Genomic DNA, 42,213 nt, shown 5'->3' with positions numbered 1-42,213 from the left:
TTTGGGGTGCGGTTGGAAGATCATACGGGTTATTTTCAGGTGAAGTTTACTGTTATTATAAGTAGTAAATATATATGTATAATTTTTCCACCGAGTTGTTGCGATTTTCGAGAGTTTAGTTGCTTTCTTAAACCATTTAGTTGCGGTTACACTAAAATCCACCCACAAAAATAGGAGCCCTCCGACCGGAGGGCTCCATCCATCTTGCACTTGAATTTGAACTTAACTTTGAAATCAAATCCAACTATTTCAATTTAAACTTACTCTATCACTTCATAAAAATTTATTCCCCGTTCAATTCTTTCCGTCTGAACTTCGCTGTCACTTCATAAACAATCGGCACGATGACCAATGTCAATAAAGTGGAGCTGATGAGTCCGCCGATAACTGTGATGCCGAGTGCCTGTGAAATCAGTCCGCCGCCATCGCCTTCTGCACCTATGGCAAGAGGGATGAGTGCGCCGATAGTGGCGAGGGCAGTCATCAGGATTGGACGGAGACGTGTCACGCCGCCTTCAAGAAGGGCTTCGCGCGTGGAAAGACCCGCTTTTTCACTGTGAATGACCCGGTCGATCAATACAATGGCATTCGTGACTACGATACCGATCAGCATGAGTACACCGATCAATGCGTTGACACTTAAAGCTTCACCAGTTATCCAAAGCGCCACGAGCACGCCGATTACAGTGAACGGCAGGGAGAACAGGATGGCAAATGGTGCAAGTGCTCCGCCAAATGTTACGACCAATACGAAGTATACAATGGCAATGGCTGCAAGCATTGCCATGCCAAGCTGTGTGAATGATTCATTGATCTGTTCCGTGATTCCGCCGTGGTCAGTTGTAATACCGGCTGGCAGTTCAAGTTCTGTAATTTGTACGTCAATGTCAGCTGTGATTTCAGCTGCGTTATTGCCGAGCACTTCTGCAGTAAGAGAAGCGTATATCTGGCCGTCGCGGCGGTTGATCGTATCAGGGGATTTTCCTTCTTCGACTTCCATCACATCGCCAATCGTAACTGTAGTCCCCAGTGCAGTTGGAATTTCAACGCTTGTCACGTCCTCGATGCCCGCGTACTCAGTTTCTTCCGTTTCAATATAAACGTTAATTTCTTTATCTTCATGCTGTACTGTCGTCAAGACTGGAGCTTCACCTGCATCGCTTAATGCCATGCCGATCTGTGCAGCAGTCAAGCCGTTTTCACTTAAAGCCTGCTGGTTCGCAACTAATGTAAATTGATCATAAGCTTCCGTCAGGCTCGAATCTGTATTTTCAAGGCCTTCATGCTCTTCCATGAGGGGCTGGATCTGATCCATCGCTGCCTGGATTTCTTCCAGATTGTCGCCGTAAATGAATAATTCAATTCCGCTTGCGCCCATCGCAGCAAAATCCAAACTGCTCCATTCGCCTGCTTCAGTCGAAGCATTCAAGTCTTCAATCAATTTCGTGCTTTCATCGCTGAAGTTTTCAAAATCAGAGCCATATTCAATATAGAACAATGCGGAATTGTCTCCGCCTCCACCCATCGCTGTCATCGGATTGCCTCCGCCAAGCGAGTACTGGTACGATGTGACGCCTTCGCGATCGGCAATTGCAATTTCAGCATCAAGCGCGATCGCTTCGACGTCTTCACGCGTCTGGCCTGGCTCCGGGCTGTATGTGGCCATGACCATTTTTTGTTCCTGTTCCGGCAGGAAAGTGACGCCGATTACCGGCAGGATGAATAAACTCGCGGCAAGAAGAACAGTTGCTCCGCCGAATGTAATGATTTTGTGGTTCAGTGACCATTCGAGGATGCGTTTGTAACTGGCTGCCATTTTGCCGGGTTTATGCTCTTTTTTGACGCCTTTAGCGGCACCCGGTTTCAGCAATTGCTTGCGGTACATCAAATGCGCCATCATCGGCACGATGGTAACTGCCACAACCAATGAAGCAGACAGTGCGAATACCATTGCAAGTGCGAACGGCAGGAATAATTCACCGATCTGCCCGCTGACTAGAGCCAGTGGCAGGAACACGGCAATCGTTACAACAGTCGATGAGAAAATTGGAAGGAACATTTCATTCGTTGCTTCGCGCACCAACTCTTTGCCGCGCAATTTTTCACCCGGTAAGCTCATGCGGCGGTAAATGTTTTCGATGACAACGATCGAGTCATCGATGACCCGACCGATTGCGACCGTCAATGCGCCGAGCGTCATGATATTCAAGGTGATGTCCATTTGATTCAACAGGAATATCGCCATCAATAAAGATAAAGGAATCGAGATGATGGAAATCAGTGTCGTTTTAAAGCTGCGCAGGAACAGCAGAATAATGGCCACTGCGAACAGGATTCCAAACATGGCCTTGCTGAGCATCGTTTCGACGGACTGCTCAATCGGTTCAGCCTGGTCAAAAGTAGTAGCCACAGTCAAGCCGTATTCTTCTTCGACTTCAGCAACGATATCTTTTACGCTGTTTGCAACTTCAACTGTGTTGGCATCCGGTGCTTTAACAATGGAAACCCCAATCGATTCTTCTCCGTTTGTACGGGAGATTGATTCGGCTTCGCTCACTACTTCAATTTCAGCCAATTCACTTAATGCAATTGTCGGAATGCCGGCAGCTGCCGGCGTTTGCGGTGCAGACGGTGTTCCGGCAGGTGCTTCAGCCGGCGGAGCCTCAGGAGTCTGTCCAGGAGCAGGGGCTACCGGCATTTCACCAGGTGCCCCTGCTCCTGGAACCTGCTGCGGAATTGCTGGTATCTGCAGATTACGCAGATCATCGACAGTCGTGATGTTGCCGTCGATTACAAGGTTTTTAACTTCTCCGCCGAATTCAGTCAGTCCAAGCGGGAATGTCAGATTTGATCCCTGTATCAGTTGCTGGATCGTCTCCTCATTCAAACCGAACTGAGCCAATGCTGCTTCATCAAACGTCATGCTGACTTTTTGCATGCGCTGACCGGAAACCTGTGCGTCCGATAATCCTTCAACTCCTTCAAGCAAAGGCAGGACATTGTTTTCCACAGTTGCAGTCAATTCTTCCAGCGAACTTCCTGAACTGCTGATGCTGAGCGCCAAAATAGGGAAAGCATCAATACTCAGACGTGAAACTTGCGGTTCATTTGCTGCATCCGGAATTGAAATCTGCGATAAGGCATCTTCCAGTTCGCGGACGGCTTCATCCATGTCCACTTCAAAAGCGTATTGGACTTGAATAGTCGAGGCATTGGCCATCGAAGATGACGTTGTCAGCTCCACGCCATTCATATTCTGGATGCGCTGTTCAAAAGGAACAGTTATTTCTTCCATCACTTCATCCGGTGCAGCCCCCGGATAGACGGTCACAACGGTGACAGCCGGTAAAGTGATGCTTGGAATAGACTCCTGTTTCATTGTCAGCCCCGCGTAAAGGCCAGCCACAACGACCATGATCGTCAAAATCCAGATGGCGAATTTATTGTTCAATGAAAAATCGATAATCTTCTTCAACCTTGACACTCCTCAGTGATGATTCTTCAACAGAAGAACTTCTTTTTCAATTTGTTTTTCCTGCATCAAATAATTGGCCAGCACTTCGATAAGGAAGTCGCGTGGTTCATCCTGCTGCAGTTCCTGTCGCAATAAATCCAGCGAGGACAGCAATTGGGCGGTGTTTTTCGAATACAGCTTAATTTTTGTTTCAATATCGGCAAATAAGCTGTCGAGCGAAAAATCATCTTCATCTTTTTCTGTAATGACAGCTTCCATCGATGGAAGCTGCAGCACAATCGCTTCTACGGAAGAGGCGATGAACCGGCTCAATTTATCGATCGATAATTGACGGTTTTCAAGAATGATGGTGATCATGTATTCCTTCAAAACGCCTTCGACAACAATCGTCATATCCTCTAAAAATGGCTCAATTTCCACGCCGAAAGCTTCCAGCAGCATATCTTTATGGAATTTTGAAGAAGAACTCCGCATATCTTGCATCAACGAAGTAAGCTGCTCATTGTCTTCTGTAGGCATATCCTTGAATACCATGATGAAAAAATCCCGGTCAGCAAGAATGCTTTCAAGTTCAAAAGCCAATTTCTTCGCAAAAGCTTCCTTGGGTGTGAGGCCAGCGGAAATCTCCAGGCGGTTCAGGCCATGCAGAGTTTCAGCCTGGTACCGTTTCAGGATGCCGACCAATAAGCTTTCCTTGGAATCGTAATGCTTATAGAACGCGCCTTTCGATATATCCACAGCATTGGCGATTTCCTGGACCGAAGTCTGATGGAAACCTTTTATAGAAAAGAGGTGTACTGCAGCATTCATCAATTCCTGTTTTTTATCCATGGATTTCCTCCTTGTAACTCATTAGTCACAAAAAGTGACTGATTGGTCATTAGTAAAATCATAGAGTTTTTAAATGTCAAAGTCAATTTGATCCGTCTGGTATTTTATGTAGATTTTGTGACTGTTTGATCGTCACTGCTGTTCCGTAAATTACAAAAAAAATTAAACACTGCCGTCGGCATAAGAACCGGAATATAGATAAAAAGAGCCGAAACTCAACATGCTGATTGAGTTTCGGCTCTTTTAATTGTTTCCTGCTCTTAATATTTCCCAGGAAATACCTAGTTCTTCTGCCTGGCCTTCACGGTTGTGTAGAAATACAGCATTTCCGACATGCGCATCTTTTGTTTTTTCAGGATGTTTATCGACACATTGACGTCGATATGCACATCCCACCGGTCGTAATGGACGCGGGTACGGTTTGGTCCCAATGATTCAAAGCGGTTGTCATGGTTGAGGATCCATACACAGTCCGGATTGGAAGGTGAATGTGTGGGATAGCCAGACAAACCTTCCCAGATGAATAATGTGGTTTTCTTGAAATGCTTCAGGTTATGCCGGTTTGCTTTGATCCTGCCTTCGTAAGTTGAGGCAGACAGCATGCATGCTTTATCGATCAGCGACAAAACGGAGTCACGTGAATAATACACGCCATGCTTCGTTACAATTTTTGATTTCTTTTCAGTTTCAAAAGCGGATAGAACGAATAACACGGATTGATCGATAAAATGTTCATCTTGTCTCTCCACCAACTTACACCTCTTTCTGGTTACATGAAAATTTTACCATTCATCCGATATGCAGGCAATAGCCATTATCAGAAAATAATATGTTTTTAGTTTTTTCATTTTTTCTGCCGAAAAGTTCCCGTCAGCCGTACTAAAAGTTTGTCTGCCGGTAACTGTCTGTACGTCAGCTGGCTTACAACCTCGCCTTCTTCTATTCTGAGCTTACCCGGGAATAAACGAACGTTCAGAAGGAATAAAACATGGCAGATTTTATTGGAACAAAAGGTTTTGAGGAAGTTGATGCGCAATATGCGCCGATGATTTCAGCGCTGATCAGGAAGATGCATATTTACCGTGACCATGAGAATTATCGCCAGATAGGAAAAGTTGCGCTTTGGCAGGCATGGATCCGATTTGACGGGGATAAAGGGGATTTTACGCCTTTTGCCTTCAGGACTATACATGGTGCGATGCTCGATGAATTGATACGGGAAGGAAGATACTCCAGGATTTTTCTTCTCAGTGAAGGAAAACATTTTGAGGAACTGGAAATGCCGCTTGAGGAGAATGAGCTGCCAGAATGGATCGGATCCATCCCTTTAAATGGGAAGGAACGCAGATTGCTGCATGAATTATTTGTTGAAGATAAAGCCGTCAGACAGCTTGCGGAGCTGTACGGAGTCTCAGTCGCAGGAATGAAAAAAAGAAAGGCGCGCCTGCTGGAAAAGATCAGAGAAGGCGCGCCTTTCGGGAATCGGAAAAGATAATATTATTTTTTCGCCTTTTCATTCAACAGCTTCAGGAAAGGCAGCACCGACTGCTCTTTCAATTTGGCTTCGAACATGATATCAGCATCTGTGCCGCCAAGCAGCAGGAGCAGCTGTTCGAAATCAGCTTCCGACACCAGTTCATGATGGCGAAGATCCGTAAAACCTTCCTTGCCTGTGCTGATGTGGATTTTCGGTGTGCCGTATCCTTCCCAGGTTGCGAGAATTTCGGCGAAGTCGACAGAAGTCCCGTCATTATTGCAATTATGATGGTGGATATCAAAACAGATAGGGACGCCGCAGAGTTTATGGACATCCAGGACATCACGTATTGTAAAAGTTTTATCATCATTTTCAAGGCGGATCCGCCTGCGGATCGCTTCCGGCAATGTCAGATACGTGTCGGCAAATTGCTGTTTAGCTTTTTCTTTATCACCATAAGCTCCGCCGGTATGGATGATGATATCATTGCCGCCAAGGAGCGATATCAGTTTTTCATGGTAATCAAGGTCCTGTATCGATTTCTCGACAACTTCAGGTTTAGGCGAATTCAATACGGTATATTGGCCAGGGTGGACGGAAACCCTCATCTGATGTGTTTCCACGATATCACGGATCTGCCCGGCAATAAAAAGAAAATCGGGATCTTCCCACCAGATCCAGTCATTTATGGGATGTGTCGAAAGTGGGACAATTGAACTCGATGCGCGGTAAAAATAAATATCGTTCGCCAGATTCCAATTGATGATATCCAATGTCGTCTGCATATTTTTCAGGGCCAGTTCTTTGATCTTGCCTGTGCCTTCGGCTTCGGCAGTAGCAACACGCAGCGTACGGAACACACTCTTCAATTCTGTATTCATGCATGCATATCCAAGTCTCATCAGCTTCAACTCCTTAAAATAGCTATACCCGAAACTTTGTTACATTATCCCCGCGCAAGGGTATAATTACAGATAGATAAGAAGATGGAGGGATAGCGATGAGGGCAGAAATCACGCAGCTGGACAGAGGCTATAAAGCGGTTTTCGTTCGGCAGCCGGCTCACGGAACCAAAGAAGTATGGAGTATGCTTACCGACAACGATAAATTAGCCGGGTGGTTTGATGAATTGCGTATGGATGAGGCGCGCAAAGGAGGCCATCTCATTTTTGATATGGGTGATGGAAATAAGGAACAGCTGGTCATCACCGATTATGAAGAAGGCCGAGTGCTCGCTTTTGAATGGTGGGATGATCATATCCGTTTTGAAGTGGAAGAGGCAGGTGATGGCAACAGCACATTGCGCCTGGTTGAAACAATTGAGCGCATCACACCGCAGACCGCGAAGGATCTCGCGGGCTGGCATGTCTGCCTCGCTGTGATTGATGCCATTTTAAACGGGGATAATATCAACCGCGATCAGGAATGGCAGCACTGGCATGAAGAATACAAACGACTGCTCGACAGCATGACAGTGGAATTTGAATAAAGTTCATAATAAAAATCCGGCCCTCTGCAGAAAAGGGCCGGATTTTATTTTGTTGAACAGGTTTTTAACTGTTCTTTGCCTAAAAGCGGAAAATGTTCTGTAATGAGAACTCGCCCTTTTCATAGGTTCGCTCCGCGAAAGTAATATTATTTTCATAATCCACCAGCAGGACCGTCGCCGACCTGGTTCCGTAATCCGGCGTTTTAATGAATATCGGGGACAGGATCCGTTCGAATTCCAACCCAACGCCCGTCACTGGAAGATGCGGATCGGCAGCCTGTTCCGCGTCCAGCAGCAGCTCAAATAAATCGTCTGGATCTGCTTCGGGTGTATTGTCCAAATAGCTTTCCAGGCGGGACTTGCCTTTAACGACTTTTGGCCAGGGAGTGTTCAGGAAATGATTGCTCAAGCCGTGGATTCCGGGACTGACATCAACGATTTCCTGCTGGAGATTATTGTAGTAAAATAGCTTTTCTGTATCACCAAGCAGCACATTGAAACCAGTATAGGCATCGGGCTCGAGAGCTTTCAGAAAGTTTTCAGGGTTTGAATCGGAAGCCAGATAATCCCGGACCAATGCACCGCGGGAAATCTTTCCGGTTTCCGGCAGAGACGGATCACGGAAATTGGTCAGGGCTGCAAAGCGTCCGGACTTTGTGACGCCGAGCCATGTCCCCATCTGCGACAGGTCACGCCCGGCAAGAATTTCAGGATGATCTTCCCAGAAATGAGCCTGGAGAGCCGGCCGCCCGTAAAATTCATCGCGATTTGCAGCGACCACTAATTTATAGTGAGGATGTTGTCTGTATTGAAAATTAATCAGGCACATTGCGGCACCCTCCTTTTTGTCTATATTATATAGAAGAGTTTCAAAGCAAGAAAGGTATAGAAACTGACTTTTCATAATAGTTCATTGTAACCGTTTAATTTCTTTATTTTAGGTATATAATTACTATTCACGGTATATTTTACTGTTTTCCTATAAGGGAAAATTTGTTGGATAAGAATTCATGCCAGGGATATGGGAGAGTGCGAAAGTGAAGAAAGAAACGCCGGCAACAGGCACAGGCATTGGCACCATTAAAGCAGAGAGCGTGCTGGAAACCATGACAGACGGTTTTTATTTACTGAACAATCGATTGGAATTCAATTATATAAATGAAGTGGCGTGCCGGCTGATTGGCAGGGAGCCGGAAGAAGTCCTGGGCAGGTATATTCTCGATATTTTTCCGGGTTTTGAAGAAAGTGAAATTGCACAGCGCATAAAGCTGGCCAGACAAACCAACGAAAAAATAGAATTTGAAAACCATTTTGCCGATTACGGCGGGTGGTTTCATATTAAGCTTGTTCCGGTAGAAAATAGAGGATTGGCGATTTACTGGCAGAATATTGATCAGCAGAAGAAGCTTAAGGAAAAGCTGACGGATTTTGCTTATTTTGATTTTTTGACAGGGTTGCCCAACCGGAGGAAAATGACGGAAATCGCTCTTTCGCTTAAAGAGAAAGGAAAAAAATTTTCCTTTTTTTACCTCAATCTCGACAACCTGAAGTTCATCAATGCACTTTATAATTACTCTTCAGGCGATAAAGTGATTGTGAGTGTTGCGGAAAGGCTTCGGACATTGACTGATAAACGCTGTCATGTGGGCCGGCTTGAAGGAGATGAATTTATCATAATCCTGGAATCCGCGCCTCGTGAACGATTGGAAAAGATGGCAGAAAAACTTTTGGACCTCTTTAAGGACCCTTTTCCGCTTGCTGATTTTCAGTCAGCCTATGTTACCGCGAGCATCGGAATTGCCTGCATTCCGTTTGATACGAAAAGGTTGAGGGATCTTGTTCCTTATGCTGAAACTGCCATGTATGAAGCGAAAAAAATCAAGGGGTCGTCGTATGCATTTTATCGGCCAGCCATGACGGCCGAGCGCGAACGGCGGGTGTTGATTGAAAAAAGCCTGATGGAATGCCTGGAAAATTCAGGATTCTATTTTACTGTTCAGCCTCAAATTGCAGACGAAGGCATTAATCTTTCCGGAATCGAAGTTCTTGCCAGATGGAAACACCCGGTGCTGGGGGAACTGTCGCCGCTTGAATTTATCGAAGTGGCTGAGCAATCGGGCACGATTGCCCATTTGACAACTCATTTATTGCACGGAGTATTGCAAGTAATTAAAGACTGGGAAAAACGTTATGGCTGGAACATCAAAACGGCGATTAATATGACACCTTCACTGCTGGCAAATCCTGTTTTCTTCGATGAATTCTTCCGGCTGCTGGAGCATTACGATGTCTGTCCGGCGCTGCTGGAAGTAGAGCTGACTGAACATGCGGAAATGGCTTATTCGGAAACGACGATGAGGAACCTTGAAATGTGCCGGGAGAAAGGAATTTCCATTGCCATCGATGATTTTGGCACTGGATTTTCAATGATTTCATACCTGACCCAGTTTCCCATCAATAAAATAAAAATCGACCGCTATTTCATCCGGAAGATAGGTGAAGATGTGAAATCGGAAGCTGTGTTGAAATCGCTGATCCACCTGGCCCGAAGTATAGAATGTGAGCTGTTGGCAGAAGGGGTAGAAAGACCCGAAGAAATTTTATTTCTAAAAGAAAATTCCTGTACAAATTTCCAGGGCTATTATTATGATAAACCCTTAAAGCTGAAGGACTTTGAAGAAAAATATCTGATGAAAAACATAATTTCCATTCTATAAGTAGTTTAAGAATTAATGGGACTAATGGTTTATTTTAAATTACAATCTGTTAAACTGGAATATAGCAGAGCAGCAGATTCAGAGAATTTACGAACAGGGGTATGGGGGGCAGTTATATGATACAGGGGATTGCAACATTATCTTTGGAGAAAGCTTTAATAGACGGAATCCAGGAAATGATTTTTATTGTCCGTGTGGAAAAAGAAGGGATGTATTATGAATTCATGAATCAGTCGGCTATGGCCCACACTGATTTGGATTTATCTGCTATAGGAAAAACGTTTCATGACATGCAATCCAAAGAGATGGCGGACATGATGAGTCTGCAATATTCCAGAGTAGTGGACAGCGGCAGCCAAATCATTTATGAAGACAGCTACGTCGATCCTGAGGGGGAATTGCGATTTTCAAAAACATGCCTGGCCCCAATGTTCGACGGCAAAGGCAAGCTTACCCATATCGTCAGTATGGTTCAGGATATCACCAATGAAGTCGTGGCCAAGCAGGACAGCATGGAAGCATGGAAAAGCCTTGAAGAGAGCCGCTCCTTGTACCATTCGCTATTTGAGCATAATGGGGATGCGATTTTCACACTGGATCTGAAAGGCAATATAAGTGGGGCAAATCCCATCGGACAAATGCTCAGCGGACATACTATGGAAGATTTGATTGGCCGGCGTGTGGTTGATTTCGTTGTGCCTGAAGACCGCTGGAGAACGATGAAAAATTTTCGGAAAGCAAAAAAAGGAATCTTTACGAACTTCCGCATCACCATTACCCAAAAGAATCAGGAGCGTCTTGGAGCCCTGGTTAAATTCATCCCCATTAAAATCCAGGAAGTGACAACCGGTTTTTACGTCCTCCTGAAAGATATGCGGGAATTGGATCAGATGGTTGATCTGTACATGGAAAGCGAAAAGAACTTCCGGGTTATTGCGGAGAATGCCAATGATGTAATCATCCTGATCAATCACCTTAAAGATTATCTGTATATTTCACCTTCGCTTGAAGATGTATTCGGATTTTCTCCTGATGAGTATAAAACGACGGACGCCTTTTACAATATTCACCCGGAAGATATCGGGCAATTATACGGTACATTGAGCGCATCCATAAAAAGCGGCGAAGTCTGCAAGATCCGGGTTCGTGTGGGCCATAAGAATGGTGACTGGATCTGGTCCGAGCTGAACGGCACCCCTGTTTTTGATGATAATGGCAACTACAGCCACATGGTCATGATTGTACGGGATATATCAATCCAGAAAGATTACGAAACCAAACTGGAATTTTATGCTTATCATGATCCTTTGACAGGATTGCCGAACCGCCGTTATTTTCAGGAATCATTGGAAAAAGCTTTGGCCGGCTACCAGACGAAAGGCGAAAATTTTGCGGTGTTCCTTCTCGATATTGATAAATTCAAAGGGATCAATGATAAATGGGGACATGAAATCGGCGATGCTGTAATCCGTGAATTCGGTAAACGATTGAAAGCAGGTATTTATAAAGAAGATCTCGCCGCCCGTCTCGGGGGAGATGAATTCATCATTCTCCTGCCAGGCGTCGATTCTGAAAAATCCGCCACACTTGTCATGAATAAAATCCGGGAAGCTATGATGCAGCCATGGGAGCTCGAAGGAATCACGCTATCGGTTTCCACCAGCATCGGCATGACGCTGCCGGATAAAAATTCAACCATATCGTCCATCCTGAAAGACGCGGACAAGGCGATGTATGCAGAGAAGAACCTGAAACAGAATAAGTCCCATCAAGACCGTCTCTGAGGCATGCCGCCTTGGGACGGTCTTTCTGTTTAATTAAGACAAATATAGGTATAAAAGAATATTTGAATATTCAGAATTAAATTTATTCACATTTAATAAGCTTAATGATATGATATGCAATAGCGAGAGTCCTGCTAAATAACCATTATATGTAACAATTAATTTATAATAATCCCATATTGTAAGCAGAAAAGCACGTTATATTTGAATTTGGATACCACATTTACCATAAAAATATAATAATAACATTAATTATTTGAATTTTTAGATAAATGAGGTGTATATTGGATGGGCAAGTTCTACATAAAGAATATCTTAATCATAAGAATTTTCTCGGTGCTGCTGTTAGTGCTGCTGCTGGAGGTGCCGGAAAAAGAAGAGGCGCCGCTTGCCATTCATAACGGCGCAGTTGAGCTGAAGGAATCCGTTGATAAGGTATCTTTGGATCAGTTTCTCTTCATCTTAAAAGACCCGGAAGACAGCTACTCCATTGAAGAAGTGACAGCTCCTCCCCTGCACTGGAATTTTATGCCGAATGCTGAAGGCATCATAGCCAGGGGGGATGCGGAAACTTCCTACTGGGTCCAATTCAATGTCATTGATAATGCGGAAGAAACAGAATGGCTCCTGGAATTGCCGGTCTCTTCATTGGAGCAGGCCGTGCTGTATTCGCCAGATTCAGATGGGGGCTTTGCCGCTCAGGGAGCTGGAAGGGAAATACCTGAGACCGATTCAGGATACCACCACCACCACCCGGTTTTTGATTTGAATTTTGAAGGTCGGGATGCAGCCACATTTTATCTGTACTTTAAATCCGACAGTCCTTTGCAGCTGCCCCTTACCCTATGGAGCAGGGATGCATTCGAAGTGCATTCACAATCAATCACCGCGCTGGCCGGCTTGCTTTACGGCATCGCGCTTGTTCTGTCTGTCTATTATCTCAGCCAGTTTATCCGGCACCGCCAACGGGTTTACCTGTATTTTCTCTTGTTCGGCGCATCGGTGTTCTGCAGCCTTATGGCTTTGGCTGGAATGACACTTTCCCATATATGGCCGGATTCATCCTGGTTTGACGGAAGGCTTATTTATGCAGGCATTGGAATCATCAGTATCTTTGCCTTGCTTTACACAGAAAGTTTTCTGGATACAAGGCGCCATTTTCCAGTTTCCAGAAATTTCATAAAAGCGATGGTGTGGGCGAATGCGGCTTTTATTGTATTACTGCCCGTTTTCGAGGAATTCTTGAGCCTGCTCCTGCCGGTCTCGCTGATCGCCAGCGCTGTACTGATGCTCACTGTTTCTGCGGCCAGCTGGAGCAAAGGAATAAAATACGCGCGTTATTTTACAGCTGGATCTGCACTTTTCCTGATCGGCTCCGGAATTTCCTTTGTCATGCTGTACGGCATTTCTTATTTAAGTACAGAAGCGAAAAATGTCATATATCTTACAGTCGGAGCTTCTGTGTTCCTTTCCGCTTTTTCTTTATCCGACAAAGAAGCTTCCAAAATTAATGAAAAAATTAATCGGGAGAAGAAAGCCGTTGAACGGCAGCGCCTGGAGATGGAGTCGTTAAAACATGCCAACGAACGCAAGGACGAATTATTGGCAATCACCTCACATGGGATGCGCACCCCTCTGTATGGCATGATTGGAATCGCTGAAACGCTGCAGGATTCGAATTTAGGAAGAATGTCGGCTGCCGCAGGCCATCAGTTGGGGGCAATCGTATCAAATGGAAAAAAACTTGCACATATGATCGATTCCATACTGGACTTTTCCAAGCTGAAGCAAAATTCCCTTGAAATACATGTAGAGCCTGTGAATCTGCACGATCTGACAGAAAATGTTCTTGAAATTTGCAGGCCATTGTTGAAAAATCCCGAAGTGCGGCTTTATGAAACGGTCCCGCACAATCTGCCGGAAGCCATTGCAGATCCGGATCGATATCAGCAGATTTTATATAATCTTGTGGAAAATGCCATTGACCAGACAGTATCAGGGGAAATCGTCGTATCAGCAAAGAAAGCGGGCAGGCATATACAAGTGTCTGTCAGGGATACCGGCAAAGGCATTGAACAGAATAAAATCCCTTCATTGTTTGAAGCTTTCCAAAAAGACGGCGACTGGGGAAAAGGCGGGGAGGCTGGCACAGGAATCGGTTTGAATATCACGAAACGCCTGGTGGAGCTTCACGGAGGATGGCTGAAAGTGGAGTCATCTCCTGGAGCGGGATCCACATTCAGTTTTACATTGCCTATTTATATGCCTGACATTGGCGAAACGATTGACGAAACGCAAATTCCGCTGATTGAAGAGTTCACTGCCGCGGATATTGCCGAGACGGTTACCACCAGAAGAAAAAGCACAAGCCAGATACGCGCCCTTGTTGTCGAACGTGAGGAAGTTAACCGGCAGCTGCTTATTTATCAGCTGGAAAGGGAAGGCTATTCAGTATTTGGAGCAGGCGGCGGGATGGAGGCAATTCGTTTATTGGAAGATCTGCCAATCGATCTGGTGATTCTTGACTGGGCTTTGGAGGATATGAACGGAGACGAATTGTGCCGGCATATCCGGAAAGAACATACACTGACAGAATTGCCGATTCTCATGCTTTCCGACAGGCCGGGGCTGCGGGAAAAAACGGATGCGTTTACAGCCGGAGCCAATGATTATCTACTGAAGCCCTGCGACAAGGAAGAATTTCTTCTGAGAGTCGATACGCTGGCGAACCTTCGGACTTTAACGCAGGAAATCACAAACATGAATTACTTTTTGGAGCGGAATGTCAAAGAGCGCACAATGGCGCTCGAAATCACCAATATGAACCTTGTGACGGTCAATGACGAGATTCAGGAAATTGAAAAATCACGCAACGAAATGCTGTCCACGATTTCCCACGAATTGGGGACGCCGATCACATTGATCCACAGCTATATTCAGGCTGTAAAAGAAAGCATCATCGATGAGAAAAATCCGCGTTATCTGGATATGATCCACAACAAACTGGTGATGCTGGAACGCCTGACAGAAGATCTGGTGGAACTGGCGAAATATAAATCCGGCAATATGACGCTCCGCTTTGAAAGTGTAAGGCTTGGAGACTGGCTGGACAGACTGATTCAGGGGATGGAATCGGACGTTACCCAAAGTGGAAGGATTTTCGAATATATCGATGCTGGAAAAGAACCGGGGCAGGAAGATTATGTCCTGTCCATAGATGTAAGCCGGGTGGATCAGGTGTTTTCGAATATATTATGGAATGCCGTTAAACATACTTCATCAATAGATGGGAAAATTTCCATCAGCACAGAAATCCTCAGCCGCGGTAAAGAGGGAGATGCTTTTAAGGCTGGCGATTTTGATGGTGAAGTGATCATCAAAGTCTCCGATACGGGGAACGGCATTCCGGAAGATATACTTCCACATATTTTTGACAGGTTCTTTAAAAGGGATGTACCGAATAAGCAGCAGGGCAGCGGCCTCGGTCTCGCAATTGCCAAAGAAATCATTCTGTCGCATAAAGGTGAAATCTGGGCGGAGAGCGAGATTGGAAAAGGAAGCACATTTTATATTTCATTGCCTTTTACATTATAAAAACATTACCGGAGGGGATTGCATGAGTGGAGCTACTGTAATGATTGTGGAAGATGAGGAAGGCATCCGTGAATTGATCAGGCTTTTTCTGATGAAGAAAGGCTATCGCATCGTAGAAGCGGAAGATGGCTATGAAGCGATGGACCAGCTGGCAAAAGAACAAGTCGATATCATCCTGCTCGATATTGAAATGCCCGGAATGAACGGGTTGAAAACCTGTGAACAGATCCGCCTGCAGACCAAAGTGCCGATTCTCTTCATCAGTTATCTGAAAGATTTGAATCATAAAATCCAGGGACTGGATGCGGGCGGCGACGATTACATCACAAAGCCCTTTGACTTCAATGAACTCGAAGCCCGCATTAAAGCCATTCTTCGCCGCAACGGCTGGAGCAATGGAGAAGAGGATAAATTGGCCGTTCTGGAATATAAGGACCTTCAAATCCATTTGGACGCCAGGGAACTTTACATCAGCGGCAAACCTGTAAAACTGTACCATAAAGAATTCCAGCTTCTGCTGCTGCTGGCCCAGACACCGAACAGGGTATGGACCGCTGAACAATTATATGACCGTGTGTGGGGTTACTATTCGGAGGGCGACATCCAGACCGTCAAAGTGCATATCAGCAATCTTCGCAGAAAAATGGAAAAGGATCCGGCCAAGCCGGATTACATCCGGACAGTCAGGGGATTCGGGTATAAATTCATAGCCCAATAAAGGAAAGTCCAAAAACAGGCCGAGAAATTTTCGGCCTGTTTTTAAATTTTCTGAATAAAAAAACCGGTTTAACTTACTTTTAACCTTTTCAATTTAATATTGGCATTAATGAATGAAGAAAGAGGGAGGAACTAACGTGATTGAAAACAATTTCAAACTGCCGGACGAGAAACGGATACAGGATTTCGAATCCCAGACAGTCTTTAAACGTCCGCAGCATACCAATATCCGGGTGCCGGCGGGAACGTCACTCGGCTTAACGGAGAACATTGCCGGTTCACTGACCTATCTGTTCGGATTCATTTCCGGCTTTATCATGCTGCTGGTGGAGCGGGAAAATCATTTTGTCCGTTACCATGCCCTTCAATCCATTTATATTTCAATCGTATTCTTCAGTGCCTATTTTTTGCTGGGCCTGATACCGGTACTTTCCTGGCTGATAAGTATGGTGCTGGCACCTGCGGGACTGGTGCTGTGGATAATTCTGATGATGAATGCCTATAAAGGGAGATATTCGAAGATGCTTTATATAAGTGATTTCGCCAATAAACAATTATAAATTTCAGCACATGATTCCCACTCAAACTGAAACCAGAGGTGCATAAGATGAAAAATCCGTTAAATATTCTGGAAGTCCTGAAAAGTGTAAGGCAAAGAATTCCGATGATCCTGTTATTGGCCATCGCCTTTGTGGCCATAAGCGGAGCAATCAGCTATACGGTCATCCAGCCTGTGTATCAGGCATCCACACAAATCCTGATCAACAAAAACGACACCAGCGCACAGGAGTTCACCACTCAGGACATCAACACCAATATCCAGCTGATCAGCACCTACAGCCTCATCATCAAAAGCAAGGTTATCCTGAATGAAGTCATAGATGAACTGAATCTGAATGAAACATACCAATCGCTCAATGACAAGATCTCAGTCAGCAATATTGAAAGCACGCAGGTGATAAACATCGATGTTACAGACCCTGATATTGAAAATGCTGTTTTGATCTCCAATACGACGGCATCCATATTTCAGGAGAAAATTCCTGATCTGATGAAAGTGGACAATGTCAATATCCTGGCAACAGCGGATGTTGGGGAAAACGTAGTTCCGGTAAGGCCGGATCCTCTTGTGAATATGATGTTGGGTGCGCTGCTCGGCCTGCTGTTTGGAATAGGCTTGTCGATTCTGATGGATCAGCTGAACACTACAGTCCGAACAGAAGAAGATATTGAAGAAATTCCTGGCCTTCAGGTCCTTGGGATTGTCAGTAAAGTGACTGATATGAGAAACAGCAGAAGAGCAGAGCATCCTTATAATGGAAAGGAGCTGGAAACATATGGTGAACAAGAAACAGTCCAGACGGCAAGCCGGGCGAAAATTGGTGGTACGTACTGATCCCCATTCCATAACAACGGAACAATACCGCACAATACGCTCCAATATCATGTTTTCCTTACCGGCTGATGACATGAAGACAATCCTTTTCACTTCGCCATCGAAAGAAGAAGGGAAATCGACGACTTGTGCAAATATGGCCATCGTCTTTGCAGAATCGGGAAAAAAAGTGCTGTTGATCGACGCAGATATGAGGCGTCCAACCCTGCACCATACGTTCCATATGAGCAATAAATCAGGACTTTCCAATCTGCTGCTCCGAAAAGGGCGGCTGGGTGAGTCAGTGAGAAGAAGCGGAATCAATAATCTGGACCTGCTGATGTGCGGCCAGATTCCCGGCAATCCTGCAGAACTGCTGCAATCTCCAGAAATGGATGCTCTTTTGGAAGAGCTGAAAAGCAGATACGATCTGATCCTCATAGACTCACCTCCGCTTCTTGCGGTGGCAGACTCAAAAATCCTTGCCAATAAATGCGATGGATCTGTTCTTGTGGTCAATACTGGAAAAACGGAAAAAGCCAGTGTAGTCAAGGCCCGGGATGCTTTAGTGACAGCAAAGGCATTGATTCTCGGTGTGGTGATGAATAATTTCGACCTGGCGAAAAACCATATGTACTATCAAAATTACGGCAATTAAATTCTGAAAATGGAAGATGAGACGAGGTAGTGATAATGGGTATTAAAAAAAGATACATTTTATTATTCACATTCGATTCACTGATTCTTCTTTCATCCATATTTCTCTGTTTTCTTTTCCTGTATCCGTATGAGAATGTCTTTATCGATGAAATACTGCTGATCAGCATGACCACGCTCTTCATCGGTTACCATTCTTTCGCCTGGCATTATGGACTCTACAAGAAAATGTGGATATATGCCTCCATTGAAGAGCTGAAATCACTGGTTAAAGCGATTACGCTGACTTTGTTTGTCACAATGGTGATGCAGTTCATGTATTCGGGGCAGCTTTATACACGCACACTCATGCTGACGTGGATGCTGCTGATCCTGTTGCTTGGTGCTTCAAGGATTTCACTTCGACTGTACAATGACTGGACGATGAACCGGAAAACATCCGATAAGAGCCGCACTTTGGTAGTCGGAGCGGGACAGGCGGGGCGGATGATTGTACGCCAGATGCAGCAGAACCCTGAATGGGGAAGAGACCCGGTGGTGTTTGTTGATGACGATCCTAAAAAATGGGGACTGGAAGTATACGGGCTGCCGGTTGTGGGACGGCTGAAAGATATACCGGAAGTGGTGAACCCTTATAATATCGATCAGATTGTCATAGCGATCCCGTCCATGTCAAGAAAAGAAATGGCTGAACTGACTAAACTCTGCATCAGTTCGGGTGTTAAAACTCAGACTATCCCCCGGATAGAAGATCTGATGCTCGGAAAAGTCACAGTCAATGACATACGGGACGTAAAAATTGAAGACATTCTGGGCAGGGAAGAAGTAAAACTGGATATGGATGCGATTAAAGAGAAACTGAAAGGCAAGACGATCATGGTCACTGGCGCGGGAGGATCCATCGGTTCTGAAATCTGCAGGCAAATCGGGAATTTCAAGCCGGCAGCCATCCTGCTGCTCGGGCATGGTGAAAACTCGATTTACAATATAGACAGGGAGCTGCGCGCGAAGCTTCATAAGAACATAAAAATAACGCCGATCATAGCAGACGTCCAGGACCGTGAACGGATCTTTGCCATTATCGAACAATATAAGCCGGACGTCATCTATCATGCCGCAGCCCATAAACACGTACCGTTGATGGAGGCCAATCCGTTTGAAGCAGTGAAGAATAATATTATGGGTACAAAAAATGTTGCGGAAGCCGCGGATGCTTCAGGAGTTGGAAACTTTGTTCTTATTTCAACCGACAAAGCGGTCAATCCACCGAATATAATGGGCGCAACCAAACGTTTTGCTGAAATGATCGTCCAGAATCTTGCGAGGAAAAGCGATACCACTTTTGCGGCTGTCCGTTTCGGCAACGTACTTGGTTCCAGAGGGAGCGTCGTGCCTTTATTCCGGGAACAGATTGCCCTGGGTGGCCCGGTGACCGTGACTGATCCTGAAATGACCCGCTATTTCATGACGATTCCCGAAGCTTCACGGCTCGTGATTCAAGCCGGATTATTGGCTTCAGGCGGTGAAGTATTTGTCCTGGATATGGGCGAACCGGTAAAAATCGTGGAGCTGGCGAGAAACATGATCCGGCTCTCCGGCTATGAGGAAAATGAAATCAAAATTCAATATACAGGTATGCGTCCGGGCGAAAAACTTTATGAAGAGCTGCTTGATGACAGTGAAATACAGTCCGAAAAAGTATATCCCAAGATCTATATTGGAAAAGCGACGCCAATCAGTGAAATGGAATTGTCGGAAGTGCTGAACAGACTTCCAGAAATGAAGGAAGAAGAAGTGAAGGAGAAACTGTTAAGTCTGGCAAACCGAAAGCAAAAGCCGGCGGAAGAATTGCTTGAAAGTCCTGAAAAGCAGTGGAAACCGAAAGAGGAGTTTGCATGATACATTTTAAAATCAGTCTAGGAGGAAATGCGGATGCGTAACCTGCAAAGTCAAATATACGAAAATATGCCCATCTTTTTCCAAAATGCTTTGACAAGCTGGAACGGCTACCGCAAAACGCGCAGCCGCTACGGCAGTCTGTATTATTCCTTTCTGATCGAACTGGAGAAACAGCAGTATCTGAATGAGCACCATGCGAAGAATTACCAGGCCCGGGAACTGCAGCAGCTTCTTCGCTATGTTATGGAAAAAAGTCCATTCTATATGGAATTCTACAAACAGATCGACATTGAAAAAATCAGGACAATTGAAGATATGAGAACATTGCCGGTATTGGATAAGGAAACATTGGCACAAAACATCCATAAAATTTATACAGTGACTGAACAATCGGCTGCGGAGATTGAAGTAAGTGCCGAAAAGGGAAATGCGCTGAAAATATTCTATACAAAAGAGGATGTTCAAAAGAAAAAAGCATTCCTGGATTTTTTTAAAAAACAGCATGGGGCCATTAATCTCGAGATGAAAAGAGCTTCTTTCAATTCCCAGCGCATCATACCGGAAAACCAGAACATCAAAATATTCTGGAGAGACAATTATTTTGTCAGGCAGCGGATTTACTCCAGTTTTTATTGCACGGAGGAGAATGCCGCAGCCTATATCGAAAATCTGGAAAAATACAAACCGGATTTTATCGACGGTTTGCCTTCTGCAATCTACGAACTGGCTAAATACATCAACCGCAATAAACTGATTCTGTCATTCAAACCGGCAGCCATTTTTCCTGTAGCCGAATCCATTCCTCCCCGTCAGCGCAAAGAAATTGAAGAGGCTTTCGATTGCCCGATGAGAGACCGCTACAGTTCAGCAGCGGCGGCTCCGTTCATCATGGAATGTGTGAAGGGGAGAATGCATTACAATCTCTATTCAGGAATCATCGAAAGCACTGATGAAGGGAAAATGATTGTGACAAGTTTCAATAGTTACGGGACACCATTGATCCGGTATGACAGCGGCAACAAAGTCGAACTGGCCGAAATGCAAATGAGCTGCGAATGTGGTTCAGTGCACCCGGTCATTGAAAAAATAGTTGGCAGGCCATATCAGCGGCCAAGTGCAGTCAGCAAGGGAAATTTTTCAGTGGATGGTTATCCTGAGCCTGTCGAAAAATTTCCAGGAACTTTGAATAAGTTCCTGTTATTCAGAAACTTTTAAGAGAGGTGGGGGTCTTAGATGAAAATTTTGCCGTTTGCCGAAAGTGCTTATACTGCCGCGACTCCGGTACCAGTAAAGGAAGAAACAAAAATTTTCCTGTCTTCTCCGCATATGACAGGAAACGAAATGAAATATATAGAAGAAGCTTTTCGTTCGAACTGGATTGCGCCAATGGGTCCGAATGTGGACAGGTTTGAAAAGGAACTGGCCGCCTTTACAGGGGTAGAGGCGGCGGCAGCTCTGAGTTCAGGTACAGCCGCCATCCATCTGGCGTTGGATCTGATCGGCGTAAAACAGGGAGATACAGTGTTCTGTGCTTCTTTGACTTTCGTTGCGAGTGCCAACCCAATCCTGTATTTGGGTGCCGAGCCGGTATTTATCGATTCGGAAGAGGATACCTGGAATATGTCGCCCCGTGCGCTGCGGCGTGCGCTCGATGACGCCTTGGCTGAAGGCAGGCTTCCAAAAGCAGTCATTGTCGTCAACCTGTATGGCCAAAGTGCAAAAATGGATGAACTGGTGGCTATCTGCAATGAATACAAAGTGCCGGTAATCGAAGACGCCGCAGAATCACTGGGCTCCCGCTATAAAGGAAAAGCAAGCGGCTCTATCGGGAAATTCGGCATCTATTCATTTAACGGCAATAAAATCATCACAGCATCCGGAGGAGGCATGCTGGTTTCCAACAGCGCCCATGCAATACAAAAAGCAAGATTCCTGTCCTCTCAGGCAAAAGACAATGCGCCGTTCTATAAACACAGTGAAGTCGGCTATAATTACCGCATGAGCAATGTGCTGGCGGGAATTGGCCGTGCACAGCTGGAAGCCATCGATGAACGGGTGGCAGCCAGGCGGGCGGTTTATGAACGCTATGAAAAAGAACTGGGCGATCTGCCGGCAGTCAGTTTTCAGCCCGAACCTGAAGAAAGCTTTTCCAACCGCTGGCTGACGGTAATGCTTTTGGATCCAGCCCATACACGCGTGACACCGCATCGATTGAAGCGTGCGTTGGAGGCGGAAAATATAGAAGCCCGTTACGTCTGGAAACCGCTGCATACCCAAAAACTATTCGAAGCGGCCAGGTTTTATCCGCATGAGAGGAAAAACGCGGTCAGCGAAAAGCTTTTCAAGAATGGCCTGTGCCTGCCGTCGGGTTCGAATATGACTTATGAAGACCAGACGCGCGTCATCCAGGCAATCAGAAAAATGCTCCCATAACTTCCGGCTGCCCTTTAACAGGCTTTTGATGATACTATGGAAAATATAGTATTGCCTTGTACGGGGAGACGATAAAATGGTGAACAAAGAAAAAGCGAAAGAAAGCATCCGTGGAAAATTGGCTGGCCTGATATTGAGCGCGGCTGTCATGATCGCCGGAATTTATGCCGCACGGTTTATCGGCATTCTCCTGGTCACATCCGGCGTCCTGCCCGAGGGCAGCGCAAGCCCGGTATCCGGTATTTTCACGGCAATCCTGCTGGGCATCCTGATTCGAAATGGATTGGCGATTCCGGCAGTTTTTGATGCCGGCATCGATTTTGCCGTGAAATATGCGCTGCGTACTGGAATCATTCTGCTTGGACTGCGCCTGAGCATAAGCGAAGCGCTGAAACTGGGAGCCTGGGGTCTGCCGCTGATTATCGCTTGCATTTCGACCGGTTTGATCGTGACCCTTTATTTTACTGAGAAACTGAAACAGTCCAACCGTCTTGGCACTTTGATCGCCACCGGCACCGGCATTTGCGGAGTGACCGCCATCATGGCGACAGCTCCCGTCATCAAGGCGAAGGAAAATGAAATCTCCTATGCGGTTGCCAATATCACCGTTTTCGGTTTGATCGGCATGCTGTTTTATCCGTATCTTGCGCATTTCTTTTTTGAAGATAATCCTGTAAAAGCCGGATTGTTCCTCGGCACAGCCATTCATGATACAGCACAGGTGACCGGTGCGGCGCTTATCTATGCCCAATTATTTGACGCCCCGGAAACCATCGATGTCGCGACGATAACAAAATTGACCCGCAACGTTTTCATTATTGCAGTCATTCCGTTCGTATCGTATCTGTTTTTCCGTAACCGGGCGCAAATGAACGGTAAAACAGGCACTGAACTTCCGAGATGGTATAAACTGTTTCCGGTATTCATTCTTGGCTTTTTGCTGCTGTCGGTGCTGCGTTCCATCGGAGATGCAACAGCAGAGTCGGGTGGGCAGGCGTTCGATATGCTTACACCCGAAGCCTGGCAGCAATTCCACAGTTTCTGGAGTACATTCGGTTCCACCTATATGCTCGGGCTCGCCATGGCGGGCGTCGGTTTGTCGACGAACCTCCGCGCTTTTAAAGGGATGGGCATCACGCCCTTCTATATAGGATTGATCGCAGCGCTGGCCGTCGGTTCGGTCAGTTTGGTGCTGATTGCGCTATTTGGGGATTTTGTCGCGGTATGATGGTCCAATAAAATTTTTTTAACAGCAACTCTTTCCATGAGTTGCTGTTTTTATATGGCTGAAAATTATTAATGTTTATTGTATGAAATTACCGAATTATTTTCTCATCATATTCTAATATGGTTCTCAGCCCTTTCACAGAGGGCGGATATAGAGTGGAGATACAGCAATTACAAAAACGAAAAGGAGATGTCAGCAATGGCAATTGAAATTTTCAGCAGAAAAGAACAGAAGTATTTGATCAAACGCTCACAATACCATGAGCTCGTCCGTGAACTGGCTCCTTATATGCGGAACGACAAAAACGGGGTAAATGGCCGTTATACAGTCAGCAGCCTGTATTTTGACACGCTGGATAAAACAATTTATTTTGAAACGAAAAACAAGGTGAAATACCGGCAGAAATTGCGGCTGAGGGTGTATGGCGAAATCGAATCTGCCATGAAATCCTTTTTTGAGATTAAGCAGAAGCACGATAAAGTGGTGCATAAACGCCGGCTGACAATGGAGCTCGAAGAAGCGAACCGCTATCTGATGGCCGACGCCGGAGGAAATCTTTCCGGTTACCGGGTCTCCAATCTGCAGGTGCTGAAGGAAATAGATTATTTTCGGAATCTTTACGGGTTAGCGCCGGAAATGGTCGTCAGCTATGACCGGCACGCGCTCCATGGGCAGGACGATGCCAATCTTCGGATGACATTCGATTTTAATTTGCGCTGCAGAAAAGATGAACTGGATCTTGCGAAAGGTTCACATGGTGATTTTTTTATGGATGCTGATCTGGTGGTGCTGGAAGTCAAAGTCGACCACAGTGTGCCGTTGTGGCTGGCAAGAATTCTGCAAAAGCTAGAATGTGAGCAGCGGAGTGCTTCAAAATTTTGTGCAAGTACGGAAATGCTGGCTGAGGAACTTATTTTAGGTGCAGCAGAAAAAGAAACTGCCGAAATTTAAGGAGGAATAAATGATGCAAATGATCAATGATTTATTTGCAGTAGACGCAGCAACAGGAGAGGCGACGATTTTGATGAGTGTCCTGGGTATGGCAATTGCGCTTATTCTCAGCCTTATCATCACCCAGGTGTACCAGTGGACATTTACAGGTGAAAGCTATTCACAGGATTTTGTCCATACGATTGTCATGATGAGTGTGGTTGTGTCTGTTGTCATGAATGTCGTCAGCGGCAATGCCGGTGTCGCTTTTGGGTTATTCGCCGTATTCTCGTTAATCCGCTTCCGAAGTGCGGTGACAAACTCGAAAGATATCGCTTATATTTTCTTTGGCCTCTGTGTCGGAATGACTGCCGGACTGTTCCAGTTCCAGCTGGCGATTCTTTTGACTCTATTCGCGTGTACGGTTTTCTATCTGCTGTTCAAATACAATTACGGGGAAGGCAAGGATACGCAGATTTTAAAAGTGACCGTCCCGGAAAACCTGAATCATGAAAATCTGTTTGATGATATACTGGCCGCTAAGACGGAAGATTATAAATTGCGCCAGGTCGAAACGACGAACCTTGGAACGATGATTCAATATACGTTTGCGATCCGTTCGAAAAAAGGGACGAATGACCGCGACCTGCTCAATGAAATCCGGGAGCGCAATGCCAATCTGAAAGTGTCGATCGGGTATATGAAAGGCTGAAGCGTTTTTTGAACGGCAACCGGGGGTATAGCATGAATAAACAAGGAGGAGATTTCCATGGATATTAAGGCTGGACGGGATTTGCTGAAAGACAGGTACGGCAATTATTATTTCGTTTCCAATGTGTCCGGCAAGTCTCTGACAATCATCAACGCTGCACTTTTTTATGCGTTCAAACAGATGATCAACGAAGAGTTCGTTGCAAAGGCGCGGGAGATTTACCCCAATGAAATCGCCTGCGGCAAGTATTTTGCCGACCAGGTCGTACGGCATCACGAAGAATTGGAGAAGCCGGATTCTGATGGCAGCATCTATTTGATTGATGATGTGAAAGAGCATTACGATCTCCATATAAAACCGATTTACGACGACTCTTTCCATCTGTAAAGCGGAGCCCCTGCCCACGCAGGGGTTTTTTAATGGATTCAAGCGGCAGAATAGAGTGAACTTTTAATTCGCTTTCCGTAATGTTATACTTGTCTAATCGAATTTAAAGCGGAGGTGTCCAGGAAATGTATATAGTGACCTCTACGGTACTCGTTTCACCGGAGAAAACGGATGAAGTGATCGGCATCTACCGTAATCGCTCCAGGCGGGTTGACAACAATGAAGGTTTTCTTTCATTTAAACTGATCCAGAACACAAAAAAGAAAAATGAGCTGACAGTCCATATGGAATGGGAGTCTAAAGAAGCGTATCTGGCCTGGGCAAGAAGCCAGGAGTTTAAGGAAATCCATGATATGGAGAAGAATTACCCGGATCAGGAGCTCGCCGGCATCATACCCACTGTCCGGCAATATGAGGTGGTCGCTGAATGAGAAAAGAAATAAAGGATCTGATTGCCTCAGAAACTGCGAAAAGCATCTATGAAGCCTATCCTGATTTATGGAAACGTTTCGGGGAAAAAGGGTTTATCCATACGGAAAAAGATAATCACCATCATCTTGATCATCTTGAGACCGCTTTTGCGATGGCGGATGAAAAATTATTCATGGATTATACGAGGTGGCTGGATTCGGTGCTGAGGAGCCGCGGAGTTGAAACAGCACTGATCATCGACAACTTCAAACGGCTGATGGGCATTCTGCCGGGGAAAGTTGAAAAGGATGAAGAGAAGTTTATGCTTGGCTGTCTGGAAAAAGCGAACAGACTTTTGGAGCAGCAATAAGCAGGAGGAGGCTGGCATGACGGTACAGGCAAGGGAACTGGCTGAACTTTTTTTGGCTGGTGAAGATGAAAAAGCTATGGACACTGTTTTTGAGTATTTGGAGAGCCATTCACATGATGAGCTGTATCATGAGTTACTCACGCCTGCGATGTATCTGATCGGTGACTGGTGGCAGGAAAACATCATTTCTGTAGCGGACGAACATCTGGCGACAGCCATTTGTGACTTTGTCGTATCCGCCGCTGAACTGAAACGCAAGCCTAAAAATGGAATCCAGCGAAAAGTGATGGTGCTTGGGCCGGAAGGCGAAGACCATTATATCGGATTGAAAATGGTGTCGTCACTGTTTAAAGACCATGGCTGGGAAGTGAAATATCTTGGCCCCAATCTGCCGTTGGATGCGGCGCTTGCTGCGGCCAAGCGGTGGCGGCCGGATGTTATTGCGATGTCCGCAGCTCTGGTTTACCGACTTCCTGCCTTAAAAATGTATTCAGATGCGTTCCGGCAGCTTGATTTTAAACCTGCTGTGCTGATCGGCGGCCGGGCAGTTGCCGGTGCAGACATTTCAAAGTTTCGGACAGAAAAAACTTTGGTGGTAAAGGATTTGCCGCAATTAAAAAATTGGCTTCAAACCGGAAAGGAGGTTGAAGATGGCTCCAACCTCTCCATTTGACGGCTGGCCCCTGCCGGCTTTTCAATTGAACAGCAAACTTGAAATAATTCATTCCTCGGAAGCTGCGCAGTCCATGTTTGGGAATCCGGCTTCTTTTGTTGAACTTCTGGACAGCGGAAGTGTGGCGAAAGCCGAAAAATATTTGCGGTCATCCAGACCCGCAGCTCCTGTTGAACTCAATTTCTTTGATCTTGATGGCGAAGTTAAATTATGCGACTTTCATTGCAAACAGACCGGTGAATTTCCGCTGATTGCCGTTGCTGTTCCGAAAGATGAGCGGGTGATGAAAATTTCCCGGCAGCTTGCAGATCTCAGAAAACGTCTGAATGATACAAATTATGATTTATTGCTTGAAAAAGAAGAGACGGAAAAATTGCTTCAGCGGGTCCGGCAATTATCGGCCCCAATCATTGAACTGGGAGACGGGCATCTGCTGATCCCTTTTTTCGGCGATTTGGATTCAGCGAAGATTGAGTCAATAAGCGCACCGATCCTGAGTGCTGCCTACGAAAAGCACGCAGAGATGGTCATTCTGGACATGACAGCCATGGATCACATCAATGAGGATGGAATGGACTATCTGAATTCGCTGCTGCAGACATTCAAAGTGATGGGCACCGGCAATATCATCACCGGAGTAAAGCCTGAGCACGCCAAGCAGCTGCACAGCCTAAAATCGGCAACGGATTTGCGCTTTGAAGCTTCTTTGTCTGCTGTCCTGTCGGAGCGCAGATTCGTAAATTAAACAATATATATAATAAAAAGCAATAAACCGGCGAGTCGAGCCGGTTTGTTTTTTTTTTGAAAAAATTCGTTCTCCGTTTTCTATTCTGAGCCGATTAGATGCCTGTATTTGGCAAATTCGCTACAATGGTGGAGAGAAGGAGTGAAAAGATTTATGCCAATTAAGAAATTCAATCATATACCATTGGCCGTGCTGGATCTGGCGCCGATCAATGAAGGCGAAGAAACAGCACAGGCTTTCAAAAATAGCGTGGATCTCGCACAGCATGTCGAAAAACTGGGATTCAGCCGGTTTTGGCTTGCTGAACACCACAACATGCCGGGGATCGGCAGTTCGGCGACTTCCGTATTGATCGGCCATATTGCCGGACATACAGAAACAATTCGCGTCGGTTCAGGCGGAATCATGCTGCCGAACCATGCACCCCTTGTCATCGCGGAACAATTCGGTACGCTGGAAACGATTTATCCGGGGCGCATCGACCTTGGACTTGGCCGCGCACCCGGCAGCGACCAGGGAACTTCCTACGCGCTGCGCCGCACGCTCGGCACAACAGGCGATGAATTCCCGCAGCTCGTGGCGGAACTGGAAAATTATTTCTCGGCTAATCCAAAAGGCCGCGTAAAAGCTTATCCGGGGACAAACCTGGATATTCCGATCTGGCTGCTGGGTTCCAGCGGATTCAGTGCTCAGCTTGCTGCTTTAAAGGGCTTGCCGTTTTCATTCGCCAGCCACTTCGCACCTGATTATATGATGCAGGCGCTGCAATTATACCACCAGAATTTCAAGCCTTCGAAAGCGCTGGATAAGCCATATGCCATGCTCGGTGTCAATATCATCGCTGCTGATACGCAGGAGCGTGCAGAATGGCTTGCCACATCGCAGCAGCAGCAAATGTTCAGCCTGATGCGCGGCGAACCGACGACATTCCAGGCGCCGATCGACGACCTCGAAGAAGTCTGGTCTCCGAGGGAAATCGCGATTTTCCGGGAGAAACTGACTTCCGAATCGACGATCGTCGGGACGCCTGATGTCATCCGTGAAAAACTTAATGCCTTCATCAATAAAACAAGGGCTGATGAAATCATCGTCAACTCACAGATTTTCCACCACGAAGACCGTCTGCGTTCATACGAGATCGTAGCGGAGATGATGGAGTAAAAAGCAAAAACCCCACAGAACCTTCTGCGGGGTTTTGCCTTGGAAATTTTCAGCACCCTGGATGACAGGATTGCTCAAAGAGAAAGCAGTCTGTGTCACTGCAGATCTTTCGCCTTCTCTTCGCTGCGTTTCAGTTCGGCCGGAGCGTCATCTTCTTCATTGAAAGGTGCATAATCAGGGGCTCCCTCGCCAATCATATTCAGCGCAGCATAAAAATCCTCGTCCATTCGGCGTTCCATTTCCTTTAAATCAGAAAACTTGCGTTCCATATTTATCAGCCTCCTTCTGAATTAGTATGCAGCACCAGCGGAAGAAGATTGTCCCTTCACCTACAGTATACTGATTATTCGAACTATTCAAAGGGAAATGCTTCACTATTTAAAAGAATAAATATCGTATAATGAATAAAAGGGGGATTAGTATGAGTGCAGATGAATTATTGAAAAGCAGGATACTCACCACGCTGGGGGAGTTCACTGGAAGAGTTTCTGCTGTTATTGAAACTGCCGGCAAGCGGATCGACATAAACGGCAATGCCCGGTTGAAGTCGGCTAGCACGATCAAGCTTGCGGTCCTGCTGGAAGCATTCCGCCAGGTTGACCGTGAAATCTTGAAACCGCATGAGTTGATCCCGTTGCATCCGGAAGATTTTACCGAAGGGTCCGGTGTCCTTTTTCGCATGAATTCAGTAAAGATGTTGTCGCTTGAAGATTTATTGACATTAATGATCATTGTTTCCGATAATACAGCTTCCAATGTCTCTATTCGGACGGTCGGGATTGAGAACGTCAACCGCATGCTGGAAGAGCTGCGCTGCAGCGAAACGGTGCTTGGCCGTGAATTCATGGATTTCAGGGCAGCGGCAGAAGGGGCAGACAATTGGACTTCGGCAGCTGATCTGGTGAAGATGCTGAAAGCAGTCGATCTGGAAGGCTTCGTGTCCCCTGACAGCCGGAAGCGCGTGCTCCATATCCTGAAGAACCAGCAGCTGATCGCCAATCTTCATGGCCGTATCGACGAAGATGCTGAAGTCGAAGTCTATTCGAAATCGGGTGGCTTGCCAGGCACAGTCAATGATGCCGGGATTTTTGAATACCGCGGACATAAAGTGTATGCGGCCGTCCTGCTCGATGATTCACCGGACAATCATACCGGACAGGAAATCATTGCAGAAATTGGCGGCCATATTTACAGCTGGCTGAAAGCACAATAAAGCCCTGCCGGCTTCAGCCGGCAGGGCTTACTTCATTTCAGGGATGCTTCCGCATTCAGCAGCATCGTTTCAAAAAAGTAGGAAGGGGAGGTCCGGTTCCATTCCTGTGACGCCGGGTCTGCTGTGCGTTCTTCGATCAACCCGTATGCCAGTTCAGTGCGCGGGTCACGAGTGATTGGCAGTTTGACAAGCGGGCCCTCAGGTGTCAGCCAGTTCAATTGCTGGTAGCGGTTGTCGAGTGTGAAATCGATCCAGGCCTGTTCCGTTTCAGGATTCTCAAAGAACGGTTCATCTGCAATCATCAGCCAGGTGTGGACATAATGCTTAGGCGGCAGCCAGAAACTTTTTTCCATGATGCCTTCTTCAATTTCGAAGTTCGGGTTTTCGGTCCGCAGTTCATGAGCCTGTCCTCCATTTTCCTGTGGAATGATGCGGGATGCATACAGGTTGCCTTGCAGGAAATGCTTCCCGCCGGCTGCAATTGTACCAAATGGATTGCTGGTCGGATCTGCTCCGAATACATCATCCGGTTCGTTTGTCACCGGACGCGGATTCCAGGAAGTGATCTCCGGATCGTCGAGCCCTTTGTGATTGAGTGAAACAGCCATTGGCATCCAACCGGCATTATGCAGCTCATCAAAAATGATGGTTGCTCCGTTTTCCAGTGTGCGCTCGATCATGGTATATGTGCCGATGTCCAGTCCGACAAAAGTCAGTTTCCGTACAGCTGTTTTGTCGGTATCCTGTTCGGTGATTTCCGGTTCGCCCATTGTGATGAAAGACGGTTTTTCGATGGCCAGTACAACACCTTCTTCATCGTATATTGTTTCTTCATTCGTCAGAAACATGACCGCCGTAAAGACGATCAAAGCCATGAAAAAGAACACGAATAAAAAGATCATCAGTTTTCTAAACAAGTTTTCCACCTCATATTTCATTGTTGCGCATTGCCCTAAGTATAGCATGGCGAAAAGAGCTGTGCGGCTCTCAGTTTTGTGCAATAGATGAACATCGATGGAAGAAATTTTAAAACGATATTTTGAAGACAATAAAAACCAGTGGAAAGAAGTTTCCACTGATTGATAAATATTCATCCTCACAGCACTTTTTCCAAAAAGCCGCGCGCACGCTCTGTTTTGGGATTGGCGAAAAAGTCAGCTGGCGTGCCTTCTTCCACCAGGCTGCCGTGGTCAAGGAAAATCACCCGGTCGGCAACTTCCCGTGCAAAGCCCATTTCGTGGGTCACGACAACCATCGTCATGCCGGACTTCGCGAGATCTTTCATGACATCAAGCACTTCTTTCACCATTTCAGGATCAAGCGCCGAAGTCGGTTCATCGAACAGCAGCAGGTCCGGCTCCATGGCAAGTGCGCGGGCGATGGCGACCCGCTGCTTCTGGCCCCCCGACAAACTGGATGGATAGGCGGCCGCTTTATCGGACAAGCCGACCCGCTTCAGCAGCAGGAGTGCCTTGTCATTCGCTTCCGCCGGTTTCAGGCCTTTTACTTTAACCGGCGCATACGTCAAATTTTCTAGCACCGTTAAATGCGGAAACAAGTGGAAATGCTGAAACACCATGCCAATCTGCTGGCGGCTTTTATTGATATTCGCTCCTCTCGCCGTCAGATCAGCGTCATTGATCAGGATCGTGCCGGAGGTCGGAATCTCCAATAAATTCAGGCAGCGCAGAAAAGTGGATTTTCCCGAGCCGGATGGACCGATGATTGACACGACTTCCCCTTGCCTGATAGTGGCCGATATATCATTCAGCACCAGGTTATCGCCGAATTTCTTATAGAGGTTCTGTACTTTAATCACTCAATTTCAGCCTCCGTTCAAACATTCTTCCGATGACGGTCAGCCCCATCACCATGCACCAGTAGATGAATCCGACAAATAATAATGGCTCGAAATTGCGGAACAGATCGGAGCCGACGACTTGCGCGCGGCGCATGAGGTCAAGATATCCGATGGTCGACACGATGGCCGATTCTTTTGTCAGCGTGATGAACTCATTCATCAGGGCCGGCAGAATATTTTTCAGCGCCTGCGGCAGGATGATGTCTTTCATCATATCGCTGTAGGAGATGCCGAGTGCCTGCGCCGCTTCCATCTGGCCTTTGTCGACTGCCTGTATCCCTGCACGGATGATCTCCGAGATATAAGCGGATGAATTCAGTCCGAACGCGAGAACGGCTGACATAAAAGGATTAATGTCATAGCCTGTCAGCTGCGGGATCGAATAATAGATGATCATCAGCTGCAGGATAAGCGGCGTGCCGCGGAAAATCGATGTATAGCCGTCAGCGAACCAGCGCAGCGATTTTACTGAGCCGATTTTGAACAGGGCGAGCACCGTTCCGAGGATTGAGCCAAGTATGATTGCGACAAAAACGAATTGAAGGGTTGTCCAGATCCCTTTCAGCATGAAAGGGATATAAGGGACAATTTGAGAAAAATCGAGATTCATGGAAGCCAGCTCTTTTCCGGTTTCAAATTTTTATTTTTCTTCGCTCAGCCATTTGTCCTGAAGTTCTTTCAGAAAACCGCTTTCTTCCGCCTTTGCCAGCACTTCGTTGACATCGTCAACCAGATCGCTGCCTTTCGGGAAAGCGACGGCCATGCCCGGTGAGCTTGTGGTCGGATCGTCAAATGCGTCCAGGTCCTGCTGTGCCAGATAGCCAAGTGCAGCTTCTTTATCCATATAGGCGGCATCGATGCGCCCGGATAAAATCTCCTGGATCAATGCCCCCGAATCATCCAGTGCCTTCAGCTCGAAATCGATCCCTTCTTCTTCCTGGATCTTCTTCGCGCCTTCCTCCTGAATCGTGCCGAGCTGTACGCCGACTGTCAGACCTTCAAGATCCTCAATGCTGGTCACATCAGAACCTTTTGGCGTAATGAACATTTCGCCTGAATGATTATATTCTGTTGAGAAATCGACATTTTTGCGGCGTGAATCGGTTGCTGACATTCCAGCGAGGACGAGATCGACACGGTCATTCTGCAAAGCGCCGATCAGCCCGTCAAATTTCATGTCGGTGATTTCAAGTTCGTATCCCAGTTCGTCAGCTATGTAGTTGGCAAGATCGATATCAAAACCGACGATTTCACCTTGAGGATTGCGCGATTCAAATGGCGCAAATTCTGCTGATGTACCCATTTCCAGCACTTTTTTCTTCTCTGACCCAGCTTCCGTATCTCCGCCGCAGGCACCCAGTACCAATGCAGCCGATGCCAATAAACCTAAAACCAATGCATTCTTTTTCATAAACATTTCCTCCTATTAAAAGTATTTTTATTCGTTAATATGTATATTATACCTCAAAATATACATTGTAAAGAGTAAATATACTATTTAATGAATATTTATGTATTTAGATTATTCAGCATTTTGATGGGAGTTGAGGTATCATTAAAGAGATGGGAGGCTGGGCCATGAAAAAATTGCTGTTGACGGGATTTGAACCGTTCCTGGATTTTACGGTGAATCCAACGATGAAAGTGGTGGAAGAACTGAATGAAGAACTGATCGGCCCTTTTGAGGTGATCGGGAAGATATTGCCTGTCGACTTTACACAGGCTGGCGCAATGATCATTGACCTGATTGAAGAAATAAAGCCGGATGCTGTAGTATCATTGGGTCTTGCTGCCGGCCGTTTTAAAATGACTCCGGAACGCATCGCACTCAATATAAAGGATGGTCCACAGGACAATAAAGGCAAGCGGCCTGTGGATGAACCGATTCACCAGGAAGGTGCAGCAGGGTATTTATCGACATTGCCCATTCGGAAAATGGTAAGTCGCTTGCTGGAAGAAGGTTTACCGGCCGATATTTCGAATACAGCAGGCGCATATTTATGCAATAATGTCATGTACGAAGCGCTGCACTGTGCAGCCATACATAAGCAAGACATTCCTTCCGGTTTTATTCATATGCCGGCTTCTCATGAACTGGCTATCGAACATGGCAATGTACCGAGCTGGCCGCACCGCGACTTGTTGAAGGGCGTTCGGATTTGTCTGGAAGTGCTGGGGGAAGAACAGCTGGACAGGGCAGAAGGTAAAAGGATGAATGAAAGTCAGTAAATCGTTTCAGGAGGCAGTATATATGAAACAAATTAAAATCCCTCCTTTGGTGTTTGCCGCATTAATCATCAGTTTCGTTACGATGGCCTTATACGCATACCAGAATTTCAGGGCAGCGGAAACCGGTTATGGAATCGTGTTTGTCCTGATCTGCGCAGGCATCCTGGCATTTATTCTTTATGGTCGGGTGAGGAACCGGAGAATCAGCGGCAATCAAAATAAGGGGATTTGATCAAAAGCAGATGGCCATCGGGGACTTGCCCCGATGGCCATCTGCTTTTTCTATTGGATAATCTCCCATGCGCGCTGTTCCGCGACTGAACGGAGGCGCGGCTCCGGATGAACGGCCACCGGATGGCCGACAAGTTCGAGCACCGGCAAGTCCGAAAAACTGTCGCCGTATGCAAAGCTGTTGGCCCAGTCAATTTTCTGGCCCTCCAAAGCTTCCATGATTTTTTCCGTTTTCAATGATCCCTGGATGTGGGTAACAGGGGTCCGGTGATCCAGAATGCCATTTTTGTAGTGGATTTCAGTGCCGATGATCCGCTCAATCGGCAGTTTTTCGGTGACTGCATGGAGCAGTGGCAGAAATGCACCGGATACAAGCATGACGTATACATTGTCTGCAACATGCTGGCGCAGCCGTTCTACCACAAGGCTGTTCATATCATCATGCATTTTTGCTGCGATTTCACCGAAATATTGTTCCAGTTCCTTCCGGCTGAAAGTCTCCAGTGCCATAAGATAAGCCTGCACTGAACGCGCACGCATTTTCGCTTCTGGATAAATCTTTAGTTTATGGCCAAGATAAGGAGGCATGATTGCGCGGTAAAAGCGCCGGTAACGCAAGCTGTGCTCCGGATGGTTTTTCAGATGGGCCATCATCAATTGGAAAGTTTCTTTCGAATAAAGGGTTCCGTCAAAATCAAATATTGCCACTCGCATTGTCATCACTCCGGTTTCATTGAATCTGTCTTCTCCATCATAACGGAAACAGTTTTCCCCTTCCAGTTCCCGGAAAATGTTTATGCAATTTCGGGGGCAGGGTATAGGAGGAGAAATCGAATCTGACGAAACAGGAGGAATGGCGTATGGAGAAGCAGCGGATTACTGTAGGGTACGTGGAGCTTACGATTGAAGAATCGGAGCGGCTGTTTGATAAAGTGAAAAAAGATAAAGGAATAGAGGGCTACGCGGAACTTCAGGGATTGATGGACGATTTCGATTCCCGTGTCATCGAACCGGTGGACGAGCCGTTGAAAGACGTCCTGGGTGAAGACGCACCAGCGGAGGAATCCGGTAAAGGCACCCGGTATATCGAAGTGTTCAACAAGCTGGAAGAAGATTCCCTTTATCGCATTCAAGCTTCCGACCAACAATAAATTTTGGAGTGATCAGCTGATGGAAAAGACAAAATTCATCCATTTTAAGGATGATGGCATGATACCGAACAACGAATCGTTAGGTGTGGCGATTTATCCCGGTGCATTTAAAGATAATCCGGAAAAGATTGAAGAGACATTCAATAAGAATGGCTGGACGAACAGCTGGACAAACGATGTATTCGATTATCACCATTACCACAGCAACACACATGAAGCACTTGGCGTGCGTTCAGGTTCAGCTGTACTATTGCTGGGCGGTGAAGAGGGGCAGAAAGTAGAAGTGCAAACAGGGGATGTGGCAGTTTTGCCGGCAGGTACCGGACACAAAAAAATTACCGCCAGCGACGATTTCCAAATTGTCGGCGCATACCCGGGAGGTGTCAGCCCCAATAAGAAAGTCGGCGACGTCGATGAACGGCCTTATGTACTGGAAGACATCCAAAATACGCCTCTGCCCCAAACAGATCCTGTGTATGGCAATGAAGGGCCGCTTCTTGATGAATGGAAATAATTAGAGCGACAGCACCCGCTTGGCTGAGTCGCTGGAGTCTTGACAAAAACAATCCCCTGCTCACAATTTGTGAACAAGGGATTGTTTTTTGCTTACAGCTGTATTGAAATATATTTGGTTTCAAGAAAAGCTTCCAAACCTTCCTGTCCGCCTTCGCGGCCGATGCCGCTTTCTTTCATGCCGCCGAAAGGTGCCTGTGCGGCGGATGGCAATCCGTCATTCCAGCCGACGATGCCGTAATCGAGATTTTCTGCGATATAGGTTCCGCGGGACATGCTTTCGGTGAAAAAGTAGGCAGCCAGTCCGAAGCGCGTATCATTCGCCAGTTTGACCGCTTCTTCATCGGTTTTAAAGCTCATGATGGGAGCAACCGGCCCGAACGTTTCTTCGTTCATGACGAGCATATCTGAACTTGCATTCAATAAAACGGTTGGGTTATAGAAATAAGCATCGTTTTCAGTGCGGCCGTCACCGCCTACGAGCACTTTTGCTCCTTTGTCGACAGCATCCTGCACATGTTTCTCCACTTTTTCATAGCCGTCTTTATCGACAAGCGGTCCGATTTCCACACCTTCATCCAGTCCATTGCCGACTTTCAAGTCGCCGGCAGCCTCCTGCAGCTTGCGTGAAAATTCTTCGACAATCGATTCCTGGACGTAAATCCGATTTCCGCAGACGCACGTTTGACCGGCATTTCGGAATTTGGAAGCCATGACGCCTTTGACGGCCAAATCGATGTTTGCGTCATCGAGCACGATGAACGGGGCATGCCCGCCGAGTTCGAGGGACAGATTCAGCATCGTTTCCGAGCTTTGTTTCATCAATTCCTTACCGATTTCAGTGGAACCGGTGAATGTCAATTTGCGGACGGATGGATGGCTGGTAAACACTTTGCCGATTTTGCTGGCGCTGCCTGTCACCAGGTTGATGACGCCTTTCGGGAATCCTGCCTGTTCCGCCAATTCATAGACCTTTACAGCGGTGAGCGGAGTCAGTTTCGCCGGTTTAGCGACAAATGTGCATCCGGCTGCGAGAGCGGGTGCCATTTTCCGGGCCATCATCGCTGCCGGAAAATTCCATGGAGTAATGGATGCCACTACGCCCACAGGCTGCTTATTGACCTGTATCCGTTTGCCTTCTTTGCTGGCTGGAATTGTGCGGCCATACACCCGTTTCCCTTCTTCAGCATACCAGGAGATGAAGGCTGCGGAATATTCGATTTCACCGATTGCCTCCGCCAGCGGTTTACCCATCTCCTTCGTCAGTATCTCTGCAACTTCCTGTTTGTTTTCCAGTAACAGATCGTGCCATTTCATCAGCAATTCTGCACGGTGGTAGGCAGTTGTTTTCGACCATTCAGGAAAAGCCGCATCGGCAGCTTCAATGGCTCTGGTCGCTTCAGCTTCTCCGCCGTTCGGAACTGTTCCTAAGGGTTCACCGGTTGCCGGATTTATAACATTTATGACTCCGTCCCCTTCAGTGGTCCATTCACCATAGATATAATGTTTCCCTTCCATCTAAAAACCTCCTATATAATTTCTTTCCCCCTTCCTATACCCTCAAGCTGGCAATTTTAAGAGCCTTAATGCAAATTAATGAATTTCTTCGCAGATTCACAAGCTGAAAAGTCCTGCAGTAAAATTAAGGATAGAAAAGAAAAATGCAGAAAATAGTACTTTTTTGCTCAGAAATGTCTAATTGACTAGAGAGGGGGTATATGTAATTAACAGTGGGATAATATATAAGTCCGCAGGAGGTTGAGATTAATGAAACTCAGCGATGGCAGCAATATACAATCCAGCCCGTTTGCAGAACAAAGGGTGGAGGAAATGTGCAAAGAGTGTTTTTCTTCGGAATCTGACCGTGTTACTGAAATTGGTGAAAAATTTATCGAGTATTTTGTGAAAAACGCTTCTTCAGACGGAGTATTATTCAAGACAATCAAAGAAATCACGCAGGATATCAATATTCCCCATCAATCTTTGTCAAAGGTGCTGAAAGTGCTGGAGGATAAAAAAGTGATCTACAGAAGAAATGGTATTATCGGTTTATGGAAAGAATAGCCTTTCATTCCACTATTTAAACTAAATTTTTTTTAGTATTTTAATATATATAATATAGGCGAATGTTACCTATTATTACAAACTCTATACTTAGATCAATTATTAAAAAAATACTTCATAAAGTCAGAAAGCCCTCTTCCAACAGGAAAAGGGCTTTTTTTGTTACGTTTCATTAAAAAAATAAGTAGGTAATAGTACCCTTACTTGTAATATGTGTAATATTTGTAATTATGTTAAGAGACTTTATGCTTACAATTAGTTAATTTTGTTTCATTTTTATTAATTTAATAGTAGAAGTGCTTAATATAATGTGATATAAATGAACTATAATATTCTGAATATTTAGATACAATTCAGCATAAAATCAATTCTTTTCAACAAGGAGGAAGTTTTATGGCGGAAAAAGTCATGGTATTCAATATCCTGAAAAGCCTTAGGAACCATATAAAGCTGATTGCAGGAATAGCTTTGCTGTCCATGGCTGTAATATGGGCTTTGCTGACTTACATACTTGCGCCGAACTACCAGGCTACCAGTCAGCTGTATATAGAGGAACTGACGGCAGATACACAGGAGCTGGTCCAGCTGGAAACTTCAGTGGATCAGCAGGTGGTGCAGGCCTATATCGCAATGATCAAAAGCAGGGAAGTTCTTTCTGCGGCGCTCTCTTCAACCGGCAGCACCATGACACCGATGGAATTATTCGATAGAATCGCCGTCTCCAGCGTACCGGGTTCACAGGTGCTGAATATTACCGTGGAAGAAAAAGACAGGAAAATGGCGGGTGAAATTGCAAACGCTCTGGCCAATGCAGCGGTTGGAGAAGCCTGGAACCGGATGAAAGTCGACAACCTGAGCATCATCGCAATCGCTTCTGTGGAGGAAAAACCTTCCGTGCTTGAAGAGAATATCCTTTATGTGCTGGCGATAGGCGCCTTCTTTGGAACTGTCGTGGGGATCCTGATGGCTTTTATCGCTGAACTCTTCAATATGCTGTTCAGGACAGGCATCCTGGAAAAGAGAAGGAAACGGTCTGATCTTCAGACAGTATTTAAGTGAAACGGGTTATGGGGGATGGGGGATTTAATATGCATGAGCTTGTTACTGCCAGGCAGACAAGCCGCTGGCAGCAGATTCTGGAATTATTCAATCTGAAAGATATCTTTTATTCGCGCGAATATATTTTAAGCGCGCTGAAGCTGGATCCCGGGGAAGCATTGCTTTTCTATTATCTGGACGACACTGGAGAAGGGGAAGTGGTGTATCCCTTCATCAAGCGCAGGCTGATGGCGGAAAACTTGTTGACCAGCGATATCACTACGCCGTTTGGTTATGGAGGGCCGGTATTCAAAGTCAAAGGGGATGGCGGAAGGCTCGCTGCCGGATTTCTGACCGCCTTTTCGGTTTTTTGCAGGACCGAAAAAATCATTGCTGAATATATCCGCTTTCATCCTTTGCTGCATAATGCTGAATTTTTGAAGGACAAGCTGAAGCTTATCCCGGTCTCTGACACGGTGACTCTATTGTTGAATCACTCCAGGAATGGGAAGAAACTTGTAACACCCATAGACCGGAAACCAAAGTATGCAGTAAAGAAACTTGGCACCGTTAAGCATATGTTTGATTTTTTGGTGCTGTATTATTCAAGCTTCCGAAAAGATGAAGAAAAGGACAGCTATTACTTTTTCACAAATGATTATTTCGAGGCATTGGTCAGTTCACTCGGACCGGACCTTCATCTGTTCGGTGCCTATAAAGAAGAGGAACTTTTGGCCGCCTGTTATGTCCTCGCCAAAGGTGATGTCATCTATCATCATCTAAGCGGCAAATTGATGCATGAAGATGCTGTGGAAGCGGAAGCTGAATTACAGGAAGCAATAGCGGAATGGGGTGCTGACAATAATTTTCGCTCCTTTCATCTGGCAGGCTCACAGCCGGCAGCTTCGGGAATAAAAGAAGCTTCCATCTCCACTTATTTTATAGCCCGTGTGGTGCACGATCCGGAAATCTGCAATGCATTTTATCCAATAGAAGAACAGGAACTGAAAAAACGGTATGGCAATGTCTAAATCGTCGTTCATAAAACTGTGAAATGAAAATCCGGGAGGGGTTAAATTGAGATATTTGCAATATAAAGGGGTAGTGGAGCGGGAGTATAAAATGTCATTGAAAAAAGTGATGTACCAATTATGTGTGACAGAAAATCTGAATTCAGTGGAAGGAGCAAAAAAACTGGGAATCGCCAAAGAGATCTTTGTTTCCTGGAGACGGTATTTCAGGCTGGAAGACAGACAGATTTTATTTGACCAGACCGTAGAGGGGCTCATGCAATTGAAGAATCTCTATCCTGAAGAATCGGCGAACTTCGATGCCAGACAGACAGTCGCATCTGCTCCGGCAAATACATTGGAAGACCTGGAGGATGCGGTTGACGGACTGATAACGTATTATAAACATATCCATTACACCAGTGAAGGGCTCTCGTTGAAAACAGCAAAACTGCCTTTATACAAATTCGGCAAAGCAATGGTTGCTGATTACAGAAGAGGCGAGCTGGTCAAGGAGCTGCAGGCTGAAAGCTGAAGTAAAGGGAATACGGACGAAAAGGAAGACTGTAAATGGAACCGTTCACACAACTGGTGGTCCAGGCAATACGGCGCATTCCGCCCGGAAAAGTCATGACATACGGCCAAATTGCAGCACACGCCGGCAGTCCGGGAGCGGCAAGGCAAGTCGCGCGGCTGCTGCACAGCATGAGTGCGAAATACAATCTTCCGTGGCACCGGGTAATAAATGCTGAAGGGAGAATTTCAATTCAAGATGAAAAAGGCCGCTGTTTACAGGAGCAGCTGCTGCGGGATGAAGGCGTGGAAATGAAGGGGGCGAAGGTCGACTTAACTAAATTCAGGTTCGATCCCGGCCAGGATGGATTTTAGAGGAAACATCAGATAAACGGCTCCTGCAGAAAAAAGGCATACCTCTGTATGTCCTAGGTTTGATTTGGCCATATTTCAGGGTATACAGGAAGAGTGCATTTTTTGACGGAAAAGAGGAACCGATTTTATGGCGAACAGAAATAAACCTGTAATAGGCATTACTGCACGAGTCGAAAAAGATCAGACGTATACGCTCGACCCTGTCTATACCCAGGCAATCCTGCGATCCGGCGGTTTGCCTTTAATAGTTCCTATAGTGGATGAAGAAGATATTTCCCTTTTGTGCGAGCGGCTCGACGGACTGATCGTAACCGGAGGAGGAGATATCAATCCGCTTCTTTACGGTGAAGAGCCGCATCCAAGTCTTGGGGCGGTATATCCGGGCAGTGACAAGTATGAAAAAGAACTGATTGAAGAATTCCTGAAATTGGACAAGCCTTTCATCGGCATGTGCCGTGGGCTTCAAATGCTGAATGTAACGCTTGGAGGCACCAATTATCAGGATCTGGAAGCTGAATATGAAGGAGAGAAACTGTACCAGCACCTCCAGCTGGCGATGCGCACGCACCGCACGCATTCTGTAGAGCTGGAAGAAGACAGTCTCCTGTATGACATCATGGGAGAAAAGAAATTCCATGTCAATTCATTCCATCACCAGGCCGTCAAAAAAGTTTCCGACAAATTGAAAGTGTCTGCCCGTGCTGCAGACGGAATGGTTGAAGCACTGGAAAGCGATGACTATCAATTCGTCCTTGGCATCCAGTGGCATCCTGAAGAGTTTGCGCTGCAGGGTGATCAGGCTTCCATCAATATCTTCGACAGATTTGTTGCGGAATGCCTGAAAGACAAACATCAAAATCAAACATGACAATAATAAAAAGGCTGCTCATTTGAGCAGCCTTTTTGATGAATTAAACTAGATTTGATACGGACCAAGGCTGCGGGTATTT

The 42,213-nt window shown here is 46.1% G+C and carries 44 protein-coding genes; 32 read left to right on the top strand and 12 right to left on the bottom strand.

Annotated elements, in window-relative coordinates; genetic code table 11:
• Positions 1-283: 283 nt before the first annotated feature.
• From KW93_RS11300 to KW93_RS11290, 3 genes are all read right to left on the bottom strand, one after another.
• A complete protein-coding gene (locus KW93_RS11300; RefSeq protein ID WP_033543118.1) occupies positions 284-3,475 on the bottom strand; it encodes an efflux RND transporter permease subunit in 3,192 nt (1,063 codons plus the stop codon).
• A gap of 12 nt (positions 3,476-3,487) precedes the next feature.
• Positions 3,488-4,306 (bottom strand): TetR/AcrR family transcriptional regulator, encoded by an 819-nt coding sequence (locus KW93_RS11295; protein ID WP_033543117.1) that lies wholly within the window; start codon positions 4,304-4,306, stop codon positions 3,488-3,490.
• Positions 4,307-4,587: 281 nt separating this feature from the next.
• Positions 4,588-5,055 (bottom strand): competence protein ComK, encoded by a 468-nt coding sequence (locus tag KW93_RS11290; RefSeq protein WP_033543126.1) that lies wholly within the window; start codon positions 5,053-5,055, stop codon positions 4,588-4,590.
• Positions 5,056-5,294: 239 nt separating this feature from the next.
• On the opposite strand from KW93_RS11290, the gene KW93_RS11285 reads away from it, so the two are divergent.
• A complete protein-coding gene (locus KW93_RS11285; RefSeq protein ID WP_033543116.1) occupies positions 5,295-5,801 on the top strand; it encodes a sigma-70 family RNA polymerase sigma factor in 507 nt (168 codons plus the stop codon).
• A 2-nt stretch (positions 5,802-5,803) separates the two neighbouring features.
• Here the strand turns inward: KW93_RS11285 and uvsE are convergent, their stop codons facing one another.
• Positions 5,804-6,685, bottom strand: a complete 882-nt coding sequence (gene uvsE, locus KW93_RS11280) for a UV DNA damage repair endonuclease UvsE (protein ID WP_033543115.1) — start codon at positions 6,683-6,685, stop codon at positions 5,804-5,806.
• Positions 6,686-6,783: 98 nt separating this feature from the next.
• Between uvsE and KW93_RS11275 the strand changes: the two genes are divergently transcribed.
• Positions 6,784-7,272, top strand: a complete 489-nt coding sequence (locus KW93_RS11275; protein ID WP_033543114.1) for an SRPBCC domain-containing protein — start codon at positions 6,784-6,786, stop codon at positions 7,270-7,272.
• A gap of 79 nt (positions 7,273-7,351) precedes the next feature.
• Here the strand turns inward: KW93_RS11275 and KW93_RS11270 are convergent, their stop codons facing one another.
• Positions 7,352-8,101 carry an NRDE family protein gene (locus KW93_RS11270; RefSeq protein ID WP_033543113.1) on the bottom strand — a complete coding sequence of 250 codons (750 nt, stop codon included), beginning with the start codon at positions 8,099-8,101 and terminating at the stop codon, positions 7,352-7,354.
• Between the two features lie 208 nt (positions 8,102-8,309).
• Between KW93_RS11270 and KW93_RS11265 the strand changes: the two genes are divergently transcribed.
• The 19 genes from KW93_RS11265 to KW93_RS11175 all read left to right on the top strand — a co-directional run bounded on the left by KW93_RS11265 (position 8,310) and on the right by KW93_RS11175 (position 29,065).
• Positions 8,310-9,989: a putative bifunctional diguanylate cyclase/phosphodiesterase gene (locus KW93_RS11265; RefSeq protein WP_052131576.1), complete on the top strand. Its 1,680-nt coding sequence runs from the start codon at positions 8,310-8,312 to the stop codon at positions 9,987-9,989.
• Between the two features lie 116 nt (positions 9,990-10,105).
• On the top strand, positions 10,106-11,773 hold the full coding sequence (locus tag KW93_RS11260; RefSeq protein ID WP_033543112.1) for a diguanylate cyclase domain-containing protein: 1,668 nt from the start codon (positions 10,106-10,108) through the stop codon (positions 11,771-11,773).
• Positions 11,774-12,061: 288 nt separating this feature from the next.
• On the top strand, positions 12,062-15,367 hold the full coding sequence (locus KW93_RS11255) for an ATP-binding protein (protein WP_033543111.1): 3,306 nt from the start codon (positions 12,062-12,064) through the stop codon (positions 15,365-15,367).
• 22 nt (positions 15,368-15,389) lie between these two features.
• Complete coding sequence (locus KW93_RS11250) at positions 15,390-16,085, top strand: response regulator transcription factor (protein ID WP_033543110.1); 696 nt, start codon at positions 15,390-15,392, stop codon at positions 16,083-16,085.
• A gap of 136 nt (positions 16,086-16,221) precedes the next feature.
• On the top strand, positions 16,222-16,644 hold the full coding sequence (locus KW93_RS11245; RefSeq protein ID WP_235318406.1) for a DUF4870 domain-containing protein: 423 nt from the start codon (positions 16,222-16,224) through the stop codon (positions 16,642-16,644).
• 47 nt (positions 16,645-16,691) lie between these two features.
• Positions 16,692-17,480: a YveK family protein gene (locus KW93_RS11240; protein WP_033543109.1), complete on the top strand. Its 789-nt coding sequence runs from the start codon at positions 16,692-16,694 to the stop codon at positions 17,478-17,480.
• A complete protein-coding gene (locus tag KW93_RS11235; protein ID WP_327078718.1) occupies positions 17,467-18,117 on the top strand; it encodes a CpsD/CapB family tyrosine-protein kinase in 651 nt (216 codons plus the stop codon). Before KW93_RS11240 ends, KW93_RS11235 begins: the two co-directional genes overlap by 14 nt.
• A 35-nt stretch (positions 18,118-18,152) precedes the next feature.
• Positions 18,153-20,015 (top strand): polysaccharide biosynthesis protein, encoded by a 1,863-nt coding sequence (locus KW93_RS11230; protein WP_033543107.1) that lies wholly within the window; start codon positions 18,153-18,155, stop codon positions 20,013-20,015.
• Positions 20,016-20,048: 33 nt separating this feature from the next.
• Complete coding sequence (locus KW93_RS11225) at positions 20,049-21,230, top strand: phenylacetate--CoA ligase family protein (protein WP_033543106.1); 1,182 nt, start codon at positions 20,049-20,051, stop codon at positions 21,228-21,230.
• A gap of 18 nt (positions 21,231-21,248) precedes the next feature.
• Positions 21,249-22,448, top strand: a complete 1,200-nt coding sequence (locus tag KW93_RS11220) for a DegT/DnrJ/EryC1/StrS family aminotransferase (protein WP_052131575.1) — start codon at positions 21,249-21,251, stop codon at positions 22,446-22,448.
• Positions 22,449-22,524: 76 nt separating this feature from the next.
• Complete coding sequence (locus tag KW93_RS11215; RefSeq protein WP_033543105.1) at positions 22,525-23,676, top strand: YeiH family protein; 1,152 nt, start codon at positions 22,525-22,527, stop codon at positions 23,674-23,676.
• Positions 23,677-23,874: 198 nt separating this feature from the next.
• On the top strand, positions 23,875-24,627 hold the full coding sequence (locus KW93_RS11210) for a polyphosphate polymerase domain-containing protein (protein ID WP_033543104.1): 753 nt from the start codon (positions 23,875-23,877) through the stop codon (positions 24,625-24,627).
• Positions 24,628-24,640: 13 nt separating this feature from the next.
• The gene (locus tag KW93_RS11205) at positions 24,641-25,318 is read left to right on the top strand and encodes a DUF4956 domain-containing protein (protein ID WP_235318405.1); all 678 of its coding nucleotides are present in this window, start codon (positions 24,641-24,643) and stop codon (positions 25,316-25,318) included.
• A 57-nt stretch (positions 25,319-25,375) separates the two neighbouring features.
• Entirely contained in the window at positions 25,376-25,705 is a 330-nt protein-coding gene (locus tag KW93_RS11200; protein ID WP_033543102.1) for a hypothetical protein, read from the top strand.
• Between the two features lie 125 nt (positions 25,706-25,830).
• On the top strand, positions 25,831-26,136 hold the full coding sequence (locus tag KW93_RS11195) for an antibiotic biosynthesis monooxygenase family protein (protein WP_033543101.1): 306 nt from the start codon (positions 25,831-25,833) through the stop codon (positions 26,134-26,136).
• The gene (locus KW93_RS11190) at positions 26,133-26,486 is read left to right on the top strand and encodes a hypothetical protein (protein ID WP_052131574.1); all 354 of its coding nucleotides are present in this window, start codon (positions 26,133-26,135) and stop codon (positions 26,484-26,486) included. Before KW93_RS11195 ends, KW93_RS11190 begins: the two co-directional genes overlap by 4 nt.
• Before the next feature lie 16 nt (positions 26,487-26,502).
• On the top strand, positions 26,503-27,159 hold the full coding sequence (locus KW93_RS11185) for a cobalamin B12-binding domain-containing protein (RefSeq protein ID WP_033543100.1): 657 nt from the start codon (positions 26,503-26,505) through the stop codon (positions 27,157-27,159).
• Positions 27,137-27,904, top strand: coding sequence for an STAS domain-containing protein (locus KW93_RS11180; protein WP_033543099.1), 768 nt, complete (start codon positions 27,137-27,139; stop codon positions 27,902-27,904). Before KW93_RS11185 ends, KW93_RS11180 begins: the two co-directional genes overlap by 23 nt.
• A 153-nt stretch (positions 27,905-28,057) precedes the next feature.
• Positions 28,058-29,065 carry an LLM class flavin-dependent oxidoreductase gene (locus tag KW93_RS11175; protein WP_033543098.1) on the top strand — a complete coding sequence of 336 codons (1,008 nt, stop codon included), beginning with the start codon at positions 28,058-28,060 and terminating at the stop codon, positions 29,063-29,065.
• A 95-nt stretch (positions 29,066-29,160) separates the two neighbouring features.
• On the opposite strand, the gene KW93_RS17625 is transcribed toward KW93_RS11175, so the two are convergent.
• Positions 29,161-29,334, bottom strand: a complete 174-nt coding sequence (locus tag KW93_RS17625; protein WP_162835046.1) for a hypothetical protein — start codon at positions 29,332-29,334, stop codon at positions 29,161-29,163.
• Between the two features lie 152 nt (positions 29,335-29,486).
• Here KW93_RS17625 and KW93_RS11170 point away from each other — a divergent pair, with 152 nt between their 5' ends.
• Positions 29,487-30,278 carry a serine hydrolase gene (locus KW93_RS11170; RefSeq protein WP_033543097.1) on the top strand — a complete coding sequence of 264 codons (792 nt, stop codon included), beginning with the start codon at positions 29,487-29,489 and terminating at the stop codon, positions 30,276-30,278.
• Positions 30,279-30,310: 32 nt separating this feature from the next.
• On the opposite strand, the gene KW93_RS11165 is transcribed toward KW93_RS11170, so the two are convergent.
• The 4 genes from KW93_RS11165 to KW93_RS11150 form a co-directional block, all read right to left on the bottom strand.
• Entirely contained in the window at positions 30,311-31,195 is an 885-nt protein-coding gene (locus tag KW93_RS11165; RefSeq protein ID WP_033543121.1) for a hypothetical protein, read from the bottom strand.
• A 179-nt stretch (positions 31,196-31,374) separates the two neighbouring features.
• The gene (locus KW93_RS11160) at positions 31,375-32,097 is read right to left on the bottom strand and encodes an amino acid ABC transporter ATP-binding protein (protein ID WP_033543096.1); all 723 of its coding nucleotides are present in this window, start codon (positions 32,095-32,097) and stop codon (positions 31,375-31,377) included.
• Positions 32,090-32,749, bottom strand: coding sequence for an amino acid ABC transporter permease (locus KW93_RS11155; protein WP_033543095.1), 660 nt, complete (start codon positions 32,747-32,749; stop codon positions 32,090-32,092). The genes KW93_RS11160 and KW93_RS11155 overlap by 8 nt, the downstream gene beginning before the upstream one ends.
• A gap of 30 nt (positions 32,750-32,779) precedes the next feature.
• Positions 32,780-33,550: an ABC transporter substrate-binding protein gene (locus KW93_RS11150; RefSeq protein ID WP_033543094.1), complete on the bottom strand. Its 771-nt coding sequence runs from the start codon at positions 33,548-33,550 to the stop codon at positions 32,780-32,782.
• 167 nt (positions 33,551-33,717) lie between these two features.
• Here KW93_RS11150 and KW93_RS11145 point away from each other — a divergent pair, with 167 nt between their 5' ends.
• Positions 33,718-34,368 (top strand): pyroglutamyl-peptidase I, encoded by a 651-nt coding sequence (locus KW93_RS11145; RefSeq protein WP_052131573.1) that lies wholly within the window; start codon positions 33,718-33,720, stop codon positions 34,366-34,368.
• Between the two features lie 22 nt (positions 34,369-34,390).
• On the top strand, positions 34,391-34,600 hold the full coding sequence (locus tag KW93_RS11140; protein ID WP_033543093.1) for a hypothetical protein: 210 nt from the start codon (positions 34,391-34,393) through the stop codon (positions 34,598-34,600).
• Between the two features lie 50 nt (positions 34,601-34,650).
• Here KW93_RS11140 and KW93_RS11135 read toward each other — a convergent pair whose 3' ends face one another.
• Positions 34,651-35,313: an HAD family hydrolase gene (locus KW93_RS11135; RefSeq protein ID WP_033543092.1), complete on the bottom strand. Its 663-nt coding sequence runs from the start codon at positions 35,311-35,313 to the stop codon at positions 34,651-34,653.
• A 146-nt stretch (positions 35,314-35,459) separates the two neighbouring features.
• Here KW93_RS11135 and KW93_RS11130 point away from each other — a divergent pair, with 146 nt between their 5' ends.
• Together KW93_RS11130 and KW93_RS11125 are read left to right on the top strand one after the other, a co-directional pair.
• Positions 35,460-35,750, top strand: coding sequence for a hypothetical protein (locus KW93_RS11130; protein ID WP_033543091.1), 291 nt, complete (start codon positions 35,460-35,462; stop codon positions 35,748-35,750).
• Positions 35,751-35,769: 19 nt separating this feature from the next.
• Positions 35,770-36,264, top strand: coding sequence for a cupin domain-containing protein (locus KW93_RS11125; RefSeq protein ID WP_033543090.1), 495 nt, complete (start codon positions 35,770-35,772; stop codon positions 36,262-36,264).
• A gap of 92 nt (positions 36,265-36,356) precedes the next feature.
• Here KW93_RS11125 and KW93_RS11120 read toward each other — a convergent pair whose 3' ends face one another.
• Positions 36,357-37,781 carry an NAD-dependent succinate-semialdehyde dehydrogenase gene (locus KW93_RS11120; protein WP_033543089.1) on the bottom strand — a complete coding sequence of 475 codons (1,425 nt, stop codon included), beginning with the start codon at positions 37,779-37,781 and terminating at the stop codon, positions 36,357-36,359.
• Positions 37,782-38,030: 249 nt separating this feature from the next.
• Here KW93_RS11120 and KW93_RS11115 point away from each other — a divergent pair, with 249 nt between their 5' ends.
• From KW93_RS11115 to KW93_RS11090, 6 genes are all read left to right on the top strand, one after another.
• Positions 38,031-38,327 carry a MarR family transcriptional regulator gene (locus KW93_RS11115; RefSeq protein ID WP_033543088.1) on the top strand — a complete coding sequence of 99 codons (297 nt, stop codon included), beginning with the start codon at positions 38,031-38,033 and terminating at the stop codon, positions 38,325-38,327.
• A gap of 393 nt (positions 38,328-38,720) precedes the next feature.
• On the top strand, positions 38,721-39,386 hold the full coding sequence (locus tag KW93_RS16975) for a YveK family protein (RefSeq protein ID WP_052131572.1): 666 nt from the start codon (positions 38,721-38,723) through the stop codon (positions 39,384-39,386).
• Between the two features lie 29 nt (positions 39,387-39,415).
• On the top strand, positions 39,416-40,396 hold the full coding sequence (locus KW93_RS11105; protein WP_033543087.1) for a GNAT family N-acetyltransferase: 981 nt from the start codon (positions 39,416-39,418) through the stop codon (positions 40,394-40,396).
• A 46-nt stretch (positions 40,397-40,442) separates the two neighbouring features.
• Complete coding sequence (locus KW93_RS17665; RefSeq protein WP_033543086.1) at positions 40,443-40,910, top strand: hypothetical protein; 468 nt, start codon at positions 40,443-40,445, stop codon at positions 40,908-40,910.
• Positions 40,911-40,945: 35 nt separating this feature from the next.
• Complete coding sequence (locus KW93_RS11095) at positions 40,946-41,263, top strand: MGMT family protein (protein ID WP_033543085.1); 318 nt, start codon at positions 40,946-40,948, stop codon at positions 41,261-41,263.
• A 127-nt stretch (positions 41,264-41,390) separates the two neighbouring features.
• Positions 41,391-42,131, top strand: coding sequence for a gamma-glutamyl-gamma-aminobutyrate hydrolase family protein (locus tag KW93_RS11090; RefSeq protein ID WP_033543084.1), 741 nt, complete (start codon positions 41,391-41,393; stop codon positions 42,129-42,131).
• Positions 42,132-42,213: the final 82 nt, after the last annotated feature.

It is taken from the genome of Planococcus sp. CAU13 (assembly GCF_000775575.1).
GTDB lineage: Bacteria > Bacillota > Bacilli > Bacillales_A > Planococcaceae > Planococcus.
Note: the sequence above shows the minus strand (reverse complement) of the source record. Positions and strands in the feature narration are given on the sequence as shown.

Excerpts from the sequence above, each read along its gene's own strand:
- KW93_RS16975 (WP_052131572.1), top strand. The coding sequence starts at position 38,721 with ATGGCGGAAAAAGTCATGGTATTCAATATCCTGAAAAGCCTTAGGAAC.
- KW93_RS11145 (WP_052131573.1), top strand. The coding sequence starts at position 33,718 with ATGAAAAAATTGCTGTTGACGGGATTTGAACCGTTCCTGGATTTTACG.
- KW93_RS11295 (WP_033543117.1), bottom strand. The coding sequence starts at position 4,306 with ATGGATAAAAAACAGGAATTGATGAATGCTGCAGTACACCTCTTTTCT.
- KW93_RS11285 (WP_033543116.1), top strand. The coding sequence starts at position 5,295 with ATGGCAGATTTTATTGGAACAAAAGGTTTTGAGGAAGTTGATGCGCAA.
- KW93_RS11250 (WP_033543110.1), top strand. The coding sequence starts at position 15,390 with ATGAGTGGAGCTACTGTAATGATTGTGGAAGATGAGGAAGGCATCCGT.
- KW93_RS11130 (WP_033543091.1), top strand. The coding sequence starts at position 35,460 with ATGGAGAAGCAGCGGATTACTGTAGGGTACGTGGAGCTTACGATTGAA.
- KW93_RS11240 (WP_033543109.1), top strand. The coding sequence starts at position 16,692 with ATGAAAAATCCGTTAAATATTCTGGAAGTCCTGAAAAGTGTAAGGCAA.
- KW93_RS11220 (WP_052131575.1), top strand. The coding sequence starts at position 21,249 with ATGAAAATTTTGCCGTTTGCCGAAAGTGCTTATACTGCCGCGACTCCG.
- KW93_RS11195 (WP_033543101.1), top strand. The coding sequence starts at position 25,831 with ATGTATATAGTGACCTCTACGGTACTCGTTTCACCGGAGAAAACGGAT.
- uvsE (WP_033543115.1), bottom strand. The coding sequence starts at position 6,685 with ATGAGACTTGGATATGCATGCATGAATACAGAATTGAAGAGTGTGTTC.
- KW93_RS11270 (WP_033543113.1), bottom strand. The coding sequence starts at position 8,101 with ATGTGCCTGATTAATTTTCAATACAGACAACATCCTCACTATAAATTA.
- KW93_RS11175 (WP_033543098.1), top strand. The coding sequence starts at position 28,058 with ATGCCAATTAAGAAATTCAATCATATACCATTGGCCGTGCTGGATCTG.
- KW93_RS11275 (WP_033543114.1), top strand. The coding sequence starts at position 6,784 with ATGAGGGCAGAAATCACGCAGCTGGACAGAGGCTATAAAGCGGTTTTC.
- KW93_RS11090 (WP_033543084.1), top strand. The coding sequence starts at position 41,391 with ATGGCGAACAGAAATAAACCTGTAATAGGCATTACTGCACGAGTCGAA.
- KW93_RS11095 (WP_033543085.1), top strand. The coding sequence starts at position 40,946 with ATGGAACCGTTCACACAACTGGTGGTCCAGGCAATACGGCGCATTCCG.
- KW93_RS11215 (WP_033543105.1), top strand. The coding sequence starts at position 22,525 with ATGGTGAACAAAGAAAAAGCGAAAGAAAGCATCCGTGGAAAATTGGCT.
- KW93_RS11210 (WP_033543104.1), top strand. The coding sequence starts at position 23,875 with ATGGCAATTGAAATTTTCAGCAGAAAAGAACAGAAGTATTTGATCAAA.
- KW93_RS11225 (WP_033543106.1), top strand. The coding sequence starts at position 20,049 with ATGCGTAACCTGCAAAGTCAAATATACGAAAATATGCCCATCTTTTTC.
- KW93_RS11200 (WP_033543102.1), top strand. The coding sequence starts at position 25,376 with ATGGATATTAAGGCTGGACGGGATTTGCTGAAAGACAGGTACGGCAAT.
- KW93_RS11170 (WP_033543097.1), top strand. The coding sequence starts at position 29,487 with ATGAGTGCAGATGAATTATTGAAAAGCAGGATACTCACCACGCTGGGG.
- KW93_RS11230 (WP_033543107.1), top strand. The coding sequence starts at position 18,153 with ATGGGTATTAAAAAAAGATACATTTTATTATTCACATTCGATTCACTG.
- KW93_RS11140 (WP_033543093.1), top strand. The coding sequence starts at position 34,391 with ATGAAACAAATTAAAATCCCTCCTTTGGTGTTTGCCGCATTAATCATC.
- KW93_RS11125 (WP_033543090.1), top strand. The coding sequence starts at position 35,770 with ATGGAAAAGACAAAATTCATCCATTTTAAGGATGATGGCATGATACCG.
- KW93_RS11105 (WP_033543087.1), top strand. The coding sequence starts at position 39,416 with ATGCATGAGCTTGTTACTGCCAGGCAGACAAGCCGCTGGCAGCAGATT.
- KW93_RS11190 (WP_052131574.1), top strand. The coding sequence starts at position 26,133 with ATGAGAAAAGAAATAAAGGATCTGATTGCCTCAGAAACTGCGAAAAGC.
- KW93_RS11180 (WP_033543099.1), top strand. The coding sequence starts at position 27,137 with ATGGCTCCAACCTCTCCATTTGACGGCTGGCCCCTGCCGGCTTTTCAA.
- KW93_RS11255 (WP_033543111.1), top strand. The coding sequence starts at position 12,062 with ATGGGCAAGTTCTACATAAAGAATATCTTAATCATAAGAATTTTCTCG.
- KW93_RS11260 (WP_033543112.1), top strand. The coding sequence starts at position 10,106 with ATGATACAGGGGATTGCAACATTATCTTTGGAGAAAGCTTTAATAGAC.
- KW93_RS11135 (WP_033543092.1), bottom strand. The coding sequence starts at position 35,313 with ATGCGAGTGGCAATATTTGATTTTGACGGAACCCTTTATTCGAAAGAA.
- KW93_RS11120 (WP_033543089.1), bottom strand. The coding sequence starts at position 37,781 with ATGGAAGGGAAACATTATATCTATGGTGAATGGACCACTGAAGGGGAC.
- KW93_RS11150 (WP_033543094.1), bottom strand. The coding sequence starts at position 33,550 with ATGAAAAAGAATGCATTGGTTTTAGGTTTATTGGCATCGGCTGCATTG.
- KW93_RS11205 (WP_235318405.1), top strand. The coding sequence starts at position 24,641 with ATGCAAATGATCAATGATTTATTTGCAGTAGACGCAGCAACAGGAGAG.
- KW93_RS11115 (WP_033543088.1), top strand. The coding sequence starts at position 38,031 with ATGAAACTCAGCGATGGCAGCAATATACAATCCAGCCCGTTTGCAGAA.
- KW93_RS11155 (WP_033543095.1), bottom strand. The coding sequence starts at position 32,749 with ATGAATCTCGATTTTTCTCAAATTGTCCCTTATATCCCTTTCATGCTG.
- KW93_RS17625 (WP_162835046.1), bottom strand. The coding sequence starts at position 29,334 with ATGGAACGCAAGTTTTCTGATTTAAAGGAAATGGAACGCCGAATGGAC.
- KW93_RS11185 (WP_033543100.1), top strand. The coding sequence starts at position 26,503 with ATGACGGTACAGGCAAGGGAACTGGCTGAACTTTTTTTGGCTGGTGAA.